Origin of the sequence: Oceanobacillus sp. J11TS1 (genome assembly GCF_018333215.1) — a bacterium.
Classification (GTDB): Bacteria; Bacillota; Bacilli; order Bacillales; family Amphibacillaceae; genus Oceanobacillus.
The window spans coordinates 115344-173014 of record NZ_BORO01000005.1 but is presented as its reverse complement, the minus strand read 5'-3'; the positions used below and the strand labels follow the sequence as shown (position 1 = coordinate 173014).

The 57671-nt window shown below is 36.2% G+C and carries 57 protein-coding genes, 2 tRNA genes, 1 other RNA gene, 3 pseudogenes and 1 riboswitch (2 of these 64 cut by a window edge); of the genes and pseudogenes, 34 read left to right on the top strand and 29 right to left on the bottom strand.

The genetic code is table 11. The features are described 5' to 3' along the window. A protein-coding gene (locus tag KI343_RS06390) for a threo-3-hydroxy-L-aspartate ammonia-lyase (protein WP_212925604.1) crosses the window boundary here: on the top strand, window positions 1–177 show its end. The gene continues 768 nt to the left of window position 1, outside the view; the window shows 177 of its 945 coding nt (coding positions 769–945); its start codon lies off the left edge, out of view; the stop codon is at window positions 175–177. Between the two features lie 205 nt (window positions 178–382). Here KI343_RS06390 and KI343_RS06385 read toward each other — a convergent pair whose 3' ends face one another. Beyond that, window positions 383–718 (bottom strand): thioredoxin family protein, encoded by a 336-nt coding sequence (locus KI343_RS06385; RefSeq protein WP_212925603.1) that lies wholly within the window; start codon window positions 716–718, stop codon window positions 383–385. A 549-nt stretch (window positions 719–1267) separates the two neighbouring features. On the opposite strand from KI343_RS06385, the gene KI343_RS06380 reads away from it, so the two are divergent. The 3 genes from KI343_RS06380 to KI343_RS06370 all read left to right on the top strand — a co-directional run bounded on the left by KI343_RS06380 (window position 1268) and on the right by KI343_RS06370 (window position 3961). Beyond that, a complete protein-coding gene (locus KI343_RS06380; protein ID WP_212925602.1) occupies window positions 1268–2821 on the top strand; it encodes a multicopper oxidase family protein in 1554 nt (517 codons plus the stop codon). 196 nt (window positions 2822–3017) lie between these two features. Further along, entirely contained in the window at window positions 3018–3371 is a 354-nt protein-coding gene (locus KI343_RS06375) for an MmcQ/YjbR family DNA-binding protein (protein WP_212925601.1), read from the top strand. A gap of 110 nt (window positions 3372–3481) precedes the next feature. Next, on the top strand, window positions 3482–3961 hold the full coding sequence (locus KI343_RS06370; RefSeq protein ID WP_212925600.1) for a metal-dependent hydrolase: 480 nt from the start codon (window positions 3482–3484) through the stop codon (window positions 3959–3961). Window positions 3962–4113: 152 nt separating this feature from the next. On the opposite strand, the gene KI343_RS06365 is transcribed toward KI343_RS06370, so the two are convergent. From KI343_RS06365 to KI343_RS06355, 3 genes are all read right to left on the bottom strand, one after another. Beyond that, window positions 4114–5469, bottom strand: coding sequence for a sodium/glutamate symporter (locus KI343_RS06365; protein ID WP_212925599.1), 1356 nt, complete (start codon window positions 5467–5469; stop codon window positions 4114–4116). Between the two features lie 941 nt (window positions 5470–6410). Further along, the gene (locus KI343_RS06360; RefSeq protein WP_212925598.1) at window positions 6411–7283 is read right to left on the bottom strand and encodes a DUF3307 domain-containing protein; all 873 of its coding nucleotides are present in this window, start codon (window positions 7281–7283) and stop codon (window positions 6411–6413) included. Beyond that, complete coding sequence (locus KI343_RS06355; RefSeq protein ID WP_212925597.1) at window positions 7284–8057, bottom strand: hypothetical protein; 774 nt, start codon at window positions 8055–8057, stop codon at window positions 7284–7286. A gap of 878 nt (window positions 8058–8935) precedes the next feature. Here KI343_RS06355 and ppc point away from each other — a divergent pair. Both ppc and KI343_RS06345 read left to right on the top strand, forming a co-directional pair. Further along, the gene (ppc, locus tag KI343_RS06350) at window positions 8936–11686 is read left to right on the top strand and encodes a phosphoenolpyruvate carboxylase (RefSeq protein WP_212925596.1); all 2751 of its coding nucleotides are present in this window, start codon (window positions 8936–8938) and stop codon (window positions 11684–11686) included. Window positions 11687–12048: 362 nt separating this feature from the next. Continuing rightward, window positions 12049–12840 carry a uroporphyrinogen-III synthase gene (locus KI343_RS06345; protein WP_212925595.1) on the top strand — a complete coding sequence of 264 codons (792 nt, stop codon included), beginning with the start codon at window positions 12049–12051 and terminating at the stop codon, window positions 12838–12840. 63 nt (window positions 12841–12903) lie between these two features. Here the strand turns inward: KI343_RS06345 and KI343_RS06340 are convergent, their stop codons facing one another. Further along, a complete protein-coding gene (locus KI343_RS06340; RefSeq protein WP_212925594.1) occupies window positions 12904–13104 on the bottom strand; it encodes a hypothetical protein in 201 nt (66 codons plus the stop codon). Window positions 13105–13446: 342 nt separating this feature from the next. Continuing rightward, the gene (locus tag KI343_RS06335; RefSeq protein WP_212925593.1) at window positions 13447–14163 is read right to left on the bottom strand and encodes a dihydropteridine reductase; all 717 of its coding nucleotides are present in this window, start codon (window positions 14161–14163) and stop codon (window positions 13447–13449) included. A gap of 300 nt (window positions 14164–14463) precedes the next feature. On the opposite strand from KI343_RS06335, the gene desA reads away from it, so the two are divergent. The 4 genes from desA (at window position 14464) to KI343_RS06315 (ending at window position 17868) form a co-directional block, all read left to right on the top strand. Beyond that, complete coding sequence (gene desA, locus KI343_RS06330) at window positions 14464–15513, top strand: Delta(5) desaturase DesA (protein ID WP_212925592.1); 1050 nt, start codon at window positions 14464–14466, stop codon at window positions 15511–15513. 99 nt (window positions 15514–15612) lie between these two features. After that, complete coding sequence (locus KI343_RS06325) at window positions 15613–16737, top strand: sensor histidine kinase (RefSeq protein WP_212925591.1); 1125 nt, start codon at window positions 15613–15615, stop codon at window positions 16735–16737. A gap of 2 nt (window positions 16738–16739) precedes the next feature. After that, window positions 16740–17339: a response regulator transcription factor gene (locus KI343_RS06320; protein WP_212925590.1), complete on the top strand. Its 600-nt coding sequence runs from the start codon at window positions 16740–16742 to the stop codon at window positions 17337–17339. Window positions 17340–17706: 367 nt separating this feature from the next. Further along, window positions 17707–17868 carry a hypothetical protein gene (locus tag KI343_RS06315; protein ID WP_212925589.1) on the top strand — a complete coding sequence of 54 codons (162 nt, stop codon included), beginning with the start codon at window positions 17707–17709 and terminating at the stop codon, window positions 17866–17868. 351 nt (window positions 17869–18219) lie between these two features. Here KI343_RS06315 and KI343_RS06310 read toward each other — a convergent pair whose 3' ends face one another. Then, on the bottom strand, window positions 18220–19110 hold the full coding sequence (locus KI343_RS06310) for an aminoglycoside phosphotransferase family protein (RefSeq protein ID WP_212925588.1): 891 nt from the start codon (window positions 19108–19110) through the stop codon (window positions 18220–18222). A gap of 116 nt (window positions 19111–19226) precedes the next feature. On the opposite strand from KI343_RS06310, the pseudogene KI343_RS20535 reads away from it, so the two are divergent. After that, window positions 19227–19483: pseudogene (locus KI343_RS20535) on the top strand (aminopeptidase). Between the two features lie 223 nt (window positions 19484–19706). Here KI343_RS20535 and KI343_RS06300 read toward each other — a convergent pair. Continuing rightward, on the bottom strand, window positions 19707–20399 hold the full coding sequence (locus KI343_RS06300) for a M23 family metallopeptidase (RefSeq protein ID WP_212925587.1): 693 nt from the start codon (window positions 20397–20399) through the stop codon (window positions 19707–19709). A 482-nt stretch (window positions 20400–20881) separates the two neighbouring features. On the opposite strand from KI343_RS06300, the gene KI343_RS06295 reads away from it, so the two are divergent. Next, complete coding sequence (locus KI343_RS06295) at window positions 20882–21979, top strand: aminotransferase class V-fold PLP-dependent enzyme (RefSeq protein ID WP_244856755.1); 1098 nt, start codon at window positions 20882–20884, stop codon at window positions 21977–21979. A 104-nt stretch (window positions 21980–22083) separates the two neighbouring features. Here the strand turns inward: KI343_RS06295 and KI343_RS06290 are convergent, their stop codons facing one another. Then, on the bottom strand, window positions 22084–22953 hold the full coding sequence (locus KI343_RS06290; RefSeq protein ID WP_212925586.1) for a LysR family transcriptional regulator: 870 nt from the start codon (window positions 22951–22953) through the stop codon (window positions 22084–22086). Window positions 22954–23242: 289 nt separating this feature from the next. Between KI343_RS06290 and KI343_RS06285 the strand changes: the two are divergent. From KI343_RS06285 to KI343_RS06215, 15 genes and pseudogenes are all read left to right on the top strand, one after another. After that, window positions 23243–24423 (top strand): annotated as a pseudogene (locus tag KI343_RS06285) (MFS transporter). Between the two features lie 242 nt (window positions 24424–24665). Continuing rightward, on the top strand, window positions 24666–25358 hold the full coding sequence (locus KI343_RS06280; protein WP_212925585.1) for a response regulator transcription factor: 693 nt from the start codon (window positions 24666–24668) through the stop codon (window positions 25356–25358). Next, on the top strand, window positions 25355–26350 hold the full coding sequence (locus KI343_RS06275; RefSeq protein ID WP_212925584.1) for a sensor histidine kinase: 996 nt from the start codon (window positions 25355–25357) through the stop codon (window positions 26348–26350). Before KI343_RS06280 ends, KI343_RS06275 begins: the two co-directional genes overlap by 4 nt. Before the next feature lie 113 nt (window positions 26351–26463). Then, complete coding sequence (locus KI343_RS06270) at window positions 26464–27228, top strand: ABC transporter ATP-binding protein (protein WP_212925583.1); 765 nt, start codon at window positions 26464–26466, stop codon at window positions 27226–27228. Beyond that, the gene (locus tag KI343_RS06265; protein ID WP_212925582.1) at window positions 27218–29071 is read left to right on the top strand and encodes an ABC transporter permease; all 1854 of its coding nucleotides are present in this window, start codon (window positions 27218–27220) and stop codon (window positions 29069–29071) included. The genes KI343_RS06270 and KI343_RS06265 overlap by 11 nt, the downstream gene beginning before the upstream one ends. A 643-nt stretch (window positions 29072–29714) precedes the next feature. Continuing rightward, window positions 29715–30032: an ArsR/SmtB family transcription factor gene (locus KI343_RS06260; protein WP_212925581.1), complete on the top strand. Its 318-nt coding sequence runs from the start codon at window positions 29715–29717 to the stop codon at window positions 30030–30032. Between the two features lie 142 nt (window positions 30033–30174). Beyond that, window positions 30175–30603 carry a DMT family transporter gene (locus tag KI343_RS06255; protein WP_212925580.1) on the top strand — a complete coding sequence of 143 codons (429 nt, stop codon included), beginning with the start codon at window positions 30175–30177 and terminating at the stop codon, window positions 30601–30603. A gap of 10 nt (window positions 30604–30613) precedes the next feature. After that, complete coding sequence (locus KI343_RS06250; RefSeq protein ID WP_212925579.1) at window positions 30614–31084, top strand: DMT family transporter; 471 nt, start codon at window positions 30614–30616, stop codon at window positions 31082–31084. Window positions 31085–31156: 72 nt separating this feature from the next. Next, complete coding sequence (locus tag KI343_RS06245; RefSeq protein WP_212925578.1) at window positions 31157–31951, top strand: SDR family NAD(P)-dependent oxidoreductase; 795 nt, start codon at window positions 31157–31159, stop codon at window positions 31949–31951. A gap of 66 nt (window positions 31952–32017) precedes the next feature. After that, a pseudogene (locus tag KI343_RS06240) lies at window positions 32018–32326 on the top strand (NAD-dependent epimerase/dehydratase family protein); the annotation flags it as partial. Between the two features lie 239 nt (window positions 32327–32565). Beyond that, window positions 32566–32668: riboswitch (TPP riboswitch) on the top strand. Between the two features lie 95 nt (window positions 32669–32763). Continuing rightward, window positions 32764–33450, top strand: coding sequence for a thiaminase II (gene tenA, locus KI343_RS06235; RefSeq protein WP_212925576.1), 687 nt, complete (start codon window positions 32764–32766; stop codon window positions 33448–33450). A gap of 752 nt (window positions 33451–34202) precedes the next feature. Further along, window positions 34203–34278, top strand: a tRNA-Thr gene (locus tag KI343_RS06230). A 6-nt stretch (window positions 34279–34284) separates the two neighbouring features. Beyond that, window positions 34285–34374: transfer RNA gene (locus KI343_RS06225), tRNA-Ser, on the top strand. Window positions 34375–34909: 535 nt separating this feature from the next. Beyond that, window positions 34910–35995 carry a tyrosine recombinase XerS gene (xerS, locus tag KI343_RS06220; RefSeq protein WP_212925575.1) on the top strand — a complete coding sequence of 362 codons (1086 nt, stop codon included), beginning with the start codon at window positions 34910–34912 and terminating at the stop codon, window positions 35993–35995. Between the two features lie 101 nt (window positions 35996–36096). Further along, window positions 36097–37005, top strand: a complete 909-nt coding sequence (locus tag KI343_RS06215; RefSeq protein ID WP_212925574.1) for an LAGLIDADG family homing endonuclease — start codon at window positions 36097–36099, stop codon at window positions 37003–37005. Between the two features lie 402 nt (window positions 37006–37407). On the opposite strand, the gene KI343_RS06210 is transcribed toward KI343_RS06215, so the two are convergent. Both KI343_RS06210 and KI343_RS06205 read right to left on the bottom strand, forming a co-directional pair. Next, a complete protein-coding gene (locus KI343_RS06210) occupies window positions 37408–38127 on the bottom strand; it encodes a DUF2812 domain-containing protein (RefSeq protein WP_212925573.1) in 720 nt (239 codons plus the stop codon). After that, window positions 38127–38441, bottom strand: coding sequence for a PadR family transcriptional regulator (locus KI343_RS06205; RefSeq protein ID WP_212925572.1), 315 nt, complete (start codon window positions 38439–38441; stop codon window positions 38127–38129). Before KI343_RS06205 ends, KI343_RS06210 begins: the two co-directional genes overlap by 1 nt. Before the next feature lie 211 nt (window positions 38442–38652). Between KI343_RS06205 and KI343_RS06200 the strand changes: the two genes are divergently transcribed. Next, window positions 38653–38928 carry an acylphosphatase gene (locus KI343_RS06200; RefSeq protein WP_212925571.1) on the top strand — a complete coding sequence of 92 codons (276 nt, stop codon included), beginning with the start codon at window positions 38653–38655 and terminating at the stop codon, window positions 38926–38928. Window positions 38929–39024: 96 nt separating this feature from the next. Here KI343_RS06200 and cls read toward each other — a convergent pair whose 3' ends face one another. From cls to KI343_RS06140, 12 genes are all read right to left on the bottom strand, one after another. Then, window positions 39025–40485 carry a cardiolipin synthase gene (cls, locus tag KI343_RS06195; RefSeq protein WP_212925570.1) on the bottom strand — a complete coding sequence of 487 codons (1461 nt, stop codon included), beginning with the start codon at window positions 40483–40485 and terminating at the stop codon, window positions 39025–39027. Window positions 40486–40653: 168 nt separating this feature from the next. After that, window positions 40654–42171 carry an FAD-dependent oxidoreductase gene (locus tag KI343_RS06190; protein WP_212925569.1) on the bottom strand — a complete coding sequence of 506 codons (1518 nt, stop codon included), beginning with the start codon at window positions 42169–42171 and terminating at the stop codon, window positions 40654–40656. A gap of 182 nt (window positions 42172–42353) precedes the next feature. Further along, entirely contained in the window at window positions 42354–42593 is a 240-nt protein-coding gene (locus tag KI343_RS06185; RefSeq protein ID WP_212925568.1) for a 4Fe-4S dicluster domain-containing protein, read from the bottom strand. A gap of 180 nt (window positions 42594–42773) precedes the next feature. Next, window positions 42774–42977, bottom strand: coding sequence for a DUF6501 family protein (locus KI343_RS06180; protein ID WP_212925567.1), 204 nt, complete (start codon window positions 42975–42977; stop codon window positions 42774–42776). Window positions 42978–43018: 41 nt separating this feature from the next. Further along, window positions 43019–43978 carry a peptide-methionine (S)-S-oxide reductase MsrA gene (gene msrA / locus KI343_RS06175; protein ID WP_212925566.1) on the bottom strand — a complete coding sequence of 320 codons (960 nt, stop codon included), beginning with the start codon at window positions 43976–43978 and terminating at the stop codon, window positions 43019–43021. 115 nt (window positions 43979–44093) lie between these two features. Then, window positions 44094–44507 carry a YqfQ family protein gene (locus tag KI343_RS06170; protein ID WP_244856753.1) on the bottom strand — a complete coding sequence of 138 codons (414 nt, stop codon included), beginning with the start codon at window positions 44505–44507 and terminating at the stop codon, window positions 44094–44096. Window positions 44508–44877: 370 nt separating this feature from the next. Further along, window positions 44878–45102, bottom strand: a complete 225-nt coding sequence (locus KI343_RS06165) for a YozE family protein (RefSeq protein ID WP_212925565.1) — start codon at window positions 45100–45102, stop codon at window positions 44878–44880. A 12-nt stretch (window positions 45103–45114) separates the two neighbouring features. Further along, window positions 45115–45870: a twin-arginine translocase subunit TatC gene (tatC, locus tag KI343_RS06160; protein ID WP_212925564.1), complete on the bottom strand. Its 756-nt coding sequence runs from the start codon at window positions 45868–45870 to the stop codon at window positions 45115–45117. Window positions 45871–45941: 71 nt separating this feature from the next. Further along, window positions 45942–46112 (bottom strand): twin-arginine translocase TatA/TatE family subunit, encoded by a 171-nt coding sequence (locus KI343_RS06155; protein ID WP_280530118.1) that lies wholly within the window; start codon window positions 46110–46112, stop codon window positions 45942–45944. 34 nt (window positions 46113–46146) lie between these two features. Continuing rightward, window positions 46147–46347 (bottom strand): twin-arginine translocase TatA/TatE family subunit, encoded by a 201-nt coding sequence (locus KI343_RS06150; RefSeq protein ID WP_212925562.1) that lies wholly within the window; start codon window positions 46345–46347, stop codon window positions 46147–46149. A gap of 121 nt (window positions 46348–46468) precedes the next feature. Beyond that, window positions 46469–46969 carry a dihydrofolate reductase gene (locus KI343_RS06145; RefSeq protein WP_212925561.1) on the bottom strand — a complete coding sequence of 167 codons (501 nt, stop codon included), beginning with the start codon at window positions 46967–46969 and terminating at the stop codon, window positions 46469–46471. A 36-nt stretch (window positions 46970–47005) separates the two neighbouring features. Next, entirely contained in the window at window positions 47006–47959 is a 954-nt protein-coding gene (locus KI343_RS06140) for a thymidylate synthase (protein WP_212925560.1), read from the bottom strand. Between the two features lie 527 nt (window positions 47960–48486). On the opposite strand from KI343_RS06140, the gene KI343_RS06135 reads away from it, so the two are divergent. The 4 genes from KI343_RS06135 to KI343_RS06120 all read left to right on the top strand — a co-directional run bounded on the left by KI343_RS06135 (window position 48487) and on the right by KI343_RS06120 (window position 51329). Next, complete coding sequence (locus KI343_RS06135; RefSeq protein WP_212925559.1) at window positions 48487–48687, top strand: cold-shock protein; 201 nt, start codon at window positions 48487–48489, stop codon at window positions 48685–48687. Window positions 48688–49012: 325 nt separating this feature from the next. Continuing rightward, on the top strand, window positions 49013–49123 hold the full coding sequence (locus KI343_RS06130) for a cytochrome c oxidase subunit 2A (protein WP_212925558.1): 111 nt from the start codon (window positions 49013–49015) through the stop codon (window positions 49121–49123). Between the two features lie 18 nt (window positions 49124–49141). Further along, window positions 49142–49675, top strand: a complete 534-nt coding sequence (locus tag KI343_RS06125; RefSeq protein ID WP_212925557.1) for a cytochrome c oxidase subunit II — start codon at window positions 49142–49144, stop codon at window positions 49673–49675. Continuing rightward, the gene (locus KI343_RS06120; RefSeq protein WP_212925556.1) at window positions 49644–51329 is read left to right on the top strand and encodes a b(o/a)3-type cytochrome-c oxidase subunit 1; all 1686 of its coding nucleotides are present in this window, start codon (window positions 49644–49646) and stop codon (window positions 51327–51329) included. Before KI343_RS06125 ends, KI343_RS06120 begins: the two co-directional genes overlap by 32 nt. A 186-nt stretch (window positions 51330–51515) precedes the next feature. Here the strand turns inward: KI343_RS06120 and KI343_RS06115 are convergent, their stop codons facing one another. The 6 genes from KI343_RS06115 to KI343_RS06090 form a co-directional block, all read right to left on the bottom strand. Continuing rightward, the gene (locus KI343_RS06115) at window positions 51516–52646 is read right to left on the bottom strand and encodes a THUMP domain-containing class I SAM-dependent RNA methyltransferase (RefSeq protein WP_212925555.1); all 1131 of its coding nucleotides are present in this window, start codon (window positions 52644–52646) and stop codon (window positions 51516–51518) included. A 113-nt stretch (window positions 52647–52759) separates the two neighbouring features. Next, window positions 52760–53142: RNase P RNA component class B (gene rnpB, locus KI343_RS06110), an RNA gene on the bottom strand. 57 nt (window positions 53143–53199) lie between these two features. Then, a complete protein-coding gene (gene gpsB, locus KI343_RS06105) occupies window positions 53200–53511 on the bottom strand; it encodes a cell division regulator GpsB (protein ID WP_212925554.1) in 312 nt (103 codons plus the stop codon). A 163-nt stretch (window positions 53512–53674) separates the two neighbouring features. After that, on the bottom strand, window positions 53675–54070 hold the full coding sequence (locus tag KI343_RS06100; RefSeq protein WP_212925553.1) for a cytidine deaminase: 396 nt from the start codon (window positions 54068–54070) through the stop codon (window positions 53675–53677). Window positions 54071–54106: 36 nt separating this feature from the next. Beyond that, window positions 54107–54466, bottom strand: coding sequence for a YppE family protein (locus KI343_RS06095; protein WP_212925552.1), 360 nt, complete (start codon window positions 54464–54466; stop codon window positions 54107–54109). Between the two features lie 138 nt (window positions 54467–54604). Next, window positions 54605–54823: a hypothetical protein gene (locus KI343_RS06090; protein ID WP_212925551.1), complete on the bottom strand. Its 219-nt coding sequence runs from the start codon at window positions 54821–54823 to the stop codon at window positions 54605–54607. An 842-nt stretch (window positions 54824–55665) separates the two neighbouring features. Between KI343_RS06090 and recU the strand changes: the two genes are divergently transcribed. Then, window positions 55666–56244 (top strand): Holliday junction resolvase RecU, encoded by a 579-nt coding sequence (gene recU / locus KI343_RS06085; RefSeq protein WP_212925550.1) that lies wholly within the window; start codon window positions 55666–55668, stop codon window positions 56242–56244. A 17-nt stretch (window positions 56245–56261) separates the two neighbouring features. Beyond that, window positions 56262–57671: the 5' portion of a PBP1A family penicillin-binding protein gene (locus tag KI343_RS06080; RefSeq protein WP_212925549.1), read on the top strand. Its footprint extends 1515 nt past the window's final position; only the first 1410 of its 2925 coding nucleotides appear in the window; its start codon is at window positions 56262–56264; the stop codon falls past the right edge of the window.

Here is a 57671-nt window from a genome sequence, read left to right as displayed (position 1 = left end):
ATAAAAGCTGCTATGTACTTTCTTTGGACTCGATTAAAAATTGTCGTTGAACCGTCTGGAGCTGTTGCATTAGCAGCATATCAAAAGCTTTCGGTTAAAGGTAAACGAATTGGAGTAGTAGCAAGTGGGGGAAATGTGGATGTTAAGACAATTGGTAACTTATTTCTGGGTATCTGATTAATACCTATCTTTATTTTTTGTAATTCATATGAGAGGGATATGTAAATGCTTTAGCGAAGAATGGTTTACTATTAACGAAAATGGAGTCGTTTAGGAGCATATAATTTTTTCATTAGAAATAACATAGAAAGAGCCAGTCTATCCACATAAGAAGTGAAAAGGCTGGCTTCTCTATATACGAGTTTTATATAAATGAAATGTTTTACTTCGTGTACATTTCATAAATTTGACCCAGCTTTTCATTTAATTGTTCAAAACGAACGAAGCGGTCCTCACGAATGTATTCCTTACCGTCTATTATAAACATCATGATTGGAACCGTTAAAATAAGGAACTTCTCTGCCACTTCCTCTACCTTTGTAGCATCAATGTGCCCTAAGTGGATAAGTGGGTAATGATCTAGCAATTCCCTTAACTTGGGTAATATAGCGTGACACACACTACAGTCTGGTCTGGATACATAAAGGAAGCTTAGCTCATGATTATCAAGGAAATCTTCCACCATTTCTATTGTAGTCAGTTCGTTTATTTTTTTCATAACACACCTCCTCGTATGAATGAGGGAAAGGCCATCAAGGGCCGATTCATTCATTTTCTTCCTTAATAAATCTTCTAATCTCCACGGTTCGAGTTTTTTCTGGCGCTATCGAAAGGGCTCCCTGCATTTAAAGGCATCTAAACCATTCCTGGTGAAATGTTCGTGGGCCTACGCGCCAATTTTGACAGTTGTTTCTCCAGTCCGGTAGAAATAGCACGTACTTTTTTCCCGGTTATTAAACACCTTTGCTCACCGCTACTTGCTTTGTTAGTGGGAATCACCTCCTATTTTAAGACTAAAAGTTCATTATCTATTAAAAATTCATGCCCTTAATGAGGAAAGTATAACATTTTCTCCAACCGAAACCATAGCAGTGAAATCAAATGGACTTGTTTTCCTTGAATGATGAGAATGACAACACCCATTGTATAGGAAAAAGCCGAACGTTATATTCATTATAATTAATTCGTTTATACCGTACATTAGCCTTTCCCTTTTTGCTTCTAGTTACATTTACTACTTTAAGGAAAGAAAATGAGGTGAATACGAATGCGTCCGAAGCTAGAAAAATTTGTTGATGCCCTTCCAGGGATCCAGCCTCTAAAGCCTAACAAAAAAACAAAGGACGGGGCTTATTATGAAATTACGATGAAGCAATTCAGGAGTAAGGTACATCGTGATTTACCAGCAACAACTTTATGGGGATATAATGGTCAATTTCCCGGGCCACTGATTGAAGCGAATCGTGATGAACCTGTTCACGTGACTTGGCTAAATCAACTTCCAAACAAACATCTGCTTCCTGTTGATACATCGATTCATGGTCTCGATCAGCTTCCTATTGTACGCACCGTTGTCCATTTACATGGTGTTGAAACAAAACCAGACAGTGACGGGCACCCAGAAGCATGGTATACAAATAATTTTCAAGAGACTGGACCTATCTTTTCAAGGAAAACTTATACGTATCCAAACCATCAACGTGGAAGTCTACTTTGGTATCATGATCACGCTATGGGAATTACACGTTTGAATGTATACGCAGGACTTGTAGGTATGTATATCCTTCGCGATAAGCAGGAGAAAGCATTAAATTTGCCAGATGGTGAATATGAAATTCCGCTTATGATTACAGACCGAAGCTTTAACGCTGATGGTTCATTATTTTATCCATCACAGCCTGATGAAGCAGCGGAGAATCTACCGAACCCATCTATTTTACCCGCATTTGTTGGTGATACAATTTTAGTTAATGGAAAGGCATGGCCATATTTAGAGGTCGAACCAAGAAAGTACCGTTTTCGAATCTTGAATGCGTCGAATACAAGATCCTACCAATTACAGTTGGAATCGGATATATCATTTCAGCAAATCGGCTCCGATGGAGGACTGCTTCGAAATACTGTTGAAATGAAAAAAATCGGTTTGCAGCCAGCTGAACGAATTGATGTTATTATTGATTTTTCAAAATTGGCTGGTCAATCTATCGTATTAAAAAATGATTTAGGTCCGAATGCTGATCCAAACAACGACGCAGGAAATATTATGCAATTCCGTGTTACAAAGCCCTTACAAGGCAAAGACAGAAGTCACTTGCCTTCAGCTTTATCTGTTATTCCTTCCTTAAAACAAAATAATGTTTCTGCAATCCGCTATTTAAAGTTAGTCGGATCAGAGGATGAATTTGGTCGTCCATTATTACTTTTAAACAATCAACATTGGCATGATCCAATTACAGAAAATCCGCGTCTAGGAACAACAGAGATTTGGGCTTTTACAAATACAACAAACTTCTCTCACCCAATGCACATTCACCTTATCCAATTTCAAGTGTTGGATTACCAGCCGTTTGATTTGGACCGTTATAATAAAGATGGAAAAATTCTATTTACAGGACCGCCTAGAGCACCAGCGGCAAATAACCGTGGCTGGAAAGATACCATCGAAGCGCCTGCAGCTAGCATCACTAGAGTAATTGCCAAATTTGCACCATATAGTGGTGAATTTGTCTGGCACTGCCATATTTTAGAGCATGAAGATTATGATATGATGCGGCCTTATATCGTTTTAGATGAAGATAAAAATGGTGAAGAGGAACACTAAATGATACCCAAAAAAGAGCTTAAGTAAAGCGAGATAGCTTGAGCTCCTTTTGGCATTTTATAAAAAGGACGTACATAATGCAATGTAATTCTAGTTAACCACTGTGGTTTAAGAAAGAAGAAACGAAATAATTGAATAATAATGATAACCCGCTTAAAATTTGAATTAGATATACGAGATTAGAAGGGTGATACTTATGAGCAGGGAAGTTATTTTAGAATATGCAAAAAGAAAATACGATACAGCCCCTGATTATCCTTGGGCTAAACTCTCGAAATATGCCGTACTCAGGCATAAGCATCATAACAAATGGTATGGATTACTTATGAATGTTGACAGAAATAAATTGAGTATGGAAGGCGATGGAGAGATAGAAATATTAAATGTGAAATGTGATCCGGAGCTCGCTACTATTTTAAGGAAGGAACATGGAATTTTACCTGCCTATCATATGAATAAGGAACATTGGATAAGTATTGTGTTGAACGGTTCGGTTCCAAATGAGGAGATTTTTCAACTATTAGATTCAAGTTATGAGTTAACAAAGTAGTAAAACTTTAAATGCAGTTACAATTAAATAAAGTTATGAACGTATGTTCTTTTTCTCGAAGGAATGCTATTATTATAGAATGCAATTTAATATTAAAGGAGAAAAAGGACATGACAGGAAAAACACATATTATGGCTGGTATAACAGCAACGACAGCCATCGTTACGATGACCAATGAGTTTCAGCCCGAATGGTTTATTGCAGCAGGAGCAGCAGGGGGATTACTTCCAGATATTTGTCATAGCGGCAGTAAAATTGGACGGAGGTTCCCGGTGATTTCCAGATTCGTAAATACTATCTTTGGGCATCGAACTTTCACACATAGTTTATTATTCTTAGCCTTGATGGCATTTATTTTACCTAAATTAGTCAATAATACATCAATTACCACTGGTCTATTGATTGGTATGATGACACATCTTCTATTAGATGCTGCCACTAAACAAGGAATTAAGCTATTGTATCCTGCAAAGATTACAATTCGTTTTCCCATCACAACGAGGACCGGCGGAAAAGCGGAAAGCATTCTTTTATTATTGCTGACCGTGGCCACGCTCTATTATGCTAATAGTATGGTTGATCTTTTTTAGATGGAAATCTCCCTTTTACGGAGAATCGTCCGGCCATGAATGATTTCCTAAACATTAAATGAGAGAGAATAGCAGTGGTATAATCTGACAATATTGTTTCTGCCATTAAAGAGGAATTTATAATATAGAACATAAAAAACACACCAAGCGTACTAGCTCGGTGTGTTTTCTTTCTTGCCTTGTCCCCACCAGCCTGCTTTTTTGTAAATAATAATAACAGCTACGGTGCCAAGCAAGAGTACTATTGGAATCATCCATGTGAACCCAAGAGCGAAAAGAATCGGTGCAAAGGTGACAATAACGATATCAACAGGTGCAACCCCTACATAGCCCAGTGCATAGTCTTCTGGTGTCCGACTTTTCAGCTCAGGGTCAACAATTCGTAAAAGCGCAAGTCCCATGGCAACGGTACCGGTACTCCATCCCCAGCCAAAAATAGATTTTTCCATCCAGAAATCTCTAAATATATTTGGACCGACAAAACGGAATAGGATATAAGCCCACAGTGTCCCAAAGGCAAATAACAAAATCAGCGGTAATGCGTAATCCATAACCACCGTAATATTAATCGAAGCAATACCAAAAGCGACAAGGTAATCGGTAGCTGTTCCGCCGATACGTCCCATCACGCGGCCATCAATGTATTTATCTGCTTTTAGTTTGCGGCTGATTCCTTGAAAGGCTAAACCTAATATGAACGCAACACTGAATAGCGGAATGGAAACAGCAGGTATTAATTCAGTCAAGATATTTGTCAGCCAATAGGATATGCCAATGATAAAGGCAATAACAGCTAAATGCAGTACAAGCGGATCAATCGAATTAGACGATACGGTTTCTTCTCCCATAGAAGAACGTTTAGATTTTGGCATTAGTCCAGATTTTAGTTCGGTAGGAAGATCTTTAAAGCTTGTAATAAATTTTGTTTCTCCCTTTTCTGTACTTCGTTTAATAAGAAATAAACCGCCTAAAACGGCGACTAGAATCCCTACTGTTGCAGAAGTCATGCCCAAATCCATTGCCTCTTCCCAGCCTGCATGCGCCAAACCTTCCCCGATAGCAGCTGCGGTGCCATGACCTCCTAGAAAACCTGCTCCTAAAATAAGTCCAAATCCACTAGGCAGGTCTTTGAATATAGGATTTAAAAGAAGTAAAGCAAATAGGACGCCTGCTCCCCACATGGATAAGGTCAGGATAAGAGAGTAAGAGAACATATCGCGAACACGATGAAATACCTCTGATAACTGTACTTTAGCAGCGCCGATTGGAATCGCTCCAAAAATAACCGCGATTAATAAAGTAGGATAGCTGCTAAATTGTTCGGAAAAAGGTAAGAGCCCTAACCCGCTTGGACCAAAAGCAAGCCCGAGAAATCCAGCAATCATACTTGCTGGTAAGAATAAAGATTGAATCCATTTCACTTTTGCCCGTAAAATCGTTCCGACAATAAGTAATCCCGAAATAATGCTAATATCTATCATTAATGACCAAATTGTAAAGTTTTCCATTTCTAATAAAATTCCTCCTTGTTTGTTAAATGAATAATAAAATCTAGTAAATTGGAGCCGATCGTGCTAGGCTCAGGATCGGATAAAAAAGGTGAAGCAGAAAGATGTCTGCAAAAATCGCCCATGCAGAATCGACATAATTTTAAGAAAACAAGGTGATGCCTTAAATTCCCAATTATGTGAATAAGGAAGGGCGTTATTCCGATATAACGGTAGTAGCACCGTATATTGAATCCTATGAAACTAAAAAAGAGATATCCAACATTTTTTTGCTAGAAGCATAAAGCGGTATTCGTGACTAATTTCACAAAGGAGCATAGCAGGCGTTGTTTTTAAACAATAAATAAAAGAACAGAATATGAGTCATACATTCAACTTTCCTAAAGTAATTTCAACCGTAATTAGAAAGCAGGAAGCGAATTTCGCATAACTACCTAATTAATTTGCAATCAGAATAGAGATTTTTCTCACAATAAAATCCTTCTACACTATCTTGTGAAGTTAAAGCTGATTCCGCGATGGGCTTATTGAAGTTTTCATGGCTAAAAAATTTATCGGAACATTTGACAGGGGATGATTGTAATTGTTGATAACAAAATGGTTCTAATTCTAGACAGCAAATTCGGTAGTAGAGGTACGCTTTTTTTCATTCTTGCCATTCTCCAGTCATTCCTTTTCCAGCTCGTCGAATACAGTGAATGAAGAGCGGTAGAACTGTAATAGATACTCCTGCTTCTCCTCTGCACCATCCAATTGAAGCATAGGCTCTTTCTTTTATTAAGGTAAATAACTAAAGGATTGGATATCTCACTTACCTTCTCAAAATTACTGACCAATTGTTTTAAATCTACCATAATTTAATGCTAGAAACAATCTATTTATTTAGCCTGTCACAAGGCTATAGGAACACAGGGCCCCGTTTCTGTTATTGATTTCTTGTTTTACATAAGGACCCATTGCGCAATAAGACCGAGAACTACTCCTAAAAAAACGGAAGATAATGTACCTAATAAGAAATATTCCGCCCAGTTTCTATCATCTAACTGTTTAAACCTTGCAATAGACTTGGCAGCAATAATAAAAGCAATAGACGGGTAGGAGCCAATCACAGTTAAGATAATAACAAGCAACCGTTCAATGTAGCCGATGAGTTTTCCGCGGGAACGAAGCGGGGAAGAATATGTGAAATAATGATATTCCTCCATAAAACTGGTATCTGCTTTAGGTTTATTATTTTCCATTCCATTGCTCATTTGGTTTTTCAAAGTGAGTTTACCTTCAAAGTTTGCTAGTTCTGATGGCAAGGAACCAACGATAAACTTTACGATATGACCGCTAACGCTTGTTGCTAAAATATAAATAACGACAATAAATATGGCCGTGTTGAACGGACTTAAACTATTTGCCCCGCCCCAACCTAGAAAATTTGACGGCATTTCTACGACTTTCATTTGAAAGAATAGAGTACAGGTTACGAGTATCATAATGATATGTAATAGTTGATCTAATAAAAAGAATCCGAGTCTTTTCATATCATCGGTTGGGCTTTTTGAAATGGAGTCTATTAATTTTATCTTTAATAAATCAATCAAAATGTGCGTAACTATAATAAAAGCTAAAGGCATAATAAAATGGTAGGTTATATTTTTAAAAGCTTGTTGATACCCCAATATAGCAGCAAGTGCGATCCCTGTTGTAAGCAAATGATGAAAGATATGTTTTTTCAAATATTTTCTTTTGTTTTTCACCATTTGATCTGTCTGCAGCCAGAAGTCAGCGATTAAATGCGCGAGAAGGAGCGGTAGTACAGTCATTTACAATCTCCTTTCTTTTGGAAAATAATCGTTCAGATGTCTTATTACATGTTGCCGAATGTTTGTTTGCAACTGATCTATTAGGCGATATTTATTTTGCGCGTCTAATGAATCCAGCACTTTAACGATATCATAAAAAGTATTTAAGATAACATGCGTTTTACCCTGTTTTATATGATGGGATATTGTAGCTGTTGTTCTTTCAAGATATTGGCTTACTTTATTCTGCTGACCGAGCATAAAATACAAAGAACAGACGAGAGATTGTATTCCAGTTTGTTCGTTCATTTGTTCTTGCTTTAGAGTCAAACTCGTATTTAATAAGGTTTCAAACTGCCTGCTAAAAGCGGTAAAACCTTCATTGCCTGATAAACGAGGTATTGCAAAGCGAAACTGTATTCGGTTTTGTTGTTTTTTTAGATAATCATTAGCATTTCTTGCTTGTTTCATCAATGGGTGAATCCAAGTTTCTATGTTGATTGTACTTAAATCCGCTTGAATATCACCAAATGATAGACCGAAATAAGGTTTATGATCGATGAACTTCCAAATACGGCTTATATAGAAAGCAAGTGTATATGCCGATGCATAGCCGCTGCATACGACAGCCAATTCATCACCAGCACGGTGACTAACCTTTGCAACAACGGTATGCTGTGTCCACTTCCCAATATCTATTGCTAATTGCTGCAGATATTCACTTAATTCATTTCCGATATCTTCTTTTGACGAATTACTTACATCCATAATGAAAACGGAAACTTCCTTTAACATGTATAAACAACACCTTCCTTATTCAAAGTCCAGAGAAGTTTGATTATATAATCGAATATAGCAAAAGTTAGATGAAATAGTCAAACTTTATGGATGTTAGATGGATGTAGCTAACATGATGAAGAATATATAAAGGGCACTTATATATGGTGCAACCACCTATAATGGATCAGACAACTGTAAACATTGGCGATAGAAGTATAGAAGGAACAAATATCTGCTAATATATTAGAATATCTTTCGGAAATATATTACTAATAAAGGTTCAAAACCAATACTATGATCTTATTAAACTAAATTTGTTATATAATATAAGGGAACTATTGCTTATAAAAGTGCGTTTTTCACGGGAGCGGAACGTTTGTTCTGTTCCGATGTATAATTTATGCGTATATAGATTTCTTTTGTGAAATAAAAAAAGTATCCTGTTCGTTTTGTAGATGATTTTAGGCTATTTATGAAATAATTCATCACAAAGGATTTTGGAGGTTTATGAATTTCATATACAGTTGGATAAAGAGCAAGATGGAAAGCATTTGAAGAACACAAATGATTTTGACATTCGTCCAATAATAGATGAAATTCTTGAATATGCAAAAAAAAAGAAAAATTACAACTATCTGCAATTATTTATCAAACATTTTATTGCAGATAGTAATTCTCGTCCTTATTGCATTTATAATATTTATATATTTTTTGAATGTAAATCGAATTTAATGTGAGTAGAAAGCGATTCAGGACCATTTAGGATCTTCAAGGTTTACCCTAATCATGTTTCATATTCTTATGAAGAGGGAAATAAAGGAGATAAGATTTATTATCGTTTTACAAAAAATGATATGATGGACCTGTGTTAAGTGAAAAAGGGAGGAAGTAGTGTGATAGAAACAACTGATAAAAACGCCTTATTGCGTAATGATGTCAACATGCTTGGAAATATACTAGGGGAAGTTTTGCAGCTGCATGGGGGCAAAGAATTATTTGATAAGGTTGAATCAATTCGTGAAATGGCTAAAAGTATCCGTAAAACATATGATAACGATACATATCATGCCTTAAAAGAGGAAATTAGTAACTTAGAACCGCCATTACGCCAGCAAGTGATTCGTGCTTTTTCTATTTATTTTCATTTAATTAATATGGCAGAGCAAAATCACCGGATTAGACGCAAACGTCAGTACTTACTGGAAGAGCAAGGTAGTCAGCCTTTTTCTATTGAAAGGGCAGTCACTAAAGTAAAAGAGGACAATATTAATAATGAAGTGATTGAAGGAGTTCTCCATGAATTATCTATCGAACTGATCATGACGGCACACCCAACCGAAGCAACAAAGCGAACGGTATTGGAAATACAGAAACGAATTTCGGCTCATTTAAGAAAACTGGACAGTCCGCTGGCTACTGAAAGCGAGAAGGCGGATGTGGAAGAAAGTCTATTTAACGAGGTTACTGCTTTATGGCATACCAATGAACTTCGGCAAAGAAAACCGGAAGTACTGGATGAAGTGAAAAATGGTCTCTATTATTTTGACCAAACGTTATTTGAAACGTTGCCTGATATTTTTCAAGAGTTGGAAAACCAATTACAAGATCAAATTCCAGGTAAAGACTGGCACGTACCGAATTTTATCCACTTCGGATCATGGATTGGGGGAGACCGGGATGGTAACCCGAATGTAACGCCAGAGATTACGTGGAAGACATTGGAAATGCAACGGGAATTGATTTTGAAGAAATATGATGCGTCTATCGTCGAATTGATGAGACGGTTTAGTCAATCAAGCGAGCGCATATCCATCAATCAGCAATTTATTGACAAAGTGGAAAACGAGGAAAATGTTTATTTAGAAGAGAAAGAAAAATGGCATGGCAAGTCCGAAATCTATCGTCGAAAATTTGCCATTATCCTAAAACGCCTGCGTGAAACCGGAAAAACTTCTTATGGTTATGGCGATGCTGAAGAGCTGGTTAACGACCTTAAAGAAATCAAGGACCGTGCCGAGGCACATTTGCCTAAAACTAAAAAACTGAAAGCCATTCGAAAGGTTATTCGACAAGTTGAGCTATTCGGTTTCCATTTAGCGACACTGGATATACGAAATCATAGTGGGGAGCATGAAACAGCTATCCATGAGATTTTAACATCAGCTCGTCTTACAGATGACTATACCGCTCTTTCCGAAGAAGATAAACAGAATTTATTATGCGAGGTACTGAAGGACCCAAGACCTCTGTTGCTTTTTGATGGCGGCTATTCTGAAGAGACGCAAAAGATTTTGAATGTTTTTAGAACGATTAAAAAAGCGCATGAGGAATTTGGCAAACGTGCTATTGAAGTCTACTTAATCAGTATGGCAGAATCACCGAGCGATCTTTTAGAAGTTCTGGTACTCGCTAAAGAAACCGGAATTTATCGGCTGTATCCAGATGGAACAGTGGAAAGTGACCTTGATGTCGCTCCTCTACTGGAGACCATCAATGATTTGATTGCAGGACCGAATATTATGAAGACATTATTTGAAACGGAAATATATCGTAAACAACTAGAAGCACGCGGAGAACATCAGGAAATTATGCTGGGTTATTCGGATGGAAGCAAAGACGGCGGTACCTTAAGTGCAAATTGGAGATTGTTTAAAGCTCAGGAGGAAATCCATAATATGGCAAAGCAATACCATATTCATCTGAAGTTTTTCCATGGTCGTGGTGGATCACTGGGTCGTGGGGGCGGTTCGTTAAGCACCAGTATTCTCTCACAACCAGCGGAAACGTTAGGCGATGGAGTGAAAATCACGGAGCAGGGAGAAGTGCTTTCTTCCAGATACTTACTCGAAGATATTGCTTATCGAAATTTGGAACAAGCGGCTTCTGTCTTATTTACAAGATGTGCTCAGGTTTCAAATACTCCTGATCAAATGGAATTGCGTCAGAAAGAATGGGAACAAGCAATGGAATCTATTTCAGAAAAATCTTTGAAAAAATATCAATCGCTTGTGTTTGGTAATCCAGATTTTCTAACATTTTTCCATCAGGCCACTCCATTGAATGAATTAGGTGCCCTAAATATTGGATCGCGGCCGATGAGCAGGAAGAACAGCCAGCAATTTGAAGATTTGCGGGCTATTCCTTGGGTATTTGCATGGACACAATCCAGATATATGTTACCAGCTTGGTATGCGGCGGGCTCAGGCTTGCAATCTTTTATCGAGGAAGACGATAGTCATTTGGAAATCTTACAAACGATGTATAAAAAATGGCCTTTCTTCCAGTCGATTATCAATAATTTACAAATGGCTCTGATGAAAGCCGATATGAAAACTGCTGAGGAGTATTTGGAGTTAGTTGAAGATTCTGCAATGGCTAAGCAGATATATGAAGACATCATGGATGAATATGAACGGACAAAAGAGGCGTTATTGCAAATTTCTATGAATAAAGAGCTGCTTAGCAACACGCCGAATATACAAGAATCTGTTCACCTTCGTAACCCATACGTCGATCCGCTCAATTTCCTGCAAGTGGATCTCATCCATAAATTAAGAGAAACAGAAAATCCTCCTGAGGACTTAGTGACAGAAGTGTTGCTGACAATCAATGGAGTAGCTGCAGGGTTAATGAATACAGGTTGATAGAGAAGGGACGAGAGTAAAAACCAGTTGGTTATTTTAGATTTTATATAACCAGCTGGTTTTTTATAAAATATTACATATAAATAAACCCTTTCACTATAAAAATCACAGCTATGATTGAAGTGAGGAATCTATGAAGGAAACGGAAGATACGACTGTACGTCAGCTTTTGAATGCTTAACTAAAAATGATAAGCGCTGTTTCTGTTGGTCTGCCAGACTACAATAATCTATTTCCTGCAGTTTACTCACTTTAAAAATTGAACAGGAAGTTATTGTTTTTCGAGTATTTGCTGAATCACCGGAATATTTATAATATAATAAATGAAAGAGTACAAGAAATCATAGAAGAAGGAGAAATATATGAGCGGACTTAATGGAAAGAAAATAGCTGTTGCTGCATCTCGTCAGGCAAAAGCAATTGATGCGCTGATCAATAAACATGGCGGAAAAACAATTCAATTACCAATTCAAGGAGAATATCAGCTTAATGATTCGAATTGTCAGCATGATGTAATAAAGCTGGTTGAAAATCCGTTTGACTTGGTAATATTAACTACTGGAATAGGAGCAGAAACGTTAGAGCAATCTGCGCAGAAACTCCATATCCATACTAGCTTCATAGATAAGCTAAAAAGCTCCACACTCGCAATTCGCGGCAGCAAAACGACAAAGTGGATGAAACAGCATCAACTAACACCAAGCATTCTTTCCGCAGATGGAACAATGGAGAGTTTGCTTGAATCATTACCTCCTGCAAAACAAGGTGAGGAAAAACACATTTATTTGCAGACATATAATGAGGATGACGTGTATTTAAAAAGGAGTCTGGAACAACTTGGGTATGATGTTTATCTATCTAAGCCATATTCTTATAAAGAACCCGATCAACAGATTTTATCGACACTCAAAGAAACAATTATATCTCAAAATGTAGATGTTGTTGTTTTTACCAGTAAAACACAAGTGCGAAACCTATTTATGAAGGATGACAGGGATGAATTGACGGAAGCCTTTAATCAAGGGGTTTTAGCGGCAGCAATAGGTAAGGTCACTGCAGCTGAATTGGAGAAGCATGGCGTCAAAAAAGTATTTCAGCCGATGAAACCAAAAATGGGAGCAATGGTTGTAGAACTAAATAAACAGCTTTCATAGAGTATATAGTAAAAATAAAGAAGGAACAGATTTTAGCAAACCGGTCGCTAAGCTCTTCTGACACTATATGTCTTGCACATCCCCAGAAGAAGTATTACCTGATTCACGCCGAATGACTGGATAGCACAGAAGATTTTGAGCAGGTTCTTCAATTAACTGCGCTCGACTTTCAGGCTGAAGAACTCCAGCTGGTAAATGAAACAGGTGACAATCATGTACAGGACTAATTAATACGGCTGCTGCTGCTCTCCATAAAAAGTTCATAGAAAATGCGCGGACATCAGATTCTTCGGGGAGAGAAAACATAGAGAAAATAATTGGTTCCCGCTTGCTGAAGCCAATTTCATAATTGCTCTTTTTTTAAATACGAAATTCTATATAAGAATTTTAAAATTGTATAATTTGTTAGTTCATTACCTTATCCAATGTGTGATTCCAGCCAAAATATAAGCTTACAAAAAGGGCTGATAGATTCTATTCGAGTTTATCAGCCCTTTTTGTATGTTAGGGAGGCCCCTTTTTATTATCAAGGTTATCTATATTAAAAGTTAATCATTAAAAGCGCCATTAATGGTTTGTATTTAATAAGGAAATATTTTATCCTACTTAAATAGACATGTCATATGATAAAAACTTAGACAGTTGTTGTTCGTGTTTATCGAGCATAATCTGTTCTGGCTTGATGCCCTGGTCACGCAGTACTTCAATGTTTTGCATAAGAAATTCGTCACTGCCGACAACATAGAAGATTCCATCCTTGTCTGCAGCAAGATTTTTCACTTCTTCATAATAATCTTTGCGGTTATCAACGAACTGTGATGTGAATTTTTTGTCAGGTGCAGATTCAAAAATATTAGGGAATAAAAAATCTTTTGATGAATCGATGTTCAAGGAATGAATTTGATTGACATTATCAGCACGTTCGAAATAATCAAGTACAAGCGGTCTGAAAGTTGCCAGGCCTACACCTGATGATAGCAGGTAAACATTTTTATCTTCTCTTTTAAGCGGTACATTCGTATGCGTTTTAAATATCGCAACTTCATTGCCGACTTCAAGATTTCTTAAAATGGTTTTAAACTCAGAGCACTGCTCTTTGATGCGTGTTGTGATGCCGATTAAATTTTCATGCGGCAACGTGGAGATCGACATATGCCGAATCAGGCTGCGATTGGGTTTATCCCCGGCATTAAACCCTTCCAGTGCGAGGTGGATGTGAGAACCTTCTTCCCATGTATAGTTTTCCGGACAATCGAGCAGGTACGTTTTAACCTCCGGCGTTTCTTCAATAATTTGATTTATTTTAGTCCAATATATCTGCATTATATATGCTCCTTACTTATTAATATTTATCGTTACTATCTACTATGCAACAAATAAGAATAATTCTCAATTAAATGGATGGATTATTTTAGATAATTTATGCAGGTAACTTAGTTTATCTCAGTTTAGTTGTCCTGCTTGGTTATTATTTCACTGCCAGTCTATTACCATGAGAGCAGGAGAGCTCACCCTGGAAATATGACAAATGTCATATCAAATTACTGACAACTGCATCTAACATTTCACTGGCCGTTTCTTTATACTGAAATCATAGTAAGTTTTTAAAGGGCGGGGATATAAATGAGCAAACAAAAGCAAGCACAACTTAGAAAAGACGTGATGCCATTTGCAAAATCAAAAACGAAAACGAGTATTGTTCAACTATTAAATACGATTCCTCCATTTTTCATTTTATGGTTCTTAGCTTACCAAAGTTTAGCTATTTCCATTTGGTTAAGCATATTATGCAGCATTGTCGCGGCAGGCTTCATGGTCCGAACATTTATTATTTTTCATGATTGCGCGCATCAATCTTTCTTCAAAAATCCAAAATTAAATAGACTGCTTGGAACCATTACCGGGGTGATTACCCATTTTCCTTTTGAAAAGTGGAAAAGAGAACATGCGATTCATCATGCAACAAGTGGAAATCTAGATCAACGAGGCACCGGTGATATCTGGATTATGACTGTTGAGGAATATGCACAGGCCACGAAATGGGAAAGATTGCAATACCGTTTATATCGCAATCCAATCATTTTATTTGGTTTAGGACCTTTCTCCTTGTTTTTATATAGTAATCGGATCAATCGTAAAGATGCGAGAAAAAAAGAACGAAAGAACACCTATATTATCAATGTCGCATTGATTGTAGCCTATTGTCTGATCGGTTTTTTGCTTGGCTGGCAGGCGCTTGTATTCGTACAGCTGCCGATTGCTTATATCGCTGGTTTATTAGGAATTTGGTTATTCTATGTCCAGCATCAATTTGAAGATTCTTATTTTGAGAATGAGTCAGAATGGGATTATGTGAAGGCAGCAGTAGATGGAAGTTCCTATTATAAGCTGCCAAAATGGTTAGAGTGGATGACAGGGAATATTGGTTATCATCATGTGCATCACTTAGCGCCAAAAGTTCCGAATTACAATTTGGAGCAAGCGCATCGTGAAACACCGCCATTACAGAAGGCAACAACGATTACGTTAAAAACAAGTTTGGAATCAATCAAGTTTCGTCTCTATGATGAAGAGCAAAAGACATTTATTAGCTTTCGGGCAATGAAGCATCGTTTAAATCAAATAAAAAATCGAAGGATAACGACAACGAAGTCAACTCCAACTCGATCTTAAATGTTGTAATCCCCCCTACATGGTTTTAGGGGGTTTCTTTATATAATAAGCGATTTATTTGGTACAATAGCAATAAGCAGGAACATAGGAGGCCAAATCGTGCGGCAATGGTATCATATTTTTCCGAGAAATACAGGATTAAGCTTATATATTTGGGTTATTTTTTGTGTGTTGCCGTTTTACTTTATTTTCCGTTCTACGTCACTTTGGGAAATTAGTGCTGGTGTGTCGCTGACGTTACTTTTCTTTGCGATTTACTGGTTTACGTTCAACTCCCATGAACCGCTTATGTATATAGGGTTAAGTATAGAATTTATTATTAATATCATAATGACGATTCTATACGGATACGTTTATTTTGCTTTATTTACTGCGTTTTTTGTTGGTAATATTCGTGGTAAAGCAGGATTTATTACGATGTATGTGATCCACATGGTGATGATTGTAGGGGGAATTACGGCAGGATTCTTTTTTAATTATTCTTTGTTTTTGAATCAACTGCCGTTTTTGATTACAACTGTGTTAGGGGTTATTCTGATACCAATCAATCGTTATAACCGCTTGAAACAGGAAGAATTAGAAGAACAATTGGAAGATGCCAATCGCAAAATTGCTGAACTTGCTATTGTAGAAGAACGGCACCGGATAGCACGTGATCTACATGATACATTGGGTCAGAAGCTATCAATGATTGGCCTGAAAAGTGAACTCGTTGCAAAGTTATTGGAAAAAGATCCGGTGAAAGCGAGGAAAGAGTTGCAGGATGTGCAAAATACAGCCAGACATGCATTAAAAGAGGTACGGGAAATGGTATCGGATATGAAAACTGTTCGCTTGACAGAAGAGCTTGCCCATGTCGAACAGTTAATGGACACCGCGCAAATTAAGCATAAAATGGTCATGAAAGTAGATCAATCTTCTTTACCATCCTTAATGGAAAGTGTATTAAGTATGTGTTTGAAGGAAGCGGTAACAAATGTTGTAAAGCATAGCCAAGCAAATCACTGTTCTATTGTGTTTTCAGAAACAAAAAAGGAGGTTAGGATGCAGGTAGAGGATAATGGGGTCGGGAAGAATAGTGTTCCTGACTTTGGAAATGGCCTTCAGGGGATGAGGGAACGTCTTTCCTTTATTAATGGGAAATTAGCTGTAACTGCACATTCTGAGGGTTTTAAAGTAGATGTGACGATACCAAAGGTTCTAAGGCAGATGGAGGAGGTTTAAATTTGATTCGGATTGTAATAGCAGAGGATCAACAGTTATTGTTAGGGGCATTAGGTGCACTCTTGGATTTAGAAGCAGATATGGCAGTGGTAGGTAAAGCAGGTAACGGAGAAGAGTTGTTGGCATTAGTCAAACAGGAAAGCCCGGACATTTGCTTGATGGATATTGAGATGCCAGTTATGACTGGTCTGGATGCTGCAGAGTATTTAAGGAATGATCCTTGTAAAATTATTATTCTGACTACCTTTGCAAGACCTGGTTATTTCGAACGGGCTAGAAATGCAGAAGTCGAGGGTTACTTGTTGAAGGATAGTCCAAGTGAGGAATTGGTCCACTCTATCCGTCAAATTATGAAAGGAAAGCGCATCTATTCTTCAGAATTGATTGACCTTGCTTTTGCAGAAGAAAATCCCTTGACCAATCGGGAAATAGAGGTATTGCAATTATTAACAGAAGGAAAAACAACCAAGGCGATTGCTAAAGAATTGTTCTTATCCAATGGTACCGTTCGAAATTATATTTCAATTATCTTGGATAAATTAGAGGTGGATAACCGCATTGAGGCTATAGCGAAAGTGAATGAAAAAGGATGGTTACGTTGAAAGAGAGTGTCATGAAGAGACGAGCAGGCTTCTTTCTAGTCTTGGCACGTCAGGCATGTCAGCGTCTAGATGCACAATAGCCCAGAGCATCCAAGGATCCCTAACTCAAGGATTTAGAATGTACATAGAAGATGTCAACTAGCAGCCCTTTAGTTGACATCTTTTTTAGTTAGAAGGAATGCTATTGATGTTAAAAGTAAAAAAGGAACTTCCGTGATTGGTTACAAGCTGCTTTATTTGATTTCAGATAAGGATGAGGGAATTATATACAAACTTGAAGCGGAAACACTACACCAGTATTTGGAAGTAAATATTGTTAGGCTGTTACAATGTTTTGTACATACTAAAAAATAAGGAGGTGTTAGCAATGAGTAAAAAAAATAAAAACAAGAAACATCAATTATTTGAAGATAACGAGGGCGTTCAAGCAGTACAAAATCAATTGAATGAAAGTTATCAAAGCGGAGTGATTGAGGACCAATTAGAAAACAATAGAGGAATCCACCATTTTAATAATAAGAGCAGATAACACGAAAAGACTTGAGACTGGGATATAACTAGTCAAGATCAACAAAAAATGGTTCTGCTCATCAAGGATGATAGGAACCATTTTTTGTTGGATACGTTTTATTACGAGACATGAAGCAAACAAGAAGACAAATAATCAGTCTTCTTGTTTGCTGTTTAATGCATGATATAAGTTTAGAGGAATTTTAGGTTAGAAAGTTTGTACGAAGTATGGAAACTTGATAATTTCGATAATCTTGAATTTCAAGAAACAGACCTTATTTTAGGTTAATGGTGCAAAGGATATATTAGTTAGTTATTCCGTAGATTTCGAAAATAGAAACTATACGTTTTTCGAAGGCTGATGTTTTACTTAAGTGTTTTTTTCTAATTTGTAATCATTTTCTATTGTATTAATAATTTTATATGATTCTTCTGCGATTGCTTTATTAGAATGTTTATTCCAATTGTAAGTAATTAAAGCCTTCCATAAAGCCCATCCTCTTGCTCTGTTCCAAGTTTCATGGTCCATATTTAACGCAGTTTTGAATATCTTTCTACTATTATCATCAAAAAAAGTCCATGCCATGGCAGCGTCACAAGAAGGGTCTCCTACACCTAAAATTCCGAAATCAATAATGGCACAAAGCTGTCCATTGTTAACTAGAATATTACCAGGTGCTATATCGCCATGAACCCAAACTGGATTTTTTCCCCATTTTGAATCTAATGCAAGGTCCCAAATTTCATTCAATAATGGAGCGTTTAATGTATCTTCATTTTGTTCAATTGCATCTCTAGACTCTTGATCGTAAACGGCTATATCGCCGCCCCTATAGAAATTATGTTGCCCTGCTATAGGACCACCACTAGCATCAATAGATTGGAATTCAATTAAAAATGCTCCCAAATCTCTTGCAAATTGGTTAGGATCATTAATATTTTCTAGAGTCAATGTCTCTCCCTCTAACCATTTGTTTACAGACCACGGGAATGGGTATTCCTCACTAGGGTTCCCTTTTGCTATAGGTGTTGAAATAGGTAAAGAAAGTTCTTTTGATAATTTTGGTAGCCATGTTTGTTCTTTCTCCACTTGGGGAACATAACATTCAGCACTTGGTAACCTTACACTCATATGGTTGCCTAGGTGAAACGTTCTATTGTCATTTCCGCTATTTTTAACAGGCTTGATTTTTAATTTTGACCATTCCGGGAATTGTGTATTTATTAATTTTCTAACTAAATCCTCGTTGATAGTATGCATTTAATACCCCTCTATCGGTTATTTATTAAACACCAAAAAATGACTATTAGTGCCAAATTTACTTAGATGTAAAATCATTAGAATGACCTCCTTAATTTAAATTACATTGGGTAGAAATATTTTCGACTCCTCATAAAAATAAGGTGAATGGCAAAATAGTAGCTACTAAACCGCTGATTTATGGGAGAAGTATCATTGGTGATTTTACCTGATATTTAAAGATAGACGAATCACTGACTGTTATGCTGCCACTGGACAAGGTGTGTTACAAAGTCTTATCGAAATAGATGAGGGTTCATATTATCTAGGTGAAATCGCCTTGGTTTCCTGGCAGCAATCTGTCGTAAGGAGAGTTAAAGGAAGCAGGCCTTAATAAGTTAATGTGACTTTTAGTACGGAAGATATGAAAGTAGCGGACATTCAAGAAGTTGGATCGGAAATCCCGTTTATGAAGGATGGGGATTTTTATTCTAATTTGGTACGCCTTTTAATTCAGTATCTTCCCATATCTTTAAGGGGTTTGATTTCCTACCACCGATGGGATTATCGCATCTACTCCCATTTCAAGCATTTTATCACTCTTCATTAGGTATCCTTTACTTTTTAAATCGTATTCTATCAGTGGCAGAGGGAATTGAATTATATACTGTTTCCCATTCTCCGTTTCGATATATCTCGTATTCTTCAAAAAGACAGGGAATACCTCGGGAGTTTGCAATATCATCGCTATCCATAACTTGAAAGTGTAAATGAGGGAAAGTTGAGTTTCCAGAATGTCCAACATTTCCTATTGGTGTTCCTTTTTCTAATTTATCATGCAGACAAACTTTGACAGAGTTTGTCTGTAAGTGTACAAATGCCATATATACACTATCTGAGCATTTAAGAATTACATAATTACCAGCAATTTTATTGAAATTGTGTTTCCTTTCGTTAAAGAAGAGCGAATTCTTTAATCCGATAAACGAATCTACAAGCCAATGAGCAATTCTTCTTTCACGGTTTCCATCTTCCACGAATACCACTTCCCCATCACATGGAGCATAGATTTTTTCTCCCCAGCAATAGCATTTTCTCAATGGAGCCCCCAATAATAAATAGCGCAAAATACTTACATCATACGACAGCTTAAGAGAATGATTCCAATTCAGTTTTAAGAAATCAAAGGCATATCGCAATCCCATTCTATTTGTTCCATGGCTGGGAACTTTCATAGCTGGCGTAGTAGGGGCGTTCCATTCGCCTCTTAATGGAAATTCAATAACTAATGGTTTCTGATTATTATGCATTTCTTATCTCCTCAGGTTTGTAAAAAACTTTTCTCAATTCATTTCTATACTATCAGATCAAGTAATAAATATATTATGATAAAGGTTAATATTAAAAACAAAATAAAATGCAGACCAAACGATTTCTTTTTCACTAAATCAATTAGTTTTGTTGCATAAGCCAGAGCCAAGATGATTAATAGTATTAACCAAAAATATTCGGTCATAAAACTGGGATAAAAGAATAGGGATATAAAACCAATTATCGCTAGTAACATAGCCGAATAATCAAAAATAGTCCTGTTTTTAGTTTTTTTAGTATCATCCAAGTTTAAAATTCACCTCACTTCTAAGATTTCAAAAGTTTAACTAGATTGATAACGCTAACAATATACAGTATACATGAAACTAAAGAAATAGGGGAAAGAAAAATTACTTAATAAACTGTAATAAAGGCGAGAAAAATAACAATAGATCATAAAATTACCTCTAGGAGAAGGGTGTTGTATTATTTGAATCAAGCGATATTATCTCAATTTCCAACCATCAAAAAACTGAATTATTTAGCGAGTTGCTCACAAGGTTTATTGCCTATAAATGCTTCTGAAGCAGTGACGGCATACCAGGAACAATTGTTTTATCATGGATCAAATTGGGAGTTGGCAATGGAAATGGTAGAAAAAGCAAGGGGATCCTTTGCTAAATTGATTGGTGCTGAGTCAGAAGATATAGCTGTTGTTTCTTCTGTATCACATGCTATTTCAGCTATAGTAACTGCATTTCCAGAATCAACAGTTAGAGACGAGATAATTTATACAGATTATGATTTTCCTACAGTTTCAGATATATTGGCAGCACAACCGCAGTTTACAGGCAATGTCCACGTTATTCATGCAGGAAAAGCAGGTCTAACCTTGGAAGCGTTTGAAAAATATATTAATGAAAAAACTTTACTCACTATGATTCCGCATGTTCATTATACAAGTGGGTTTAAGATTGATGTGCAAGCAGTAGCAGAAATTGCGCATCAAAATGGGTCATTCCTATTTGTGGATGCTTATCAATCCGCAGGTCATTGTCCTATTAACGTTAAAGAAATGGAAATTGATTTTTTAGCAACAGGGACAAGAAAATACTTACTAGGGATACCTGGTATTGCCTTTTTATATATTAATAAAAAAGTTATCGATCAACTTCAACCTCGTATAACTGGTTGGCTGGGAACTGGGAAGAAAGATGCTCGAAAATTTGATTCGGGTACACCTTCTTTTATCAGTGCATATGTGGCGAAAGCATCTTTGGATTTCATTCAATCTATAGGTGTGACAAATATTGCGTCTTATTTAGAGGATTTAGGTAACTTTTCCATAAAGTATGGTCAGGAGAAAGGATTAAGAATATATGGACCAGCGCAAATGGAACAAAGGTCAAGCTTAATTTCATTTATCCATCCTCAAGCTCCGGGTATTGTTAAAGAACTAAGAGAAAAACATATCGTTCTTACTGCAAAAGAAAATATAATCAGGCTTGCTCCGCATGTATACAATACGAAACAAGATATAATGGATGCCATAGATGAATTTGTACTCTTAACGAATTAATCAACTAGCAAATTGTCATTATGAAACATTTAAACACTAATTCACTAAAACGAAGAGAAGCTTTCTTAAACTTTATTTTAGGGAAGCTTCTTTTTGTTTATCTTTCAATTAAAAACATCCTTTGCTACATGAAGGAACTCCTTTACTGCAGGTGAGGCATTCTCAATAGATTGGCAAGCAAGTGTAACCTCACGTGTATTTTTAATATTCAAGTTGCTGATTTTTATATTTTGCTGTGTCTTTAAGAATAATTCTGGACCAATCGTAATGCCAAGACCTTCTTGTACCATATTAGCGATCGTTGTACAATCATGCACTTCAAATCGGATAGGAGGTTTTATTTGTGCTTCTTCAAATAACTCTTCTACATGAGATTGGTACATTCCTGTTGGCATAATAAAAGACTGGTCTATTAAATCATTCATATCCACTATTTCTTTTGACTGAAATGGGTGTTCTGGATAATAAGCTACTACCATGTTGTCTTTGATAAGCGGGATAAAATCAAAATCGAGATTCGTTTTTCCTTTTACAACAAATCCGATATCGATAATTCCAGAGTTCAACCATTCCGTAATTTCTTCATAAGTTCCTTCGTAAAAAGTAAATTCTATTTTAGGATGTTTTTTCTGAAATTTGGCAAGCAATTTTGGTAATAAGCAGGGAGAAGCACTTGCAAATGTACCAACACGAATCATTCCAGTTTCTAAGTTGTTTTCTAACGCAATTTCTTGATGAATACTATCCATTCTTTTCAATATTTCCCGTATATGAGGAAGAACTTTTTGCCCAATTTCTGTAAGATCTATACCTTTTTTACGGTCACGAATTAACAAAGGAGCGCCCAATTCAGATTCCAGACTAGCTACAGCATGGCTCACTGCTGATTGTGTCATATTTAATTTTTCTGCAGTTGCTGTAAAGCTCCCCAACTCCACTACTTTTGCAATGATTTCAAAACGAACAATACTCATGAGTTTTTACTCATCCCCCTCATTAAAAAATCGAGTTTTACTTATGTTACCACGGGACTTACAATAAAGTGAAACTTTAATCAGTGGGATTTTCTTTGATTTTCCACTGATTGTTAGTTGAACCAATCGGGCCGTTACTGGCTGTTTGATCTCCCACTTAGAATTTTGGATCTTTTTCTATTCTTGATATGGGAGTCTTACAAAAGCTCTTCGGTGGGGTGAGTAATCGAAGTCCCAGCCAGTTACACTGCGAAAAAAACAATGTTCAAATAAGGGGGAAGCATACAAAATGAAAAACAAGAAGAATCAATTTACGATTATACTTTTAGCTCTGGGGGCTTTTGTAACAGGAACAGGAGAGTTTGTTGTTTCTGGAATATTAGAACTGATTACTTTTGATTTGGGCGTTTCTATATCAACAGCCGGTCAGTTAATTACAATTTATTCTCTATCTTACGCCATTGGAGCCTTGTTATTGGTCATGTTAACGTCTAAATTTGACCGTAAAAAAGTACTTTTATATTCCATCTTTACGGTTATTTCAGGAAATCTGGTTGCGTTTTTCAGCTATAATTTTATCGTCCTTATGTTAGCCAGAGTCATTCAGGCAATGAGTGGAGGACTATTTATTGTCGTAGCGACCAATTATGCGGCTCAAATTGCGGCTCCTGAAAGAAAGGGCAATACCATGGCAACGGTTCTTACTGGTTTTACGATTCCCTTGGTACTTGGCGTGCCAATAGGAACATTTTTAGCCGGATATGTTAATTGGCGTTACGTTTTCCTTATCATTGCACTTGGTACAGTTCTTCTATTAGCAGGACTTTACAAACTGTTGCCAGCTATAGAAGGAAACCAGCCACTGCCATTTAAGCAGCAGTTGCACATTATTAAAGACAAGCGGGTTCTTACCGGATTAATGACCACAATTTTTTGGATTTTAGGATATACCATGGTGTTTGCTTACATTACTCCATTATTAAGTAATACAGCTGGTTTTTCTATAAGAATGACAAGTATCGCCTTATTTGTTTTAGGCACTTTTGCTTTTATTGGCTCACGTTTTGGAGGATATGCGGTAGACAAGTGGAGACCAAATCGAACTATATCGCTTAGTTTATGTATCCATATTGCTGCTTTATTTGCACTTGCCCTTACACAATATTCAACGATAGGTGTATTTATCACCTTGGCAATTTGGGGAATAGCAACTTGGACGACAACACCGGCAAACCAATTTTATTTAGTTTCACTCAAGCCGCACTCATCTGAAACAGTACTCAGCTTCAATACCTCATTAATGAATGTGGGAATGATGTTTGGCTCTGCTTTAGGAGGAATCATTATTCAGTATATGGATATTGTAACTTAAGCTGGATTGCCGGATTGTTTGTCATAGTTGCACTTATTTTTATTAGACGTTCGCTTTATTTAAATAAAAATATGGGAGATCATCGTGAATTTAGTTAAAAAAATTAATATCTAAATCCGGCTGTTTTTTCAGTTGGTTTTTTCCTTAAACTCTGTCCGCATCCCCATGCTATTTTTCATTAAAATGGGATGGAGATGTATGTTTATCAATCTATGTATTAATGATCACGCCGGCTTGTACAATTTTTGCTTTGTATTTTCGTAATGTTTGTATGTTCAATTAAAAGATGATATAAAATGAACAGTAAACACTTAATGATTTTAAAAAGCTGGGTGATTTCATGTATAAAATATTGATTGTGGAAGATGAAATAGAAATAGCAACCACATTAAAAAGTCATATTGAAAGATATGGATATGAGTGCCATATTGTAGAAGAATTTGAAAAGGTACTTGATGTTTTTCAAGAAATAGAACCACATTTAGTTATCTTGGATATTAATCTCCCTGCTTTTGATGGCTATTATTGGTCACGAAAAATACGGCAGGTATCTACCTGTCCTATTATGATACTGTCTGCCCGAATGAGTGAAATAGACCAGGTATACGGTATTGAAAATGGCGCGGATGATTTTATTATTAAACCTTTTCTTCTAGATGTTGTGCTGGCAAAAATCAATGGTCAGATTCGACGTATTTATGGAGAATATGCAAAAGAGCCAGAATCACGAATTTTAAGAAAAGGAAATACGGCTTTAAATCTAGATATGGTACGTTTATCTACAATGGAAAAAGAGGAAATGTTAACGGTAAAAGAACTCCGGCTCTGTCACATGCTTTTTGAGAATTTCCCTCACGTAGTAACAAGACAACAGCTGCTTTCATCCATTTGGGATGAGGAAGGATTTGTTGAAGAAAATACGCTTACAGTAAATATTAAAAGATTGCGGGAAAAGCTAAAATCCATTCATTCTTCATTAGAAGTAAAGACCATCCGGGGAATTGGCTATCAATTAATGGAGGAAAGTAAATGAAGTTGTTCTTAAAGGACCATTTCAGTTTTATTATATTGTATCTTATTACTTTTATTAGCCTGCCTTTTATTATTAATCAATTAGATGGTTTTGAAAATCATTATGGTTATTTTAGTTTTTTAGCTATTCTTTTATTATTGATTTTCCTTGTAATTCGTTATTTTCGTCGTAAAAAAATGTATACGCGTTTGAAAGAAACAAACTTAGATAGAGATAATTTTCTTATCTATCAGCCTAGTTCTCCAATAGAAAAAGCATATGCTGACCAATTAAAAGTCGTTTCTTCCTTGTTCTTAGAAAAAGAAGAGAAACATCAAGATTATTTACAAGAACAGCAATTGCTCATTTCCCATGCAGTACATCAGATGAAAACCCCTGTTTCAGTGATGCAGCTGCTCGTTCAATCCAATCAAATGAATAACGCCCATTCATTTGAAGCGTGGCAGAAAGTCAAAACGGAATGTGATAAACTTAACTTCTCATTAAATCAGTTATTATCTTATAGCCGCTCTACTAAATTATTATCTGATCTAAAAATTGAAGCGATGCCCCTCAAGAAAATCGTACAAGAGGTTATTAATGATTTAAAAGATTACTTTATTGAAGAAGAAATATTTCCAAAGGTTGTGATACCAGCTGATATTATTCTTTATTCAGACCAGAAATGGATGAAAGTTGTTATTTATCAGCTGTTGAGTAATGCGATTAAATATGGTGAACAACAATCAACAGTTTATGTTCATTATCAAACTGGTCAGTTATCAATTAAAAATAAGGGAGAAACAATCCCTAAAAGTGACATCAATCGCGTATTCGATTTATTTTATACTGGAACAAAAGGAAGAAAAAGAAGAGAAGCAACAGGAATTGGCTTATATTTGGTAAAAAAGATTTTGAACACGCTAAATCATTCTTTTGATTTAACATCTCACCAGCAAGAAACTATTTTCACTATTTACTTATCAGAAAGTATTGGCACGGCTGCCAAATAAGGCAGTCGTTTTGAATGTGTCAATTTTGTCACTTTGCTGTCATGTTTTCAAATGTTAAGTAATGGCAGACTTCCGTATACTAAAGCTAACAATAGAAACAGGAGTGAGTGTCTATGCCAGAAGTGATATTAGATATAAAACAGCTTCACAAAGACTATACAGGTGAAGTGAATTATAAAGCGTTAAAAGGAATTGATTTTCAATTAAATCGTAATGAATTTGTTGCTGTAATGGGCCCATCTGGAAGCGGGAAAACAACATTTTTAAATTGTATTTCGACGATTGATCGTCCGACAAATGGTTCTATTACCATTAATAAGAAGAATCCATATGAGTTAAGTGATGATGAACTTGCTAAATTCCGCCGTAATGAATTGGGATTTGTCTTCCAGGATTTCAACTTGGTTCACACCTTAACCGTAGAGGAGAATATTTTATTGCCATTGACACTGGATATGGTAAGTTCAAAAGAGATGGCAACGCGTTTAGCAGGGGTTGTAGATTTTTTAGGAATTAAAGAAATCATGAAAAAGCGCACATTTGAAATTTCAGGCGGACAAAAACAGCGTGCTGCTATTGCACGGGCTGTTATTCATCAGCCAAGCCTATTATTAGCGGATGAGCCAACTGGGAATTTGGACTCCAAAGCTGTAAATAGCGTCATGACGTTATTCCAATCGATTCATGATACCTTTCAAACATCTTTGTTAATGGTAACACACGATCCCTATGTCGCTAGTTTTGCTGAACGTGTCATTTTCATGCAAGATGGACTTCTATATAATGAAATACACCGCAGTGAAAACAAGAAACAATTCTATCAAGAAATCATGGATACACTGACATTTCTAGGTGGTGGACAACAGCATGAGCTTTAATCATATTGTCTTTCAAAATATTATGCGTGATAAATGGACATATATTTCTTATTTTTTAAGCAGTGTTTTTTCCATTTTAGTCTTTTTCTTGTTTTTGATTACAGCTTTTCATCCAATGATGGATACGATTAATCCAGATAGTACATTGGGAATAACAATGATTTTTTGTAGTTTTATTGTCTATATTTTTTCTTTTGTATTTATTATCTATTCCATGCTTGCTTTTCTAAAGAAAAAAACGAAAAGTCTTGGAATCTTTATGATTTCGGGAGCTTCCATGAAACAATTGCAAAAGATGGTATTCCGGGAAAATATGCTGATTGCAATAACAGCAATTATTACCGCAATCGTTATCGGACTAATCATATCTCCATTATTTTTAATGGTGGTTAAAAATATCTTACAAGCTGATAGCTTTGGAATGTACATCCCCATACAGGCTATTGTAATGACATTGATTTTATTCAGCATTTTATTTCTTATTGTTTCCAGATTTACCACACGGTTTATTAAGAAGGGGGAAGCCATACAATTATTAAAAGCTGATGTCACACAGGAAAAAATCATTCAGCCTGCACCATGGAAATTAATTTTATCCATTTTGGTAACCGCCATTTTATTACTGCTGTTCAAAGTGAGTCCAGGTATTGTTGAGAGTTTAGCTATTTTTTATTATATCATCGTATTTATCAGTTTGTTATTTACGATTTACTTTGTATTAACCCAAGGGATTCTGTTTGCTACCCGCAGACTGCAAAAAAGCTCCTCTTATTATAAGAAAACGAATTTGCTGTTTGTATCGAATTTACAAGCAAAAGGCAATTCGCACGCACATATTATTTATTTGCTTAGTATCCTGCTGCTAGCTGTTTTTGTTTGTACAAGTGTTTTATACAGTTCCTATTACAACGTGGAAGAAGATACAGAAGCAGTGTATCCATATAGTTTTCAGTATATTTCTCTTCCAGATAATCCTGTTGAACAAGAACAGAAAGATATTGATTTTATGGAGACAACACTTAATCAGGAAACAGAGGGTTATAAATCTTATTATTCTGCTTTTAAAACAGATGAAGAACGTAGAATCGGCTTTATGTCGAATAGCAATTTTAATGCCCTTGGTACACAGCAAACAATGATATTAAAGGATAAAGAATATTATGTGGTGGCCGGGAATGAAGGAACACCTCCAAGCTCTGAAGCGATTAATGATTATTTGGATGAGAGGCTGCAATATACAGGGTTGGAAGAAAACCTGATTCTTTCTACAGGCTTACAAGAAGTATATTACATTGTTCCAGATGATATCTATGACACAATCGACTATCCAGAATATGATGTGTTTGCCTATGAGGTAGATGGGTGGACAGAACAATTAGATGTTGCGGATACGGTAGAAGCACAAGTGACAACAGAACCGGATGAACGATTAGTGACATCTAAAATTTCCTTATATGATACGGAAGTGTTTATAAAGAGTATTATGTTCTTTATTGGCTTTATGCTTAGCCTTATTTTTCTAAGCGCCGCTATGAGTATTCTCTATTTTTACTTGCAAACCTCTTTAGAGGGAGAAAAGGAAAAATATACGGGTATTCGTAAAATTGGACTTTCTATCAAAGAGATCCGTTCGGTTGTAACGAGAGAATTGGCGTTACTAATTTTTGTTCCTTTTTCCTTTGCTGTGATTTTATTATTTGTTGTTTTATTCAGTATTCGTGATGCATTATCACCTGTTTTCTTTCACATGACGGCAATAGGTACAGGGATATTTTTATTACTGTTTGTTCTAAGTTTTTTAATTATCCGCAAGGCATATTTGAAAAAATTAGTAACAGAGTGAATAATAAGGAAGCCTATAAAAAGAGTATTAGTTACCAGTACTATACATGTATTGGAGAAGGTACATTAAAAAAATTCAACGTACTAGTGATGAATACCGATTAATCGACTTTTTTTATCTGGAGGGAATCAGCATATTTTTTCTTCTCATTTTAAAAGTCTGCTTAAATACGCTTCACTAATAATCACACCTATATACATGAGGTGTGATTATTTCAAGTGCTAATCGTTTGTTGTCACAGTAAATAACTCGTTGATTAATCTTGGACTCATGATTGGTTCATCCGTAGGTGGTTTAACAATTGATAGCGGCTTCGGGCTTACTTCACCATTATGGGTTTGGAGCAATAATGGGTATTCTTGGTCTGATATCGCTCTTGCCAGTTATACGAGGGAAAGCTTCTTCCGTTAAAATTCAATGAGTGAGCGAATAAGACTATCCTTATTAAAATAAAGTATTTCATTTACTAAACCCAGCTATTCATTTGCATTTAGGATTTTAGATGTTCCATGGAGGATGACCCATTATCTAATAACGTATGGAAGCAATAAAAACTTTTCTAGATAAGGTATTTCGGGATTATTTATTATTCATATTATTTAATCCATTTGACATTTCGAGAAAATTCGAATAGAATAAATTCATGACAAATTTAAGTGAGATTTTTAAAGTGTTAGGAAATGAAAAAAGACTGGATATGTTGCAATGGTTAAAAGATCCAATGAACCATTTTGAAAAGCCGACTGCACACCTTTCCAAAAATATCAGTGAAAAGGGAGGCGTCTGTGTGGGTGACATCCAAGAGAAAGCACAAATGTCACCATCCACTGTGTCGCATTACTTAAAGATGATGCAGCAGGCAGGTCTTTTGGAATCTGAACGCCATGGGCAATGGACGTACTATCGCCGAAATGAAGAAAAGATAGAGGAAATTGTCTCTATTATAAAAAAGGATCTGTAGATCTTTTTTTATCTGAAATAATTCGTTATTTCTCGAAATTTATAAATTCTATTCCATGGGTGATGATGAAACATCTTATTTTTTTATCTATCATTTCGTTATTTCTCGAAATTTAAAATCGTATTTATAGGAGTTGATCTTTTTGAAGGTATTATTTTATGCTTTAGCACTATTAGCGGGAGTCACATTAAGTGTGGAAGGAGCGATATATGCAGTACTGGGAGAATCTATTGGAAAATTAGAAAGCAGTCTATATAACTTTGTTGTTGGAACGATTATTCTTGGTGTTGCTTTATTGTTTTGGGGAAAAGGCTCCTTATCTTATACGGCAAAAGCTCCTAAATGGCAGCTGACAGGAGGATTGTTGGGAATTATTTATCTTACTATTCTTGTGATTGGTATTCCGCTTATAGGCGTAGGAATGGCTATGAGCAGTGTTGTAGTCGGTCAATTGGTTATGAGCATGATCATCGAACATAAAGGATGGCTGGGCAGTCCAAGAATAAAAGTGAGACCGGAAAAAATTATTGCAGCAATACTTATGGTTACTTCATTATTTCTCATTTACTAGGAGGTTAAGAATGTCTATTTTTATTTTAATTGCTTCACTCATTGGTGGTGTCCTGCTAAGTGCACAGTCGTCTGTTAATGGTGCTTTCAGCAGTAAAGCAGGCACACTGGAAAGTGCTTTTCTAACTTTTATTACAGGTGGCCTGATGCTGTTTATTGTTGTTTTATTTTTTGGAACTGGAAACTTCTTATCATTTTTAGAAGCCCCGAAATGGCAGCTGGCTGCAGTATGGTTTGGCGTAGGGTATTTATTTTTAACGATTCTTGCTGTCCCTAAAATTGGTATCATCGCAACTAATCTATCCGCTATAATTGGCCAACTGTCTATGGGAATGCTGATTGACCATTTTGGCTGGTTTGGAGGTATGCAGATTCCGTTAGACTTAAAACGCTTGCTGGCACTTGGCCTGATGCTTATTGCACTTCGGTTGATTTATCAGGCGAATAGCAAAGAGCGGGAACAGAGGATAAAAGTATCTTAAATATCTAAAAAAATGAAAGGGGGGGATCTGAAATTTTCTGAAATAAAAAACTACCAAAATGGAGGTTTTATCATGCATTTACAACTGAAAGGAAAAACAGCATTAATTACCGGCTCAACATCTGGAATCGGAAAGGCGATTGCTGTTTCTTTAGCGGCAGAAGGAGTTAACGTCATTATTAACGGACGTCATCAGGAAAAGATTAATCAAACGCTGGAAGTCATTCAATCGGAATCCTCAACGGTTTCGATAGATTTTATCACTGCTGATTTAGGTACGAAACAAGGCTGTGAACAAGTGATAGAAAAATATCCGCATGTAGATATACTAGTCAATAATTTAGGGGTTTTTGAGCCGGTCGATTATTTTGATACAACCGATGAAGATTGGTACAAACAATTTGAAGTGAATATGATGAGCGGTGTCCGTTTAACACGCTGGTACTTAAAGCAAATGATTGAACGCAATGAAGGCAGAGTTATTTTTATTGGAAGTGAGGCTTCTTTAGTCCCCGCTGCCGAAATGCCCCATTATAGTGCCGTTAAAACGATGCAGCTTTCCCTATCCCGAAGCTTGGCTGAGCTGACCAAAGGTTCGCAAGTTACTGTCAATACAGTTACACCGGGCTCTACTTTTACGGAAGGGGTAGAAACCATGCTTCGTACTCTCTATGCCGATAAGGATTTGACAATTGAAGAGATGGAAGAACGCTTTATACAAGAAAATCGATCCACTTCTATTATTCAAAGACTGATTCGTCCGGAAGAGATAGCCAATCTGGTTACTTTTTTAAGCAGTCCACTTTCTTCTGCGATTAATGGTTCTGCTTTGAAAATAGATGGAGGGCTGGTTCGTAGTGTATTTTAAGCTACATGACTGAACTGGGAGTAAAACATACTTATTTAATATGCTACATGAAGGGGAGATGGTGAAATGTCACAGGATTCATTTAGTAACAAACAGAATAAAGGAAGCAAAATTGCCCTTGTGGTAGGTGCAAACGGAGTAATCGGCAAAAATCTTATTGATCATTTAGTTTCGTTAAAAGATTGGAAGATTATCGGATTATCCAGACGTGGCGGGGAAGAAAAGGAACGTGTCCGCTATATCAGCGTTGATTTACTTGATAGAGGGGACAGTCAGGATAAGCTTCGAAAACTTACAAATGTAACACATATTTTCTATGCAGCCTATCAGGATCGGCCGACTTGGGCAGAACTGGTTCCGCCTAACCTGACTATGTTCTTTTTGTTTACCGCTATATACAAAGAAATAAAAGAGGGAAGAAAAGCCTAAGGGGCCTTTACAAGAAATCCATGATGCTTCTCCAGAAGAAGGATGTGGTGAGCTGTTCGGTTTTATTGGAATACCAGCTGAAAAAGCCGTTTCTGAGATTTTTAATTACTTATTTTCAAGTTTCTAATACACTAAGAAACTTGACTTAAAATTTGGTTCTGCTACCATAATAGACAATCGAATAAGTTTTCTACTAGGGGCGCCGTAACGGCTGAGATAAATATATATTTAGCACCCTTAGAACCTGATCTGGTTAAGACCAGCGGAGGGAAGTAGAATGAGCAAACAAACCATGCGCTATTTTCACGTGTGTATGTTTTCGTATGTATGCAAATACTTCCTTCTACTAGTCTTTAGAAAAAAAGATTAGAGGAGGATTTTTTATGAAATTTACTGATGAATTACGTGCTGTAACGAAGGAAAGCTGGGAGCAAAGTTTAAATCATCCATTTGTGCAAGGGATAGTGAAAGGAGATTTACCGCTAGAAACATTTAAGAACTATATTTTACAAGATATTTACTATTTAAAACACTACGGTAAAGTACATGCTATCGCTGCGTCTCAGGCAGATGATTTTAAATTAACTGCTCTATTAGCTGATAAAGCGCGCTTGACAGCGGAAGCAGAGTTAACCGTGCATAAGCAACATGCTGAAATCTTAAATATTACCCAAAAAGATTTAGATAACTTCAAACCAGCTCCAACCGCCTATGCATATACTTCACATTTATATCGGGCAACCATGTCTGGAAATCTGGCACACTCTGTTGCAGCAATGTTGCCATGCTACTGGTTATATGCAGACATTGGAAAAGTAAATGAACATGCAACACCATATCCAGAAATTTATCGTAATTGGATTAAAATGTACGCGAGTGACTGGTTCCAAGACTCAACGAACGAAATGATTCATCTACTAAACACACTGGTTGAAGATATGAATGATAAGGAAAAAGAAAAAGTAAAAGAACAATTTATAATCGCAAAAGAATACGAACTTCATTTTTGGGAGATGTCGTACACCTTTGAAAATTGGCTTTCAGAAAGTAAAAAAGTAAGCACTCGTTAAGAAAAAATAATGCAAGGAAGAAAGTTAGGAAGAAGTGCCATTACGAGCGCATTTAATTACAACAGTTAATTTGCGTTGAGACTTAACACTTGTGCTTGTTTAACAATGTGGACGTAGACACTGTATAAAAGAAATAAATAATAGCGTTGATACAAAATACTTGAGCCATGTTGGCTTTTCGGGTGAATAATCAGTTTAGTTAACTAGTTCGTTTTTAAAGGACTCTCATTTATTTGAGGGTCTTTTTACACTTTAAGAAACCAGCAGGGCTCACCTAGAGCGCGAGCCACCATCTATCATGAAAACTTTGGCTTTATGGCGTTTAAAATCTCAAATGTTTTCATACAAAAGTATAAAAATTTTAAGAAATAAAAGTATAAGTAAAATGGTGCCGGAATTTTTGGAACAAGAAATAAACTACCAAAATGGGGGGTTATCATGCATTTACAGTTAAAAGGTAAAACAGCATTGATTACCGGCTCAATAACAGGAATAGGGAAGGTGGTTATTTCTTTAGCAGCAGAAGGGGGTAACGTCATTCTTAATGGATGTCATTAGAAAAAGATTTTTCAAACGGCTGTGAACGAGTGATGGAAAAATAACCGCATGTAGATATACTCGTCAATAATTTAGAGATTTTTAGCCAGTCGATCATTTTGATGCAACCGATGAAGACTGGTGCAAGCAATGGGAAGTGATTATTGAAATTCCCTAAAAAAAGTATTATTATATAATATGTTCTAGAATTTCATGCTGGCGTAGCACAGTTGGTAGTGCGCATCACTCGTAATGATGAGGTCGGAGGTTCGAACCCTCTCGCCAGCACCATTCCATGGAGAAGTACCCAAGTCCGGCTAAAGGGGACGCACTCGAAATGCGTTAGGACGGGCAACTGTCGCGTGGGTTCGAATCCCACCTTCTCCTTTTTAGAAAACGAAAGAATGTATTCAACAGAATGCCGATGATTGTTTGGGACTCTCTTTTAAGGAGTCCTGTTTTTTATTTTCATTACTTTTTCGTATCAAAATAAAATGGAGTTTGTTTGATAGAGGCATTTAATAATTATAAAAGTAGAATATAATATACTTACGTAACAAACTTAAAATGTGGTATAAAAAATGAACCAAGATCACAGCATCCTATCCTTATATAAGGAATAGGATGCTCAAAATCTGGTATAAGTTCCATACCAGCCATTACGATAATTCAATAGCAAGAAATGTATTTCAAGAGAAAATACGAAGCTTTTCAAAAAAAAGAACGAATACTATGAAGCAACTCATGGCGGACTGCATAATAATGATCTTGAACAGACGTTTAATATGCGGCTGGTATATAGAAAGGGGAAGTTATGTGAAGAAATAATATCCAAATAGATTATTACGTAAAATATAAATTTGACGTAATAATTGCAATTCAGTTTAAAGCATTGTAAAATCTACCTATGAGGTGGTCTAAAATGACAAATCATTCCAAACAACAGTTATACAGCAAACTTCAGACTATGCTTAAAGAACTTCCTTGGTATGTTGAGGAATTTATCAATCATAAAAAAAGAAAATTATCGGCAGCTTCACTGCTCAATTATGCACATGATTATAAAATATTTTTCGATTGGCTCGTTGCCGAAGATTTTTATTCTGGTGAACTAAAGGATTTGCCGCTTGAGTTGCTTGAATCACTAACTGTTCAGGAAGCCGAGCGATTCTTGACTTTTCTCCAATACCAATTAAATAACAAAGAAGTCACGATAAACCGCAAGTTATCAGCTTTGAAGTCGCTTTTCAATTACCTGCAAAATATCGCCGAAACACGTGATTTACAACCATATCTAAAGCGTAATGTGATGGCGAAGATTGAATTCAATGATATAAAAGAAAGTATGGAAACAACCGCAAACAAAATGGAAGGAAAAATCCTAATTGGTGATGAATATGAACGTTTTCGCCAATTTATTGCCTATGACTATGGTGAGCTTTTTAAAGACAATAAGAAACTCGTAAACTTTCACCTCCTTAACCGTGAACGTGACACAGCGATTGTCTCGCTTATTTTAGGATCCGGGCTACGACTCTCCGAGGTTGTAAATCTGGATTTAGGCGACATTGATCACAGCAAATTTACTGCACGTGTTATTCGCAAAGGAAACAAAGAGCAATATGTTTATTTCAGCAAGCAAGCGATGGATGACTTGAACGAATATTTACAAATCAGATCGGAACGCTATCATGTGGAGAAATCAAATAAAGCTTTATTTATTGCTGCTGTAATGGGACCAAAAGGAACATCGAAACGACTAACTGCACGTGCTATTGAAAAATTAATCGAAAAATATGCAAAAGCCTTCGGAAAACCGTCCTTATCCGTTCACAAATTAAGGCATTCATTTGCAACAAGGTATCATAATGAGATTAATGATGTACCAAAATTAAGACGCCAACTCGGTCATTCATCAATTCAAACGACGATGATTTATACACATATTAACAATGACGATTTGAAAAATGCGGTAGATAAGATGGATATGCCGAAAGATGATTTATAATTATAAGATTAGCATACATTTCACTCTAAAGTTATAAATCCACCTGGGTTTCTACTTGAAAATGCGAACAATTGTTTGCATACTTAAGAGTAAGAAAACAAATGAAGGGAGATAAAATAATGCCTAGAAACCCGGGAATTACAGACGAAGCTATTATCAAGATGTATAAAAGTGGTATGCCTTTTAAAGAAATGGTTTCACGTATCGGCATATCTGATCGTTCTATTCGTAATGTAATGTATAAACACGGAGTTAAAATGAATAGAGAGCAATCTTCAGGGCAACCTCGAAAGCATAAAATTAATGAAAACTTCTTTAAAACTTGGTCACATGAAATGGCGTGGGTGTTGGGGTTATTTATAACTGATGGCCATGTAAATAAAAGCACACATAGCATATATTTTTCTCAAAAAGACGAACGTATTTTAAAGGTTATTGCAACGTATTTGGACGCAGCCTATATTTTAGCAAGCACTGTTCCTACAAAAATCACAACGGATACTAGCAAAAGTGGCAATCCTATTTATCGAGTATGGCTTAACGGAAAGACAGAACTCCAGAAATTAGCAAGAATTATTTATAATCATACAGATACTGAAAACTTTTTAATCTATAAAAGAATCTATATGACTCAACATTTAGATAATCCTTATTATGTTGAAGATGAACGAGATGTCCCTAAATGGAAACGAAAAGATGGGAAACTAATACACATAAACTCTGGCTCGAGAATACCCTTTCGCACAAATATAAGTAGAAGAACATTAGATTCCTTAAAAATAATTGCTAAAGAACGGAAAATGTATCTTAATCATTTAATCGAAATAGGACTGAAAAATTTATTAGCAAAAAGTGAGATCTCTTTTAATCGACAAATAAGACCGGATGACCGTGTTCAATTTAAAACGACGTATGATGAGGAATTGTTAACTAATATTAAAAGGTTGGCCCAACAGAATAATCTATTTATAAATGACGTGATAGAGCATAGTATACATTTTATAGATTGAAAGGTTGTAATTAAGCAACCTCTTTTCTTTTAAAAATTTCCTAGTTTACATAATATTTATTATGGGAAACTAAATTTAACAATGCAATTTTTGTCTCATAACTAAAGTATACTTTGGATAGTGAGACAAAACAATTTTTTATTTGATCAACCATCATTTTATCAATTTGATTAGCTATGCTGGTTATTATATGGCACATGGAATTTAATAATAAACCTGTATATCGGTAAAAGTTTAATATACTAATTAGTCAATTATCACTTAGTTTTCAAACCTGGATCCTTTAATTAGAATTATTATAAAACCGTTATTTCGGTCAATTTTACCAAAATAACGGTTTTATAATTGATTATTCCTTATTCCACCCAAGTCCAGTTTAGCTCAATAACTTTGAATCCTATACTAAGCTCTCTTCCCTCTCGTTTTACAATAAATAGACATGATAACCCAAATAGCAGTTGGAAGTGCGATTGCACCAATAATCATAGACGCTAAGAAGCGAACTGCGCTATCTGGTACAATGACAAATAACATAATAATAATAAGTAAAGAAAAAAGGAAAGGTATTGTTTTCGCTAGGTTTACTAATCCTCTTCTTCCTTCTGCCTTCCACTGGTTACTATATGCTGCAATCGCAGTCCAAACTGTTGGAACGGTAATTATACTTAGAATTGCCGCTAATATAATAAGTACTGAGTTTAAAAGGCCAGTACTTATTATTACTCCAACCCACATGAGTACAGTTAATAGAACAAGTGAAATTGCGAAGTTTTTTATGGAACTACTAGGTCTTCTGTACTTTTCAACTGTCGTTTCTTGGTCCGTGTAAATCGGTTTCGTACCCGGATGTGCCCGAAATAAATGAATATTAGCTTCCGAGGCAACATGCGTCCATCCAGAAGATGAGAAAAAGTCAAAGTATTCCTCTTCTTCCTGTTCTTTCAATGAACGATAATCTACATTGTAGATATAGTCGGAGCTTTCTCCTTTTTCAAGAGAGTACCCCATAAACTTAAAGTCACTGACATGCCAACCCTTCAAAGAAAACCGTCGTAATTTTTCCATATCCTTCTCTTCAGAAAAAGCTAACCCTTTTGACATAATATACTTTGTTTGTCTCATTATTCACCCTCCCCTAGTCCTGTTTCTGCTAAGTGGATCATCAGTTTTCTTAGCTGCACCTCTTCCTCTAGTACTTCTCTGCCTTTTTTAGTAAGTAGATACGTCTTACGCCTAGAATCGGACCCATCATGTAAATAAATCCACTCTTGTTTTAATAGCTTTTTAATAATCGTGTACATGGAAGCAGGTCCTATCGTGATTGCTCCTTTTGTGGTTTCTTCAATTAAGTTCATAATAGCGTATCCATGCCTTGGTTTCGTTAAAGCAGCCATAATATAAAACATAGAATCTGTTAATTGCTCAGCTTTCTTCAACCAATCACCTCCTATATCATTTCAGGATGTATCATAAAGCGATACATATATCTAAAAACAATATATCATGATGTGATATAATTGTCTATAGTCATATCATAATATGATATATCAGTAGGTGTGGTTTCCATAAGAATCGAAAAAACCTATTTTCCTTTTCATTGGAAATATTAACTTCTATGCTTTTATAATGGAATGAGAGGTGATTTTAATGAGATATATTGCTATAAGTGTTCGCGGCCGTGTTCAAGGTGTTGGCTTTCGCTATTTCACGCAGCATACTGCAACAGATTGTAATATTACTGGTTGGGTTAAAAATGAAGCGGATGGCAGTGTTTATATAGAAGCATATGGTGGTGATGAAAATATTGATCTCTTTTTAGATAAAATAAAAAAAGGCCCTTCCCGCTTTGCTAAAGTTAGTGATCTATCTGTAAAGGAATACGCTGAAGATCCTGAGTTCACTTCTTTTGATATTAAATATTAGTAATTGTGCTCCCCCCTCCTATCTCTTAAAAAACAGTCATAAAGCTTTGCGATTTATGGTGATTCCAGCAAAGCTTTATGACTGTTGAGTTGCTATCTATAGAATTGGTGAAAGCAAACGAGAAACTCCTTCTTTAAATTTAATAAGTAAGGATCGATTGTTATACCGTTCAGGTGTCAGCTCGGAACTTAATTTGCTGTCTTTCTCAAATATTCGGTACAATTCTTGAGAAACACCTTCATCATAGGTAACCGCATTTACTTCAAAATTTAATCGGAAACTTCGAGAATCAATATTCATTGTCCCGACGGATGCGATTTTTTTGTCAACGACGATAGTTTTAGCATGAAGAAATCCATTTTCATAGAGTAATATTTTCGCCCCGTATTCTAGCAAATCACCTGCACATGCCCAAGTTGCCCAGTAAACAAATGGATGATCCGGCTTACAAGGTATCATAATACGTACATCAATTCCTGATAAAAGTGCCATTTTACAGGCATCCATAAAGCTTGTATCTGGGATAAAGTAAGGTGTTTGGATGAAGACACTTTCCTCTGCAGAATGAATCATTTTAATATACATATTCTTCAAGTGCTCCGTCTTCGAGTTGGGTCCACTTGAAATAATTTGAACAGGACTCGTTCCATGATGTTTTTCTAGATAAAAACGGAATTCTTTATAATTCCATGTCTTATCTTTACCTGCCTGGTGCCAGTCCATAACGAATCTTACTTGAATATCATTGACTGCATTACCAATTATTTTAAAATGGGTATCCCGCCAATAACCAAACTTTTTATCTTCCCCTAAATATTCATCACCTACATTAAATCCTCCGATATAAGAATGCTTGCCATCAATAATCACAAGTTTTCTATGGTTTCGATTATTGATTCGGAAATTAATAAGTTTTAGGAAAGAAGGAAAAAAAACACGCACTTCTCCACCTGCACGTTTCAATTCATGAAAGAATCCAACTGGTAACTTCTTAGATCCGACTTCATCGTATAAAACCCGTACTTTTAATCCCTCTTTTGCTTTCATTACAAGCGCATCTCTTACACGTTTTCCTAAATTGTCAGGCTGGATAATATAATATTGCACATTAATTTCCTGTTTTGCTGCCAGTATATCGTTTATTAAAGCATCAAATTTCTGATGACCATCATGAAATATGAAAATGTCATTATCCTCTGATAATCTGGCGTGAGAAGATCGTAAATTCATTGTGATTAAATCTTCATATTGCTTTAACCATGGTGATGATGCTGCGTTTTGTTTTTCTTTATCAATCATGGCTAATTGGGTGTGAACTTCATCTTTGAGCAGCTTTTTCTCTTCTTCTGTTAGTCCGTAAAAATTATTCTGCTTTAAACTGCGTCCTAGAAATATATAAATAAAAAAACCTATGATAGGTATAAAAAATAAGACCAATAACCATGCCCAAGTATAACCTACATCTCGTTTTTCAAAAAATAAGACCCCTAATGCCAATAATAAATTAATAAAAATAATGATCGAAGCAATTGTTGTAATAATGTTGCTTATTTCCAATAAAAATCACCTTCTTTTCCTTGATGTTCAGCCGCTTCATTTTCTATATATGAGATCTACCCATATTACACTATAAGAAAATAAAAGTTAAATCAACTATTGTGAAACAAAAGGAACACTTGTCCTTAGAAGATAAGAAAGCAGTGTCCCTTTTGTCTTAATTAATTATTAATCGTCTAACGATATTTTTCTTAAAGATTTTTTTGCCGGGCCTGCCATTACTTCACCGTCGTAATGGAAACGGGAGCCATGGCAAGGACAATCCCAGGTTTTATCACCGCTATTCCAATGCACCTCGCAGCCGAGATGAGTACATGTTGTATCAAGGGCATGCAATTGCTCCTCCTTATCTTTATAAACACCCACACGAGCCCCTTTGAAGGTAGTGATTGTCCCCTCGTCTATTTCTAATTTGTCAATATCCTTCGCTTCAGGGAAATCAAACTTTCCTTTGAGTAACTCTTTGGCAACACGTGCATTGTAGCTAATAAAGTTCTTTAGCATCGGTTTAGATGAAAAACGTGAAGGAGAAAATAATTCTTTATAAGGATTTTTATCCGCTTTCAGTATAGTATCTGTTATTATTCTTGCAGCCAATGTCCCGTTTGTCATTCCCCACTTTCGATAACCTGTGGCAATTAAAATAGAAGGATCTCCACCCGTGATTGGACCGATATACGGCATTTTATCTAATGTAATATAATCTTGGGCAGACCACTGATAAGAAATGTCATCTATCTGAAATTGTTCTTTAGCAAATCCTCTTAAATTCTGATAGCATAACGCTTCGTCCTTTTCCTCACCTGATCGATGGTTCTCGCCGCCAATAAGCAGATAGGTATCTTCATTATTTAGGCTAGCTGCTCGAATCGAACGAGATGGATTTTCAGCGTTAATATACATGCCGCCTGGGTATTCGAAATTTGTTTTTCCTGCAACAACATAAGACCGTTCTGCAGACATTTTGGCAAAATAAAGACCCTGATGATCAATAAATGGGAAATGTGTAGCTGCAACTAGATAATCGCATGTCACCCGGTGCTCATCTTTTGTAAGTACTGTGGGACGCCTATTATATTCTATTCCCATCGCTACTGTTTCTTCATAAATCTCTATTCCATTTTTGACAGCTTCCTGCAGCATAAATTGTAAATACTTTAATGGGTGGAATTGTGCTTGATTTGGCATTTTTAATGCCTGTTTGAATGGAATTTGTAATGGCATTTGCTCGATAAGTTCCCCAGCAATGCCTAAGGTCTTATATGCCTGCCTCTCTTTCTCTAGTTGGCTCATATAAGCATCGTCATTTGTATAAACGAATGCATCCTGTTCCTCATAATTGCAAGAAATATTATTCTTCTTTATTTCATGCTGAATAAACTGCTTTGTTTCTTGCATCGCCTGATAATACTGTTTTGCTTTTTCTTCCCCCAGGGTTTCGATTAGTTCTGCATAAATAATTCCATGCTGCGCCGTTATTTTTGCTGTGGTATGTCCCGTTACACCGCTGAGTATCCGATCCGATTCTAATAATATGACTTTTATACCTTTTTTAGAAAGTAAATATGCAGTCGTTATTCCAGTTAGCCCTGCTCCGACAATGCATACCTCTGTTTTTTTTGACTCTTGGAGTTTGGGGAATGTCGAAAATGTTGTATCTGCCTGCCAAATTGATGTGAAACTCATATTAATGTGCACCTCACTATTTCCTTTTTAACTTAGTATCCCCTTTTTTCATAGAGTTAGTCACTAGATGGTGTAATTACTGAAAATACAGAGCGTATACATTTAAATACATGGATTCATACGCGTCTTTTAACCTCAAAAAAAGACTGCCTACGTTGAATAAGCAGTCTTTGAATATTTGTTTAACGATTTTCAAAAAATAAGCGGTTCAATGAGATATATTCATTTTCCTTATCAGGCACTTCATCTTCCATATAGATTGCTTCTACTGGACAAACCGCCTCGCATGCACCGCAATCGATGCAAATATCTGGATCAATATAGAACATATCCTCGCCTTCTTCTATACAATCAACAGGACAAACTTCGACGCACTCTCCTGCTTTTTCTGTTTTACATGGTGAAGTAATAACAAAAGCCAACGAGATTCCCCTCCTCTTTACCAATATTTTTCACGTATTAAATTATTATAACCCATTTTAAAATAAAAGGAAACTTCATTCTTAGTGAAATAAAGTGTTATGTATAGAGGAAATAAGGCCGTCTAAATCATTTATAAAGCCTCATCTCCTTTACCCTCTTATAGAAGGTTTAATTGTTGTTTAACATTCCTCAAAATAATCTTTTCTGAATCCAGCAATCCGATCGCTATTATCAATAATAAAATAAAATTCTTCTGTTTCATTTTTTACATCATAAACTTTACCTGGCGTAAGTTTACGATCAACAATAAATTTTTTTGCATTTGCATGTACACATTTGATTTGCTTTATTGTTTCTCGATTTTCCCAATTCTTATGAATCATCTTCTTTTCCTCTCTTCTTGTTTACATAATATTATTATAACCTATTTGAATAGATATAAATAATTCGCATAGCCTTCTTCTTCCATTTTTTCTTTTGGAATAAATCGCATTGCAGCTGAATTCATACAGTAACGCAATCCTCCATGCTCTTTAGGACCATCTTCAAACACATGACCTAGATGTGAATCAGACGCTTTACTGCGAACTTCTGTGCGTATCATACCATGAGACGAATCTATAACATCCGTGATTTGATATGGATCCAACGGTTTTGTAAAGCTCGGCCACCCACAACCAGCGTCGTACTGATCCTTTGACGAAAATAAGACTTTACCAGAAATAATATCGACATAAATACCTTCTTCTTTATTATTCCAATATTCATTATCAAATGGACGCTCTGTACCATTTTCTTGTGTTACGTGATATTGAATCGGTGTCAATTTTTCTCTTAATTCTTTTTCAGAAGGCTTATTCTGCCAATTTTCCTTGATGAATCCCTCTCGGCCGGAACCTTTTTTATACATTCGATAATGGAAAGAACGTTTTTTATAATAATCTTGATGTTCTTCTTCTGCCACATAGAAAGGTTTAGCCGGAAGAATAGGTGTAACGATATCCTTTTTAAACTTTCCGCTTTGCTGCAGCATTTCCTTTGAGTGTTCAGCTATTTCTTTCTGTTTTTCATTGTGATAAAAAATCGCTGTCTGATAGGATTCGCCACGATCGTTAAATTGTCCGCCCGCATCTGTTGGGTCAATCTGCTGCCAAAATGTTTCAACGAGTTCTTTGTAAGGCATGATACTTGGGTCGAATTCTATTTGTACCGCTTCTACATGACCAGTTGTATCTGAGCAAACCTGCTCATAGGTTGGATTCTCTACATGTCCTCCTGTATATCCAGAACGAATGCGGAGTACTCCTGGACGCTCGTCAAACGGCTCTACCATACACCAAAAACATCCTCCTGCAAAAGTGGCAAGCTCTTTCTGTAGTGACATGCTATTTCCTCCTATCGGCATTCCTATTGAAATCTCTCTTCCTATTCTTCCTTTTTTACAAAAAAAAATCAAGTAGAAGGCTTTTATCATAACAGAGACAGCCCCCTACTTGATTCTAAATATATAATTTGGGTTTGGAAAGACCTTTTTCTTTTACCCGCTTAGGTATCTCTTTCGTATCCAGATCTTCCTGGTAATTTTTCATTTCTTCTTTTGGATTTGTTGGACTTTCTTTTTGAGATATATCCTCCGCTGGTTCTTCACTATCTTCTTTACTAAATGTTTTAAAAGCTTTCATCATCCGATACATTGTAGGAATATTTTTGACCATTGGACCGTACTCCTGAATTAATGGCGCTGTTGACTGTACAACACCAAGCACCTGCTGAACCCCTCCAAGTGTTTTAGAGAGTTTAGAAAGCCCACCTGATTGCGCTAACCCTTGACCAGAACTTCCTGGTAATAAACTTGATAAACCTCTTGATCCGCTTTTTGATTGACCTCTTCCAACTCCGTTTATATTTCTCATCTCTCGTGGAAGCCCCCTATAATCAAAGTGCTCATTACGAAAAGGGGGCTGCGGAGTACGAGGCATCTGATTTCTCGGTGGAAAAACCATTACTATCTACCCCTATTCATCTATATTACTTTTAGAATATGCGAAAGCCATATAACTGTGTAGACACTTCTCCTTGGGAAATATTCCAGAATCATTTCCCGGGAAACCGCAGGAATCAACAAATAGTCGGCAGGAAAACAATCATTTGTCGAAATGCTTCGATGTTCGTCTAAATAGCATAATCAAACGTTTGTTTAATTTTTGGATCTAGGAAGCGATGTTTTCAATTCCAAGTCAAAATTCCTTTACGTCCTTGATCACACAAAAAAAGCAGCCTATTTCAGCTGCTATATCTCCACTCATATTCTGACCAAAGCTCATCAAAAGCTTTTAATGCAGTTGCAAAAGGACTATTCCATTCTAAGTAATCACTAATTTCATCATAGCTTGTTGCATATTGCGGGAAATGATGATCATAGAATGCCCAATCGGCTAATTCGGAATAATCGTCCTTCTCTAATTTTCCCCGATGTGTTAGTAAGAATTGATAAAATGATAAGCGCATTATTTCCCTCCTTTACTCATTCATAAAGGCTTCGTGCTGTGCTTGTTTTTTTCTGTACACCGCCTTACATAATTGAATGCTTATTTCATAAATAATGATTAATGGTATTGCTACAACAATCTGCAAAATAAAATCAGGCGGTGTAATTAAAACGCCTATAACGATTAAAATAAAGTAAGCATACTTACGATTTTTCACCATAAATGCTGGTGTTAAAACTCCCAGACTTGTCAGAAACATTGTAAAGATTGGAAGCTCAAACAAAAAGGCGAACGGCAACGTTACCCTTAATAAAAATCCAAAATACCGTTCAACGGTAAACATAACATTGAACATATCATCGTTCAAAGATAATAGAAAAGGAAATATTAAGTTAACAAATACCATGTAGCCAAATACAAGACCTAATACAAATAAAATTAATGAACCGGGTATGTAGGCTAGTGATACACGTTTTTCTTTTGGTGTTAAAGCTGGACTGACAAATGCCCAAAGCTGATAAACGATAACTGGTATGCTTCCTGCAAAAGCAATTAATCCAGCAATAGAGAAGTAAATCCAAATAATTTCAGCAGGGCTTATTACGGTGAGTTGCATATCGATATCATCGACAAAAAAGGAATAAATGCTTTTCACATTTAGAAAACCGACAATAAAAAATAGCACAAAAACAATCGCTGTAACAATTAAACGATTTCGGAGCTCTGTTAAATGCCCACCGAAATTCATTTCCTTTTCCCCATTTATATATTCTTCTGATTCTGACATAATTCCATCCACCCCTTAAGCTAATGACACAAAAGAGATGCAAGGAATAATCCCTACACCTCTACAATTCATTACTGTTTCTTTTTAGGATTGTCATTCATAATATCTCTGCTTGCATTTTTAAATTCTTTTAATGTCGTTCCAAGTGCTTTTCCGATTTCAGGAAGCTTGTTTGGGCCAAAGACAATTAAAGCAACAATGACTATTAAAATTACCCCGGGAAATCCGATATTTGAAAATATATTCATCATTCATCACTCCATACATGAATTTAACTTATTTTTCTTCTTTCATCATTGATTTAACTTCACTTGTCTCCGCTGTAACATCTTGCGTTAAATCACGTGTGGAATTTTTAAACTCCTTTAGCGATTCCCCAGCAGCTTTTCCTATTTGCGGCAGCTTATTCGGTCCAAAGATAATAAGAGCTAGTATCACGAATAATACAAGACCTGGAACGCCAATGTTCGTTAACATCAATTGACACCTTCTTTGCATAAAGGATGATTAAAAATCATGGTGTTTCTTATTGTTCTTTTTGAGCACCTATTATGAGAGCATTTTCTTTCTTAACATATCATAGCATGTATCGAAAAGATTAGACAAGTTTATTTTTACGGTCATATTGCAAGAAATAATAGTCGTATGGATTTTTTTCGTTTTTTAATCCTTTTTCTTTTTTGGTAAGCTCCCACTCCATTTGATCAAATGTCGGAGCAAAGGTGTCTCCAGGAAAATCTTCATCAATTTTTGTGATATACATTCTGTCAGCAATAGCCAAAGCTTGTTTAAAAACTTCTTCGCCGCCAATAATAAAATACTCTATCCCCGGATTTTCTTCATTCCAACGTTCGACCGTAGATATATCATGGATAAGTTCTATATTTTTAAAGGATAAATCTTTATTCCTTGTTAATACGACATTACGTCGATTTGGCAGAGCACCATTCATAGATTCCAATGTTTTTCTTCCCATAATAATTGTATTTCCTGTTGTCTTCTCTTTAAAAAATTTCAAATCCTCCGGCAGGTGCCAAGGCATCTTGTTTTGATAACCAATCACATTATTTCTGCTTGCAGCAAATAGGAACGAAATCATCTATTAACCTCCATTCTGTGATGTTGTGTATCCCCATTAAACAGCGATGGGAGCTTTAATCGCTGGATGTGGATGGTAATCTGTAATTTCTAAATCAGATATATCAATATCGAAAATAGACTTGTTTTTAGCATTTATTTTTAATTTAGGAAATGCACGAACTTCCCTTTCCAATTGCAAATTTACTTGTTCTACATGATTGGAATAGATATGTGCATCGCCGAAGGTATGAATAAATTCCCCTACCTCTAAATCACATTCGTGCGCAATTAAATGTGTTAATAGCGCATAGCTGGCAATGTTAAAAGGCACACCAATAAACACATCGGCACTTCGCTGATATAGCTGACAAGATAGTTTTCCATCCGCTACATAAAACTGAAAAAGGGTGTGACAAGGTGGTAACGCCATGGATGGGATATCTTCTGGATTCCACGCAGATACAATATGGCGTCTCGAATTCGGATTGGTTTTGATGGACCCAATGGTTTCTTTTAACTGATCAATCGTTTCCCCTTTTGAGGTTTCCCATTTTCTCCACTGTTTTCCGTATACGGATCCCAAATCCCCATATTTTTCAGCAAATCGGGCATCATTTAATATCTTTTCTTTAAATAGTTGCATTTGCTGCTCATATTCTTTTTTAAAAGCAGCTTCGTTTTGGCTGCGTATACCGAAGTTCTTCATATCTGGCCCTGTGTATTCTGGACTTTTAATCCATCTTTCAAATGCCCACTCATTCCAAATGTTGTTATTATTCTCCAGTAAATAGCGTATATTCGTATCTCCTTTCATAAACCATAATAGCTCTGTAGCGATTAATCGGAACGGAACTTTTTTCGTCGTTAATAAAGGAAATCCCTTTTGTAAATCAAAACGAATTTGATGACCAAAAATGGAATAGGTGCCCGTTTTCGTCCGGTCATCCCGATTTTGTCCCTCATCTAATATTTTACGGCATAACTCTAAATAACCTTGTTCTCCTTGCATCGAGAATCCTCCTAATTCAATATATATCCTTATTTATTACTAAAAATATTCTTCATCCTATTAATGGCTGGTGAGGTAGATGCAATGGATAGTGACATCTCATCCCACCGAACCCCGGTGAAGCAATTGCTGCCTGAGCTATCTTTACTTCACTGTATACACCTATTAAAAATCAACATTTATAAGACTTTAAACAATCTTTATTATAACAGAAAGTTGCTTAAGATAGGTTTCCCATACATGAAAAAAACAAAATCGATTAGATAGGACTGCAAACCTCTAAATTCTTAACCTTTTGATAATTTTATAAAAATGGTAAGGATTTCTTGACTATGAAAAAAATTTAAGCTAATATGGGTACAAGCAAAGAAGATGTTAACGGAATCATTGGAATGTAAAGGTAGCTTCGGTAGAAAGAAGTGGATGGTGATCCGTTCTTCTATCGGAAGCTGCCTTTTTTCATTTTTCGTTATTCTGCTTTGTATTAACACGCGTTTTACGTGGAAGTATTTAGGAGGAAAAATGACATGGAAAACGGAGTAGTAAAATGGTTTAATGCAGAAAAAGGTTACGGATTCATTCAATTAGAAGAAGGGAATGATATTTTCGTACATTATTCTGCTATTCAAGAAGAAGGATTTAAAACGTTAGAAGAAGGTCAAGAAGTATCCTTTGAAGTAGTTGAAGGTGAACGTGGTCCACAAGCTGCAAATGTTGTAAAAAAATAAATATCATCATAGATTAAAAGCAGAATCCTGATTGGGGTTCTGCTTTTTTATTTTATGCAAAATTATTCTCCTCCGGCACCTTGTCCTCCTCCCTGCTTTATATATGACACAAAGACCCCAATTTATTCCAATCAAGCATTAATTTCATTCATTTGTACAAAAAAACGTCACAAACTTTTCTAACCAGAAAGTTTGTAAAACCAGCATATCAATCTACTTGTGAATAAATGAACAAAATGTGAAAGGTTCGGTGTGGAGCGTCGTACACGCCTTTTTTTCGATATGATAAAGCTATAGGTAAGAAGTTACAAAAGGGGTGATTGACATGAAGAAATCGGAACCAAATTTAAAAGGGACACTTTTTTTCGTAATGATGATTGGAATAATTATTCTTATCAGCTGGTTTGCAGTATTTTTATTATTTTTGTCGCGATAAAGAAGGAGGAGAAAGAACATGCACTTTCACAAATACGAGAAAATTTGGCTTATCTTTGGCGGCGCCTCCCTTGTATTGTTTCTAGCGATACTTGGATTTGGAGCATTTTATTTAGGTACACACCCTCAAAGCCATGGAGCTATCATCGATCCTGAAAATGTAGAAGCCAATGAGGCTTTCCAAAAGGAAAATCTCGGGCTTACAAAAGTAGATGAGGATAAATACATTGTCAATGTTGTCGCAAGTGCATTCCATTATGATTTAGGAAATGACGATAATGGAAATGCGGTATCTCGCATAGAAATCCCTAAAGGCTCTACGGTTTTGTTTCAAGTAGTTACGAAAGACGTGGTTCATGGATTTAACGTGGCAGGTACAAATGTGAATATGATGGTTGAACCCGGTTATATCAGCAGCATGGAAGTGCAGCTAAATAAAACTGGAGAATTTACGTTATTATGTAATGAATACTGTGGTGTCGGGCATCACATGATGTTTGCAACAGTGGAGGTGGTTGACGATGAGTCTAGCAATGAAACAGCAGCAAAATGAAGAAATTAATCTAACACCCTTGAGTATCTCAAAACCAGAGGCGAAATTGTATCTATCCTTTATGTATGTTGCATTTATTTCTTTATTTATCGGTGGTTTAATGGGGTTATTACAAGTGCTCGTCCGTTCGGGTGATTTTGAACTTCCGCTTGGGATTGGCTATTATCAAATTCTTACGTTACACGGTGTTATCCTAGCGTTAGTACTGACAACTTTTTTCATTATTGGATTCCAATTTTCCTTATTAGGTAAAACCGTTGGAATGTCCGGCAGACAACGAAAACTAGGTTGGGTTTCTTTTTGGACAATGACAATAGGTACAGCTTTCACAGGAACAGCAATTTTACTTGGTAAAGCAAATGTTCTATATACGTTCTATGCACCCTTAAAAGCGCATCCAATCTTTTATATCGGGCTAGCGCTTGTAGTAGTTGGATCCTGGATTGCTGCTTTTGTAAATTGGCATCAAGTCTACATTTGGAAAAAAGCTCATCCGAATCAGAAAACACCACTTTTAGCCTTTATGGTTACCATTAATATGATTATGTGGGTTATCTGTTCCATTGGTGTAGCTGTAGCAGTTCTTGTTCAATTTATCCCATGGTCATTAGGCTATGCAGAAACGATTCATGTTTTACTAAGCCGTACTCTATTCTGGTACTTCGGCCATCCGCTCGTTTATTTCTGGTTGCTTCCTGCTTATATGGCATGGTATGCAATTATACCTAAAATTATTGGCGGAAAAATATTCAGTGATTCTTTAGCAAGACTTTCATTTATTTTGTTCTTATTTTTCTCTATTCCAGTTGGATTCCACCATCAGCTTACAGAACCAGGTATTGATCCGACATGGAAGTTTATTCAAGTAGTTCTAACATTTATGGTTGTTATTCCAAGTTTAATGACTGCATTTTCTATGTTTGCGATGTTTGAGATTACCGGCCGGAAAAATGGTGCAACTGGATTATTGGACTGGTTTAAAAAGTTACCTTGGAAAGATGTTCGGTTTGTAGCTCCGTTTGTCGGAATGCTAGCTTTTATTCCAGGCGGAGCAGGCGGTCTTATTAATGCATCCCACCAATTAAATACAGTTATTCATAATACCATTTGGGTAACAGGACATTTTCATTTAACAATTGCAACGACCGTGATTCTAACCTTTTTTGGGATCAGTTACTGGTTGATACCTCATTTAACGGGGAGAAAGCTAACACCGAAAATTCATAAACTAGGCATTTATCAAACGGTTATCTGGGCAGTAGGAATGTTGATTATGTCTGGGGCTATGCATATTCAGGGACTGCTTGGCGGGCCAAGGAGATCTTCTTTCTCCGATTATGGCGGTACAGAACAAGCTGCTGAATGGGTTGGTTATCAAGTAGCTCAGGCTGTCGGCGGAACGCTTTTGTTTATCGGTATTGTCTTCATGATTTATATTTTTGTGGAATTATGCTTCTTTGCTCCTAAAGGTGAGGAAGAATTTCCAATTGCGGAAGAAGAAAAAGATGCCATTCCGACTCCTTTATGGATGGAAAATTGGAAGTTATGGATTGGAATTACCATTGCGTTGATTCTATTTGCTTACACGGTTCCAATGATAGATATTATTCAAAATGCACCGCCAGGGTCACCTCCATTTGACAGTATTTTATAAGATTAAAGGAACCAATAGTGCAAAGCGCCCATTCTAGGGTTACAGTTACTCGATCCACCGAAACTATGTGCAAAACTTTTATACTTTCTTTACCTATTTAACTAAAAACGCAAGAAATCAATGAATGAAATTGATTTCTTGCGTTTTTTATCGGGAAGACTCTTCTTAAAGAGCCAATAGATGATTTTAATCCTCTTTCTTCCCAAAATATTGATAGTAGTTCGTTTGAATAAAACCATTAAACAGCTTGCGTTTCTTCGTAGCCGTTTTTCCAAATGCTTTTTCAAACTGTTCATAAGCTGTAATGATGTACGCGCTCCAGGTTGGGTGATTTTGCATTACACTACCTAAATCCTGATACATCTTCTCAACTTCTTCTTTATCGCTTAGACGTTGTCCATATGGTGGATTACTAATGAGGTAACCATTTTTTTGCTTTATGGTAAGATCACTGACTTGCATTTGCTTCCACTCAATTAAATCACCGAGTCCAGCCTCGAGCGCATTTGCCTTTGCAGTTTCAATCATTTGATGACTAATATCAGAGCCAACAATGGATAAGGACTGATCATAATTTGCCAGCTCTTCTGCTTCCGTAAAAGCCGCATCCCAATGTCTTTGTTTCACTAAGCTCCATTCTTCAGAGGCAAATTCGCGGTTAAAACCAGGAGCGATATTTTGTCCAATTAACGCCGCTTCAATAAGAATCGTGCCTGAACCACAGAATGGATCAATTAAAGGCTGATCAGGTTTCCAATTCGTTAAAAGAACAAGGGCTGCAGCGAGCGTTTCTTTTAAGGGTGCTTCCCCTTGTTCTACTCGATAACCACGCTTGTGTAAGCCTGTCCCTGATGTATCGATGGTTAATGTTGCTTCATCCTTTAATAGCGCAATTTCCGTTTTATAAAGCGCACCTGATTCTTCAAGTTTATTTACAAGACCATATTTTAATTTCATTCGTTCCACAATTGCTTTCTTCACAATTGCTTGGCAATCTGGCACGCTGTATAAAGTTGATTTAACAGATTTTCCGGAAACAGGTATTTGCCCAGTTTCATCGATGTAATTTTCCCAAGGTAGTGCTTTTGTCTGTTCAAATAGCTCATCAAAAGTGGTGGCTTGAAACTTACCGACAAGAATTTTCACACGGTCTGCAGTTCTTAGCCATAAATTACATCTTGGGATTGCAGATATGGGGGCATCAAAAATTACTTTGCCATTCTCGACAGTTGCTTCATATCCTAAGTCCTTAACTTCTTTTGCAACAATTGATTCAAGTCCCATTGCTGCCGTAGCAATTAAAGTTACTTGTTTCATTTTTATAATTCCTCTCGGGTAACAGTATAGTGTTTTAAGTCAATAAAAGAAAAAAGACTCTATTTCATTCAACTGGAAATAGAATCTAAATTCGTTAACGTGACCCTTAAATACTCGGTAAGCCATGTTCTGTTCCATTGTACTGCAAACGGTGGTCAAGCCTCGTACGCCGGTTGTAATCATCTATCTACAGCAATTGCTGTCCCTCGTTCGGTTCAATTCCCTACTGAAGGATGCCCCTACCATTATTTGGGTTGCTCACTCGTGGGGTTTACCTCGTTCCACCTAGTGCGTTTCCACACTAGCTACGTCACTGTGGCACTTTCAAGAGAGCAGACATATCACAAAAGTGACTTAGTACAGCTCTTCTGCCGTTAGTTTTAAAAAACTACCTTGACTTATGACTTCATCAAGCACGAACACTACAAGCATCGCAGCCTGTGTGAGCATGGACTTTCCTCTATATCCGAAATGGACATAGCGATTACATGAGCATTTAAGTAACTTAAAACATTTTAACAGGTTTTTGATGATAAATCAAATATCGTTTTCCTTATTCCTCAGAGTCAGCGTATCTTTTTCCAAAAACAGCTTTTTCAAGGTTAGATAAGCGTTTTAAGACATCGTAATTAACTTGTGAACTCTGTTGTGTTGACCGTGCTCTTGGCGCTTCTGCCGGCCGATTCTTTTTCAAATTCTCAATTTCTTCATTCAAACGGTCAATTTCTTGTTTGAAATTATCGTAATCCTGAATAATAATATCTAAAAATTCATCCACTTCTTCCTGAGAGTAACCTCGAATTCCTGTTTTAAAATCTTTTTCTAAAATTTTCTTCCCACTAAGTTGAATACGATCCATACTCATTTCCAAATCACCTCTGCATATACTATCTTATCGTTTTTTAATCCTATGTCTACTTTTTTCATTATACAATATACAATCTCTATGAGAGCTATTATAGCATAAAAAAGGAAACTGAATGTCAGTCTCCCTTCAAAATTTAAAAATAACCAAAAACCATTCCCTATTATTCATCCATGTCTTCTTTTTGGAAAGAAAAAGGTAATAATTGATCCGTAGTAAGTGTGTGAACGTCCTTATTTAAATTAGTTAAATGAATTGTCATATCAGGACTAAAAAATTCACTCATGACTTGCCGGCAAGTTCCACAAGGCGGTACCGGGCGCTTTGTATCCGCTGCAACAGCCATTTCTGCAAATTCCATTTCTCCGTCAGAAATAGCTTTAAAAATTGCAACACGTTCTGCACAGCAAGTAGATGGATATGCAGCATTTTCAATATTACAACCAATATAGACTTTTCCCGATTTTGTTAATAATGCTGCACCTACTGGAAAATGAGAATACGGTACATAGGCTCTAGATCTAATTTGAATTGCTTCTTCAATTAATTTTTCTTTCATATACGTGTTCCTCCCCACAAGTTCAAAGGTATCATTTTAGTACTTTTCTGTGATGGTATCTAATAATAAATCAAAAACATAACGAATGGATGTATATAATTCTATATACCGTTTTCTTCTGACATCCAGGTAAAAACTATGCATAAGCAGTAATTCCATATTTTCTCGTGTTGATTGAATTTGATTTGGATGAACAGCGGCTTTTCGTTCCTTCACTGCAGCCAAGGCATCCGCTTCCCAACTTTCCAATAAATCATAAATTGGCGAAGTCTTTTCTTTTACCATATTAAAAAAAGTACGGTCCTTTCGATCGCTGGGAGCTTCGCTGTTTTCAAATCTGTGTCTCAGCGTTTCTAAATCGTAATTTAATTTTTTTGTTTTTTCAATAAGATTCATAATCCGTCATCCTTCAATTTCAAACTGCACATTACTTCCTTAAAAGCTCTTGCTTTATTAATTTCTATTGTTGATTTATTTTATCATATAATCGACGGAAAAGTCATGACTGAAAAATGAACAAAAACCTTTCCCTTGTTATAGGAGCTGCTTTAACTTTTGAAATTCTAATTCGACCTGTTTTATGCTATGTGACTTTGTTTGAAATTGCACCCAAACTTCGCTATCCACTTTTGCTTTTAATTTTAAATGAATTAAGGTGAGCTGTTCCTGAATCTGTTCCATTTGTCTTTCCATATCCTCTTTACTATGCGCGTTGTTTTCCTCGGAAACGATTGATTTTGAAAGAAGCATCATCTATTCTCCCCCTATTTTAAAATAATCGTACTATTTGAAGACTGATGTGCTATTTATTCCACGTTAAAGAAAGAACTACCTTCCCTTTCGACAAAACTAGAACAATCAAAACAAAACTAGTGTAAAACCGTAATGATTTGCACAAAATTAGACAAGCTATAAAGGAAGCGGAAAGCATCGCTTAAAAAATGGAAAAAGGAGGTTTTCTTCAATGAAATCATCGAAAGCACAACAAAAAACAAATGCAAACAAAAAGAACAATGAAAAAATGAGAGATAAAAAATTAGCTGGACCTAACCGCCCTTCAACGTAACCGTGCAAAAAAGCGAACTGAACAGATAACCTAATTAGATTCCGGGAGCGATGGCTTGCTCCCGGATGTAATTAGGTTTTTCTTTACGTATAAAATAAGCGTTTTTCCCCTATCCTTTATCTACAAGGACCATATAAATTTTTATTCTTTTATTAACCGTTAAGAACTTCAACTTGTGTACGTACCTATGTAAAGTGTAAAGTGCTACTGTTTGCTAGTCCGACTGAAGTAAAATCGTACTTTGATCGAATAAACGGCCGCGTTGTATAGCTGACATGGATACCGCATAAGAGGATACCATACCCTCATGTCTGTGGCGAAAGGTTGATATGGGAGCAGTTTGTCTCGATTTCATTTCTCCATATTTTATACATATCTTTTAAGATTAAATACGTTCTTATTAGTTTCCTTCTTGAAATTGTACTATAATATATGGTGTACTGGTTTTAAATCTATCCTAATAACAATCAGTAATTTTTCCCTGATGCTGTTTTTATTTAGGATATGATGTGTTAGGAGGTAAGAAATCATGAACTACCCTAATGGTCAGCGAAAATCACTAACCATAAAACCAAAGCAAACAAGTTTTAGCAGGAGAGGAATGACACTTGAAGAAGAAATAAATGAAACGACAGATTTTTATCGAATACAAGGGCAAGCTATAATTCATAAAAAACCAACACCTGTGCAGATTGTAAATGTACATTACCCCAAGCGCAGTGCCGCAGTTATCACGGAAGCGTATTTTAAACAGGCATCAACAACAGATTATAATGGTGTCTATAAAGGGAAGTACATTGACTTTGAGGCGAAGGAAACTAAGAATAAAACATCCTTTCCTCTTGCAAACATTCATGAACATCAAGTTCATCACATGGAACAAGTAGTAAAGCATGGAGGAATCAGCTTTATTATTTTACGGTTTAGAGCTTATGATGAAACTTATCTATTCGATGCAAAGGATTTATTTGTTTGCTGGCAAGAGCAATTTAATGACGGTAGAAAATCAATATCATATGAACATGTGAAACAACGCGGGTTTGCAATTCCTTTTCATTATCAAAAAAAAGTTGATTTTTTACCGGTTGTTGATAAGCTCTATCTATAGATATGGAGGTATAAAGAATGGCCGATCAAAATAGCCAAACGAGAACTGCTAGAAGAAAGCAGCAAGGAAAAAAGACAAAAAAGAGAAAAAAACAACCTATTTGGAAGAAAATAATAAAGGTATTCCTTTTATTAATTCTCCTCCTGTTCTTAGGCGGCGCCGCTGTAGGTGCGTTTTGGATTGCCCAAGCACCTGACATTGACGATGATAAATTGCACATCCCTTTTTCTTCTACTCTTTATGATAAAAACGGGGATCAATTTGCTGATTTAAGTTCAGATGAAAAAAGGAAACAAGTAAAGTTTGAGGAGTTACCTGATTTACTTATCGATGCAGTTACTGCGACAGAAGACGTTCGCTTTTTTGAACATAATGGTGTAGATATCAGGCGTATCGGCGGTGCCATTCGTGCCAACATTACAAGCGGATTTGGCGCTGAAGGTGCAAGTACGATTACCCAGCAAGTTGTAGAACGCGCATTTTTAACGCCTGAGAAAAAAATAAGCATTAAAGTTCAAGAGGCGTGGCTGGCTATGAAGCTGGAGAGAGAATACAGCAAAGAAGAAATATTAGAAATGTATTTAAATAGTATTTTCTATGGTGCTAATTCTTACGGTGTTGCCCAAGCAGCAAACACATATTTCGGAAAAGAAGATTTAAATGATCTTACGCTGCCAGAAGTTGCAATTTTAGCCGGGTTACCGCAGCGTCCAACAGCTTATAATCCATTTGAAAATCCAGACTTAACCAAGGAACGAATGAACACCGTTTTAACGCTTATGGTACGTCATGGAAAGATTACACAAGAAGAGGCAGACGAAGCAAGAAATGTTGACATTCCTTCTTTATTAAATGAAAGTCGCCCTGATCCAACACCATACGATGCATTTGTTCAACAGGTTCGTGAAGAAATAGAGGAAAAAATGGATGATGTGGATCTTGATTCTGATGGATTAAAAGTATATACAACACTCGATCCTGATGCACAGCCGTATGTTGAAGATGTGCTAACAGAGAGTGACTCGAATCCAATCAGCTATCCAGAGGATACACAAGCAGCAATGGTTGTTTTAGACACACAAACGGGTGCTATCCAAGCAATTGGCGGCAGCCTTAACAATGAAGGAAATATGGGCTTTAATTTCGCCATTAATGGTAAAACCCAAGCTGGATCAACAGCAAAACCGATTATGTCCTACGGGCCTGCTATTGAATATAATCAAATGTCAACCTACCACCAGTTAGACGATGACGGTCCTTATGAAATTGAAGGTTCTAATCCAATTAGAAATGCCACCAGGACCTATAATGGTTGGGTAACCGCGAGATATGCATTACAGCAGTCTCTCAATGTTCCCGCTGTGAAATTAATGGAGGAAGTTGGCCGAGAAAACTCAAAAGAATTTGCTGAAAATCTTGGTATTGAA

Excerpts from the sequence above, each read along its gene's own strand:
- KI343_RS06140 (WP_212925560.1), bottom strand. The coding sequence starts at position 47,959 with ATGCAAGGAGAACAAGGTTATTTAGAGTTATGCCGTAAAATATTAGAT.
- KI343_RS06370 (WP_212925600.1), top strand. The coding sequence starts at position 3,482 with ATGACAGGAAAAACACATATTATGGCTGGTATAACAGCAACGACAGCC.
- KI343_RS06315 (WP_212925589.1), top strand. The coding sequence starts at position 17,707 with ATGAGTAAAAAAAATAAAAACAAGAAACATCAATTATTTGAAGATAAC.
- KI343_RS06120 (WP_212925556.1), top strand. The coding sequence starts at position 49,644 with ATGAGTCTAGCAATGAAACAGCAGCAAAATGAAGAAATTAATCTAACA.
- KI343_RS06125 (WP_212925557.1), top strand. The coding sequence starts at position 49,142 with ATGCACTTTCACAAATACGAGAAAATTTGGCTTATCTTTGGCGGCGCC.
- KI343_RS06115 (WP_212925555.1), bottom strand. The coding sequence starts at position 52,646 with ATGAAACAAGTAACTTTAATTGCTACGGCAGCAATGGGACTTGAATCA.
- KI343_RS06095 (WP_212925552.1), bottom strand. The coding sequence starts at position 54,466 with ATGAATCTTATTGAAAAAACAAAAAAATTAAATTACGATTTAGAAACG.
- msrA (WP_212925566.1), bottom strand. The coding sequence starts at position 43,978 with ATGTCACTACAGAAAGAGCTTGCCACTTTTGCAGGAGGATGTTTTTGG.
- KI343_RS06245 (WP_212925578.1), top strand. The coding sequence starts at position 31,157 with ATGCATTTACAACTGAAAGGAAAAACAGCATTAATTACCGGCTCAACA.
- gpsB (WP_212925554.1), bottom strand. The coding sequence starts at position 53,511 with ATGAGTATGGATCGTATTCAACTTAGTGGGAAGAAAATTTTAGAAAAA.
- KI343_RS06275 (WP_212925584.1), top strand. The coding sequence starts at position 25,355 with ATGAAGTTGTTCTTAAAGGACCATTTCAGTTTTATTATATTGTATCTT.
- desA (WP_212925592.1), top strand. The coding sequence starts at position 14,464 with ATGAGCAAACAAAAGCAAGCACAACTTAGAAAAGACGTGATGCCATTT.
- KI343_RS06170 (WP_244856753.1), bottom strand. The coding sequence starts at position 44,507 with ATGAGAAATATAAACGGAGTTGGAAGAGGTCAATCAAAAAGCGGATCA.
- KI343_RS06380 (WP_212925602.1), top strand. The coding sequence starts at position 1,268 with ATGCGTCCGAAGCTAGAAAAATTTGTTGATGCCCTTCCAGGGATCCAG.
- KI343_RS06130 (WP_212925558.1), top strand. The coding sequence starts at position 49,013 with ATGAAGAAATCGGAACCAAATTTAAAAGGGACACTTTTTTTCGTAATG.
- KI343_RS06365 (WP_212925599.1), bottom strand. The coding sequence starts at position 5,469 with ATGGAAAACTTTACAATTTGGTCATTAATGATAGATATTAGCATTATT.
- KI343_RS06100 (WP_212925553.1), bottom strand. The coding sequence starts at position 54,070 with ATGAAAGAAAAATTAATTGAAGAAGCAATTCAAATTAGATCTAGAGCC.
- KI343_RS06270 (WP_212925583.1), top strand. The coding sequence starts at position 26,464 with ATGCCAGAAGTGATATTAGATATAAAACAGCTTCACAAAGACTATACA.
- KI343_RS06090 (WP_212925551.1), bottom strand. The coding sequence starts at position 54,823 with ATGATGCTTCTTTCAAAATCAATCGTTTCCGAGGAAAACAACGCGCAT.
- recU (WP_212925550.1), top strand. The coding sequence starts at position 55,666 with ATGAACTACCCTAATGGTCAGCGAAAATCACTAACCATAAAACCAAAG.
- tatC (WP_212925564.1), bottom strand. The coding sequence starts at position 45,870 with ATGTCAGAATCAGAAGAATATATAAATGGGGAAAAGGAAATGAATTTC.
- KI343_RS06375 (WP_212925601.1), top strand. The coding sequence starts at position 3,018 with ATGAGCAGGGAAGTTATTTTAGAATATGCAAAAAGAAAATACGATACA.
- KI343_RS06190 (WP_212925569.1), bottom strand. The coding sequence starts at position 42,171 with ATGAGTTTCACATCAATTTGGCAGGCAGATACAACATTTTCGACATTC.
- KI343_RS06310 (WP_212925588.1), bottom strand. The coding sequence starts at position 19,110 with ATGCATACTATCAACGAGGATTTAGTTAGAAAATTAATAAATACACAA.
- KI343_RS06280 (WP_212925585.1), top strand. The coding sequence starts at position 24,666 with ATGTATAAAATATTGATTGTGGAAGATGAAATAGAAATAGCAACCACA.
- KI343_RS06215 (WP_212925574.1), top strand. The coding sequence starts at position 36,097 with ATGAAGGGAGATAAAATAATGCCTAGAAACCCGGGAATTACAGACGAA.
- KI343_RS06250 (WP_212925579.1), top strand. The coding sequence starts at position 30,614 with ATGTCTATTTTTATTTTAATTGCTTCACTCATTGGTGGTGTCCTGCTA.
- KI343_RS06210 (WP_212925573.1), bottom strand. The coding sequence starts at position 38,127 with ATGAGACAAACAAAGTATATTATGTCAAAAGGGTTAGCTTTTTCTGAA.
- KI343_RS06340 (WP_212925594.1), bottom strand. The coding sequence starts at position 13,104 with ATGAACTTTTTATGGAGAGCAGCAGCAGCCGTATTAATTAGTCCTGTA.
- KI343_RS06260 (WP_212925581.1), top strand. The coding sequence starts at position 29,715 with ATGACAAATTTAAGTGAGATTTTTAAAGTGTTAGGAAATGAAAAAAGA.
- KI343_RS06150 (WP_212925562.1), bottom strand. The coding sequence starts at position 46,347 with ATGTTAACGAACATTGGCGTTCCAGGTCTTGTATTATTCGTGATACTA.
- KI343_RS06385 (WP_212925603.1), bottom strand. The coding sequence starts at position 718 with ATGAAAAAAATAAACGAACTGACTACAATAGAAATGGTGGAAGATTTC.
- KI343_RS06300 (WP_212925587.1), bottom strand. The coding sequence starts at position 20,399 with ATGCATAATAATCAGAAACCATTAGTTATTGAATTTCCATTAAGAGGC.
- KI343_RS06290 (WP_212925586.1), bottom strand. The coding sequence starts at position 22,953 with ATGAGTATTGTTCGTTTTGAAATCATTGCAAAAGTAGTGGAGTTGGGG.
- KI343_RS06335 (WP_212925593.1), bottom strand. The coding sequence starts at position 14,163 with ATGCAGATATATTGGACTAAAATAAATCAAATTATTGAAGAAACGCCG.
- KI343_RS06265 (WP_212925582.1), top strand. The coding sequence starts at position 27,218 with ATGAGCTTTAATCATATTGTCTTTCAAAATATTATGCGTGATAAATGG.
- xerS (WP_212925575.1), top strand. The coding sequence starts at position 34,910 with ATGACAAATCATTCCAAACAACAGTTATACAGCAAACTTCAGACTATG.
- KI343_RS06145 (WP_212925561.1), bottom strand. The coding sequence starts at position 46,969 with ATGATTTCGTTCCTATTTGCTGCAAGCAGAAATAATGTGATTGGTTAT.
- tenA (WP_212925576.1), top strand. The coding sequence starts at position 32,764 with ATGAAATTTACTGATGAATTACGTGCTGTAACGAAGGAAAGCTGGGAG.
- KI343_RS06200 (WP_212925571.1), top strand. The coding sequence starts at position 38,653 with ATGAGATATATTGCTATAAGTGTTCGCGGCCGTGTTCAAGGTGTTGGC.
- KI343_RS06165 (WP_212925565.1), bottom strand. The coding sequence starts at position 45,102 with ATGCGCTTATCATTTTATCAATTCTTACTAACACATCGGGGAAAATTA.
- KI343_RS06360 (WP_212925598.1), bottom strand. The coding sequence starts at position 7,283 with ATGACTGTACTACCGCTCCTTCTCGCGCATTTAATCGCTGACTTCTGG.
- KI343_RS06345 (WP_212925595.1), top strand. The coding sequence starts at position 12,049 with ATGAGCGGACTTAATGGAAAGAAAATAGCTGTTGCTGCATCTCGTCAG.
- KI343_RS06180 (WP_212925567.1), bottom strand. The coding sequence starts at position 42,977 with ATGATTCATAAGAATTGGGAAAATCGAGAAACAATAAAGCAAATCAAA.
- KI343_RS06355 (WP_212925597.1), bottom strand. The coding sequence starts at position 8,057 with ATGTTAAAGGAAGTTTCCGTTTTCATTATGGATGTAAGTAATTCGTCA.
- KI343_RS06135 (WP_212925559.1), top strand. The coding sequence starts at position 48,487 with ATGGAAAACGGAGTAGTAAAATGGTTTAATGCAGAAAAAGGTTACGGA.